The following is a 57671-nucleotide window of genomic DNA, read 5'->3' on the forward strand; positions in this document are numbered from 1 at the left end:
AAGCTGATATCGGTATTGCCGGTGCACGTGGAGAGGGATTATTATTCCGTAAAGGGCAAGTCGTTCGTAAAGTGCCAGAAGAAACAATGGTAGAAGAACTGAAAAAAGAAATCGACGTAATTGCTGCTGAAATGGCTGCTGAACGAGAAAAAGAAAAAGAGACACAAGAACAATAAAAAGAAGGTTGCCACAATATTTGTGAGCAACCTTCTTTTCTACGTAAAAAAGCTCGTCAGTTATATAACCGACGAGCTTTTACTTTGCACATTTTGGACAACGACCATATATTTCAAACTTATGACCCGTTACTTCATAACCGGTAAAATCTTTATTCATAAAATCCATTGGGCAGGAAGTAATCTCTTTCGTTCCCCCACAATCCAAACAAATAAAATGATGATGATGTTCCATAATAGAACAAGTAAAACGAAAATGTTTTTCACCATTTAATTCCGTTTGTTCTAAAACACCAATCTCAGCAAAAACTGTTAAGTTACGATAAATCGTATCAAAACTAAGCCCTGGATAATCGTCCTTCATATGCTCTAAAACGTCTTTCGCAGTTAAATAACGATTATGTGCTGCAAATAATCTGAGCATCTCTTCTCTTTTTCCAGTATGTTTATATCCTTTTTCTTTCATTAGGCGTAAAGCTTCTGTTAGATTCATACCTATCCCTACTTTATGCAGTTTTTTTCTTCTTCCATAAAATCGCACCGATTAAAATAAGAACTGCTATCATAACAATTGTACCACCTGGCGCTAGATCAAGTTGATACGAAGCAAACATTCCACCAATTACTGCAATTTCACCAAATAAAATGGAAAAGAAAATTGTTTGTTTAAATCCTTTAGCAATACGAATACTTGCTGCAACTGGTAACGTCATTAATGATGATACAAGAAGAACCCCCACTACACGCATTGATACTGCAATGACAAGAGCAACTAATATAATGAAAATAAAGTGAATCCATTTCGCTCTTAAACCAGTTGATACTGCGTATTCCTCATCAAATGATAATAGAAACAGCTCTTTATATAATAAAATAATTGTCGCAACAACAACAATTGCTACAATCCCAATAATAATTAAATCTGTACTTGTTACAGCACTGACACTACCAAATAAATAACTAAATAAGTCTGTGTTAAATCCATTTGCAAGTGAAATGAAAATAACTCCAACCCCCATCCCTGCCGAAAGGATAATTGGAATTGCTAATTCTTGATAGTGCTTATATACAGTTCGTAACTTTTCGATTAGTAGCGCTCCACCAATCGAGAAAATCATCCCCATATATAAGGGGTTTAAAAATCCACCTGTAAAAATGGTTTTTTCAAGTAATAAACTTGCTGCAATACCCGATAACGTCACGTGACTTAATGCATCCGCAATAAGAGATAAACGACGAATAACAACAAACACACCAATTAGCGGTGCAACAAGTCCAATTAAAATACCAGCGTATAAAGAATTACGTAAAAAGTCATATTGTAAAAAATCTTGTATCATTATATCCTCCCGTGATGCTCATGTTCGTGTTCTAAACGATGAACATGATGTCCATATAAGACGGACATTTCTGCATCTTCTAACTCTCGGAACTTCTCTACATTTCCATGGAAATGTAGATGTTGGTTTAGGCATGCAACATGTGTTACTTTTTCGGTAACAGCTCCCATATCATGAGTAACAAGAATTAATGTGATCCCGAGCCTTTTGTTTAAATCCTCTAATATTTCGTAAAAACTTTCCACATTTTTTACATCAATTCCAACAGTAGGCTCGTCCAAAATAAGCAATTCAGGATCACTAACGAGCGCACGAGCAATAAATACACGCTGTTGCTGTCCACCAGAAAGCTCTCCAATGTTACGATCTTGAAACTCACTCATCCCTACATCAGCAATTGCTTTTTCTACCTTTTTCTTATCCTCTTTTGTGAAAAAGCGAAAAAGCCCTTTTTTCGAAACAAGTCCCATTGACACAACTTCAGAAACAGTTGCTGGAAAACCAGAATTGAAACTATTTGCCTTTTGGGATACATAACCAACTTTGTTCCATTCCTTAAACTTCTTACTATCAACGCCAAACACGCGAATGCTTCCTTCTTTTGGCTTTAAAACACCTAATAAACACTTAAGTAAAGTTGATTTACCTGAACCATTCGGTCCCACTAAACCTAAAAAAGCTCCCTTCGGAACTTGCAAATTAATATTTTCTAACACATTCCGATCTTCATATCGGAATGTTAAACCTTCAATTTCTAATATATTATTCATAGCATCTCACCTATTTTAATTCAGAATGATTCCGATTTATATCTATTTGAATTATAGTACAGCTTATTATAGTTGTAAACCAATCTGCCTAAAATATATCTATTTTTTCAAGAAACCTTACTATTATAACAAAAAGCAGAGAAAAATTCTCTGCTTCCGAAAAATATTCCTATAAACTTTTTAGTGAATAGCCGATTTAAACTTACCACCATTTGTCTCTTGCGTGCTCATAATCGTAACAAATGCATTTTCATCAATTTCATGCACAATTGATTTTAACTTCGTCACTTCTAGACGCGTTACAACTGCATAAATAACTTCTTTTTCTTTATCCGTGTAACCACCTTTCGCTACAAGCTTTGTAGTTCCACGGCCAAGACGATGCAAAATCGCGTTTGATACTTCCTCATATTGATCAGATACAATTAAAACCGCCTTCGTTTCATCTAGCCCTTGAATTACTGTATCGATCGTTTTAAATGCGATATAGTACGTCATAACAGAATACATCGCTTGTTCCACACCAAACACAAATGCTGCCCATGCAAAAATAAATAAGTTCACAAACATTACGAATTCACCAACAGAGAATGGTAATTTCTTCGTTAATAAAATCCCCATAATTTCAGTTCCATCTAGCGATCCACCATGACGAATTACAAGTCCTACACCAAGACCTAAAATAAGACCACCAAACACTGTCGCTAAAATAGGTTCTGTTGTAAATGGCGGTACCGCATGTAACGTTGACTCAATGAAAGCTAACGCTACAATACCAAATGTCGAAGATAACATAAATGTTTTTCCAATTTGCTTATAACCGGAATACATAAATGGGATATTGAGAACAACGACTAAAGTAGAAAAACTTAACCACCAAATGTTAGGAGTAAGATAATCTAATATAAGAGAAATACCAATAATTCCACCATCAATAATTTTATTTGGCATTAAAAATAGTTCAATTGCTACCGCCGCGCATGCTGCTCCAAAAATAATCATAACTAAACGATAAATGAGATGAATAACACTTTCTTTTCGATGTTGCTTTTGCTCCATAAGTCCTCCCTTTACTCTTTTTCTGTAGTTTTGTCCTTATATTATAACATACGCTTCTTTTCCTCATGAAAAAGAAACTCCACACGAATATGTACAAGCTATATGCTCATATATTTCGATAGAAGAACGCGTGAAGGAGGATAATAAGATGAACCTCATTAAACAAATTGTTAATAAAAAATTAAATCATATTTCTACAAAAGAGCTATTAAAATATAGCAAAGAATATGAAGTTCCCATTACAGCCGCACAAGCTGATCAAATCGTTTTACTTATGAAGGGTAAAAATATTAATATTTACGATAACAACGAGCGACTAGAGCTTTTAAAACAAATCGCAAAAGTAACTTCCCCTGCCACTGCCCAACAAGTAAATACATTATTTCAGCAACTACTAAAATAAGGAGGGGATTTCCCCCTCCTTATTGCGCTTTAATTTTTTCAAGAAGCCCTTCATCAAAAGTGCCGTTTTTCAGCATTTCGATTTCCAATTTGTATGGTGGCTTCTTATCTTTTTTATCTTCCCCTACATACGGTGTTTCAAGAATTTTTGGTACATGCATTAACTGTGGATGATGTACAATGTGATGCAATGCTTTATACCCAATGTGACCAAATCCAATGTTTTCATGACGGTCTTTTCCTGCTCCGCGTACATTTTTACTATCATTAATATGAAGTACTTGTAAACGATCTATACCAACGATCTTATCAAATTCGTTTAATACGCCGTCAAAGTCATTTACAATATCATATCCTGCATCGTGCGTATGACACGTATCAAAGCATACAGATAGCTTTTCATTATATTTTACACCATCAATAATTTTTGCAATTTCTTCAAAGCTACGACCGCATTCTGTTCCTTTTCCTGCCATCGTCTCTAACGCAATGTTAACCGTCTGTTCTGGCGTTAATACTTCATTAAGCCCTTTAATAATTTGTTGAATACCAGCATCTGCTCCAGCACCAACGTGCGCTCCTGGGTGAAGAACAATTTGTTTCGCTACACCTAATGCCGATGTTCTTTCAATTTCCATGCGAAGAAAGTCTACGCCTAATTGGAATGTTTCTGGCTTCGTCGTATTCCCAACATTAATAATATACGGCGCATGGACGATAATTTCCTCAATTCCGTTCAGCTCCATATGTTTTCTTCCTGCTTCTATGTTCAATTCTTCAATTGGTTTTCTTCGTGTATTTTGCGGTGCACCTGTATAAATCATAAACGTTGTTGCACCGTATGAAACAGCCTCTTCACTTGCTGCTAATAACATTTTCTTACCACTCATGGAAACATGAGATCCAATCTTTAACATACAATCACCTCTTCAATATACAATAGATATAATGATAGCATAATTTGTAGAAATATGTAGTGAATTGTTTGTTCACAAAAGACGCACTACACAAATTCATATGACTATTTAGACAGACTATACTCTTCATTTAAATTAGCGGGATTAAAAAAAGATAAGGGAAACCCCTTATCTTTTTTTATTGCTATATTTTCTCTTCACTTTGTCACGCTCTGTTGCAAGTTTACGTTTATAGTTTGGTTTTACTTTTTTCGGTTTTTTAATAACTTTCGTTGCCATAACATCAAGTTCGTCATTTGGTTTTTTACGGCTCTTACGACGACGACGCTCACCTAAATCTGCCCACTCATCTCCACGTAAATCTACATGTTTAAACTCGATATGACGTTGTTTTTCTAAGCTATCTAACGCTTCTTCGTTTGCTGGATCATAAATCGTCACTGCAATACCAGAATGCCCTGCACGTGCTGTTCTTCCAACGCGGTGAACGAAGAAATCTAAATCTGATGGTAGCTCATAGTTAATAACATGGCTAATCCCTTCAATATCAATACCACGTGCTGCTAAATCAGTCGCAACAATATATTGGAATTCAAGGTCACGAATTTGTTTCATCATTTTTTTACGATCACGTGGTGATAAATCCCCGTGAATTCGTCCAACTTTTAAGCCACGTTCCATTAATCCATCAGCAACTTGGTCTGCCATCTTTTTCGTATTCGTGAAAACAACTGCTAAATACGGTTTAAATTGAAGTAGCATTTTATGCACTAAATCAATTTTATTACGATGTTTAGAAGGCACTAAATAGTGTTCAATGTTTCCAGCTGCAACTTGTTTTGGATTGATATGAATATGCTCTGGATTCTCCATATATTTCTTCAGAAACGGTTTTAGTTTTTGAGGAATTGTTGCAGAGAAAACTAACATTTGCAAGTTTTTAGGCATGCGTGCTGCAATTTTGTCTACATCATGAATGAATCCCATATCAAGCATTAAGTCTGCTTCATCGACAATAATCGTATTTGCTTTATGAACAAATAACGCTTGTTCTTCAACTAAGTCTTTAATACGTCCTGGTGTCCCAACTACGATATGAGGTTGTTTTTTCAATTTCTCAATTGAACGTTGTTTATCAGTTCCACCAATTAAACAACGTGCTGTAATCATTTGGTCTTCCGCACAAAACTTTGTTAATTTCACGATTTCTTCGTAAATTTGTTGTGCTAACTCACGAGTAGGCGCTGTAATAACAAGTTGTACTTCTTCACGACTTGCATTAATTCTGTTTAATGTAGGAAGTAAGTATGCATGTGTTTTCCCAGAACCTGTTTGGGATTGTCCAATTACACTTACACCTTTTTTCACGACTGGGAAAATTTTCTGCTGAATTCCTGTCGGCTCTGTAAAGCGTAGTTCACGAACTGCATCTATTAAAAATGGTTTAAAATCATACTGTGTAAAAGTTTGTTGTGTCATAAGTTACACCTTCTTTCTAAAATTTCTACTGCGCGCACAAATCAGTCAAGTCTACATTATATCGAAATCTACAAGTAAAATCCATCTTTAGTTTAGGTTTTCACTTCAAAAACTAACCTTCTTCCCTTTTATTGCATATTGTATGTGTATATACCTAACTGAAGAAAGGAGGATTTCTCACATGTTTCCGAAATCCCCTACAAGGCAAATGTATCCGAATCCAGGGCAGCAACCTTATACACCATATCCAATTCCACAACTACCACCAATGGCACAAAAAAAGAAAGGTTTTCTTGCTAAGCTTTTTAAAAAACACGATCCAACCGAGCCAGTTATGCAAATGGTTCCACCTTACCGACAAATGGAAGGGCAACCAATGATGCATCAGCAACCACCACCGCCGCAATATCATCAGCAATATCCGCAGCAATACCAGCAACAATATCCGCAGCAACATCCTGAGCAAATGATACCGCCTCAAATGTATGAATCAAATGAAACGCGCGGCGGCTCAACTACAACTGCGGCAACAGCAAGCAGTGGCATCGGCAGTTTTTTTTCGAACTTAATTTCGAATCCAACTAATATGATAAATAACATCGAAAAAGTATCCCAAGTCGTTCAATCTGTAGGTCCTGTCGTCGAACAGTATGGTCCTATTATGCGTAGTCTACCAAGCATTGTTAAAATCCTCACCTCTGGAAAAAGCACGGAAGAAAATCAAACGGAAAATGTAACAGCGCCAGTTGAGGTAGAAAGTCCGCCTCCTGCACCTCAAAAAAAGAAACGAAAACGAAAGAAAATAGTGATTGAACCTGTAATAGAAAAAGAGTTACCGAAAGAACCAGTTCAACAAACAGCAACAAAACCAAAACTATATGTGTAACAATCCTTTGTTTTCTATCCACTCCTCCTTTATAATGTAAAAGACTATGCACAAAAGTATCCCTTGTTTAGAAGGAGAGGATTACTCATATGAAAATTGTTAAAATTTCCCCTCGTGGTTATTGCTACGGTGTTGTCGATGCAATGGTAATTGCACGTAACGCCGCATTAGATAAATCATTGCCGAGACCCATTTATATTTTAGGTATGATTGTTCACAATAAACATGTTACAGACGCTTTTGAAGAAGATGGAATCATCACATTAGACGGTCCAAGTCGCTTAGAAATTTTAGATAAAATTGATTCTGGTACTGTTATTTTCACTGCACACGGTGTTTCTCCAGAAGTTAAACAACGCGCAAAAGAAAAAGGTTTAACAACAATCGATGCTACTTGCCCAGATGTTACCAAGACGCATGACCTTATCGAAGCTAAGAAAGCGGAAGGGTATCATGTCATTTATATCGGTAAAAAAAATCATCCAGAGCCAGAAGGCGCAGTTGGTATTGCACCTGACATCGTTCACCTTATCGAAAGAGCCGATGATTTAAAAACATTAGAAATCCCAACAGATAAAATTTTAGTAACAAATCAAACAACGATGAGTCAATGGGATGTTCAACATTTAATGGAGGACATTCAAAAAAAATTCCCAACAGCAGAATTCCATAAAGAAATTTGTTTAGCAACTCAAGTTCGCCAAGAAGCTGTCGCTAAACAAGCTGATGTTGCAGACTTAACAATTGTTGTTGGTGATCCGAAAAGTAACAATTCAAATCGCTTAGCACAAGTATCACAAGAAATCGCGGGTACAAAAGCATATCGAGTTGCTGATGTAAGCGAAATTCAATTAGAGTGGCTACAAGGTGTAGAAAACGTAGCTGTTACAGCAGGTGCTTCTACTCCAACGCCAATTACGAAAGAAGTTATCGCTTTCTTAGAGCAATATAACCCAATGAATCCCGCTACATGGGAAAGAGTTCGAAAAGTACCGTTACAAAAAATATTACCTCGCGTGAAAGTGAAAAAAGAACAATAATAAAAACCGTTGCTTGCATGAGCAACGGTTTTTATTTTTCTTATACAAATATAAATGGATCTGTATGTAACTGCGAAGCATGAATGTGTACATTGAGTTTCTTTGCATCCACTTTTTCTTGTAATTGCTTTTGTACACCTTGTTTCATTACTTTTTCAACATTATGTCCTGGGTCAACTATATTTAAACCGAGCATCATCGCATCATGAGCAACATGATAGTACATGTCACCAGTTACATATACATCTGCTCCTTTAAATTTCGCTTGGTTTATATATTTATTACCATCTCCACCAAGTACAGCTACTTTACGCACTTTATCGTCTAACTTACCGACAACTCTTGCGCCCTTCACGTCTAATGATTGTTTCACATGTTCTGCAAATTGACCAAGCGTCATTTCTTCTTGTAAGTATCCTATTTTTCCTAGGCCTAACGTTTCACCTTTATTATCAAGCGGATACACATCGTATGCTACTTCTTCATAAGGGTGCGCCGTTACCATTGCTTTAATCACTTTCCGCTGTAATGAAGCTGGAATAATCGTTTCGATTCGCACTTCTTCTACACGTTCTAACTGTCCAGTTTCCCCGATATAAGGATTTGTCCCCTCTTGAGGTACAAATGCGCCTGTACCCTCGCTACTAAACGTACAGTGGCTATAATTGCCGATATGACCAGCACCTGCGTCTCCTAATGCATTCCTTACTTCTTCTGCATGAGTGACTGGCACAAACACAACAACTTTTTTCATTTCTTCTGCATATGTCGGTGCCAAAACTTCTGTATTTTGCAATCCTAACGCCTCAGCAAGTAAATCATTTACCCCGCCCTTAGCAACATCCACATTTGTATGCGCTGCATAGATTGCAATATCATTTTTAATACACTTTTCAATAATTTTCCCATACGCCTTATCTGTATGAATCGCTTTTAACGGGTTAAAAATTAAAGGATGATGAGCAATAATGACATTTGCCCCTAATTGAATTGCTTCATCCACAACTTCTTCCGTTACATCTAACGCAATCAATACGTGCCGCACGGGTTTATTAAGCGCTCCAATCTGCAGGCCAATCTTATCTCCTTCCATCGCCAAATGCTTCGGATACATACTTTCAAATAAAGAAATAATTTCATGGCCATTTGGAATTTTACTCATGATAAAACCTCCCCTATCATTTTCATTTTCGCTTCTACTTCCCCACGCTTCGCTTTTGTTTCTTCAGAATCAGCTGCACGTTCTAACTGTTTTAAAATATTTTGGAAGTTTTTTAATTCTCCTTCCCATTTTTCAACGAAGGCTTCACTTTTTTCTGTTATTAAAAATGGTCCCATAAACAATTCAGCTTGTTTATTTTCAGAGTAAGGCGCTGCAACATTTCCTCGCTCCCCTACTAAAATTTCGTAAATTTTCCCATCTTCTTTTACGATTTTTTCATGGATAAGCTCCCAACCATTCTCAATAAACCATTCACGAATATGATGCGCTGCAATATTAGGCTGTAAAATTAAACGTGTTACACCTTCTAATTTTTCTTTACCACTTTCTAAAATGTCACGAATTAACGCTCCGCCCATTCCGGCAACCGTAATTACATCTACTTCTCCTGGTGCGATAACAGCTAATCCATTCCCTTTACGCACATCTACTTTATCCTGTAAACCACTTTCAGCTACAGTTGCTTGCGCAGAGCGAAATGGTCCATCTACGACCTCTCCTGCAACTGCTTTTGTAGCAATATTATTTATAATTGTATAACACGGTAAATACGCATGATCCGATCCAATATCAGCGACTGTAGATCCTACTGGTATTTCACGTACAACTTCTTCTAATCGTTTTGAAAGCTTTACTTCATTCATGTATTTCCATTACTCCTTCTCTTGTCAGTCTGTCTCCATGATAATGAATTTATAGTAGTTGTTGCAAGCCCATAACAACAATTCACTGCTCTATCATTCATCGTATTTTAGAAAATATAGAAAAACAAGCCCTTTGCATAAGCAAAAGGCTTGTCATACGGAACTTTATTTTTTCTTCGATAACCAATCAGCTACTTTAGCGGCTTGATCAGCTGGAACTATATTGGCAGGCATATTGCCTTTTCCTTTCGAAAGAATTTCTTTAATTTCATCCTTTGAAAGTTTCCCACCAATTTTTTGCAAGTTAGGTCCAACTGCCCCTTGTAACTGATCACCATGGCAGCTCGTACAACTTTGCTTCACAATATCTTCTGGTTTTGATGCCGTTTGTGCTGGCTTCCCGCCATTTTTTGCATCAGCTAACTCTTTAGATTTATTTAGCCCCTGAAATGAAAATACAAACATAACGATAATACCCAATGCTGCAATAAGAGCGAACGGAATCAGCGGATTACGTTTCATATCTCTTCTCCCCCTTCTATATCCCTAAATAGTTAGATGATTCAGTCATTTCCATTGTACTTGAAAACGCTCTATCAGAAAAGAGTAAACTACCACTTGTTAAAAATATTCCATAAATTCAGTTTATTGTTTTTTATTGTCATATCGCTTATTATTTCGATAATTATTAACGTTTCTCATCATATTTTTCGCTTTTCTACATATATTTTTGTATAGAATAAACAAAATTAATCGAAAAATCGAAAAATGAGCATTTGCAAATCAAAAGACAATTCTGTAAAATAAATTACAAGAAATTGTAATCGTTGCCGATAGCTAAATTTTAACAAAAATTAACAAAATAAAAAAGTTTACTTCACAATGGTGAAGTAAACTTAAAAAATAACCTATTCTAAGAAATCCTTAAGACGCTTACTACGGCTTGGATGTCTTAATTTGCGAAGTGCTTTTGCTTCAATTTGACGGATACGCTCTCTCGTTACGCCGAATACTTTCCCAACTTCTTCAAGCGTACGAGTTCGTCCATCATCTAAACCGAAACGAAGACGTAGAACATTTTCTTCACGATCTGTTAGCGTATCTAACACATCTTCTAATTGTTCTTTTAGCAATTCATAGGCTGCATGGTCCGCAGGCGATGTTGCTTCTTGGTCTTCAATAAAGTCACCTAAATGGGAGTCATCTTCTTCACCAATTGGTGTTTCAAGAGAAACTGGCTCCTGTGCAATTTTTAAGATTTCACGTACTTTTTCTGGAGCAAGATCCATTTCTTCACCAATCTCTTCAGGAGACGGTTCACGACCTAAATCTTGTAATAATTGGCGTTGTACACGAATTAACTTGTTAATCGTTTCAACCATATGAACTGGAATACGAATTGTTCGCGCTTGGTCTGCAATGGCACGTGTAATAGCTTGGCGAATCCACCAAGTTGCATACGTACTAAATTTGAAACCTTTACGATAATCGAACTTTTCAACAGCTTTAATTAGACCCATATTACCTTCTTGAATTAAGTCTAAGAAAAGCATACCACGGCCTACATAGCGCTTTGCAATACTTACTACAAGACGTAAGTTTGCTTCTGCAAGACGACGTTTCGCTTCTTCATCGCCTTCTTCAATACGCGTTGCAAGTCGAATTTCTTCTTCTGCAGATAGTAAGTCTACACGACCAATTTCTTTTAAATACATACGAACAGGATCGTTGATTTTAACCCCTGGTGGTACACTTAAATCATTGAGGTCAAACTCTTCTTCTGTTTTTGAAATTTGGCGATTATTAGGGCCTTCTTCGTTGTCATTATCACCAACTAAGTCAATGCCTTGTTCACCCAAATATTCATAGTATTCATCCATTTGATCGGATTCAATTTCAAATCCATTCATGCGTTCTGCAATCTCTTCATATGTAAGAACGCCACGTTTTTTTCCGAGCTCAGTGAGTTGTTCTTTCACTTGCTCAAGGGTCATTTCAGTTTCAATTTGTTTAGAACGAGCTGGTTTGTCAGCCATCTGTTCCCCTCCTTACGCGAGATACAAACATTCATTATACTAAAACTTTATCAAAAAAGCTATTTTCTCGCTTTTTGATTTTGTAAATATGCTACATAATATTTAGCAGCCTCTACAGGATCTGTTTTTTCCATTTGTTTCACTTTAAAGATGATCTCCATCTTTTCAAGTTTTTCCTGATGCCGTCTAAGCGTCTCCAAATGGCCTTGTAACACTTCTTCTGTGTATTCTGGATTAATAAATTCATCCGTCGAAATATCAGTGATAATATTTTTCAACTTTTCATCAGAGAGCCAACTTAAAAATGTTCCGACTGAAGGTTCATTTCCCTTTTCATAATATGCGTATAGTTCATATAAAATCCCTTTATGTTCTTCTGTATGAAAATCTTCTATATGGGATTCCATACGAACAGCTACTTCTGCACTTTGCAACATATGGTAAATAATTTCTCTTTCCGCTCTTTCAAAACCTGTTAACTTCGGTTTTGTTTGAACGACTTGAGACGGTTTAGCAACCTGCTTTATTTGTTTTTGCTGTACCTTTTGTTCTTTGCGATATTGGTGCAATTGATTCAAAAGTGTTTCCATTGAATACGAAAATTCTTGCGATAATGACTTCAAATATGACTCTGCCTGCATCGCATCTTGTAACAACGATAACTCTTTTAAAACACTTTTCACATATTCTTCTTTGCCAGACTCATCTTGCAAATTTTTCCCTAAACGCAAATAATTTATTTTAAAACCAACAAAACTCACACTTGATTTCACAAGATTTTCAAAAGCAGTAGTCCCATATTGTTGCACATATTCATCAGGATCAAGCTTATCTGGCAAGGATGTGACTTTCACTTGGCAACCAACTTTTAGCAATAATTGCCCTGCTTTCATCGTCGCTTCTCGCCCTGCTTTATCACCATCATAGCAAAGAACAACAGTTTCAACGTTACGTCGCAGAAGTTTTGCTTGTTCTTCAGTTAAAGCTGTTCCCATTGTCGCAACAGCTTCTTCCACACCACTTTTTACCGCAGCTAGTACATCGGCATATCCTTCGAAAAGAACCACTTGCCCACGCTTTCTAATAAATGGTCTTGCTTGGTGGAAGTTATACAACAATTTACTTTTGTGAAAAATCGGTGTTTCAGGACTATTTAAATATTTCGGAGTGTCATCTCCTAACGCCCTTCCACTAAACGCTATCACCTTACCTTGTAACGTATAGATCGGGAACATAACTCTTCCACGGAAGCGATCATAATGACTACCATCCTTCTCACTTCTTATTAGAAGGCCAGCTTGTTCCATAGTAGACAGCGATAAACCTCTTTTTTGTAAAATTTTCGTCGCTGCATCCCAAGCAGGTGATGCATAACCAATTTCAAACTTCTCAATCATCTCTTTCGTAATACCACGGTTTAATAAATATGAAAGTGCTTCATTTCCCTCTTCCGTATTTACTAATAAATGATGATAATACTTTTTCAATAATTCATGAGCTTGTTGCATGATGACAGTGTCATCAGATATGTCTTCTTGTTGTCCTTGTCCTGATGTGTACTCTGCAACCGCAATTCCATTTCTTTCGCCTAGCTTTTGAACAGCCTCGGTAAACGCCAGTCCTTCCATTTTCATTAGAAAGGAAAATACATTTCCACCTTCTCCACATCCGAAGCAATGAAAAATTTGCTTATCAGATGAAACAGAGAATGAAGGAGAATTCTCACCATGAAATGGACAAAGGCCGAAATAGTTACGCCCCTGTTTTCTAAGTTGAACGTATTCACCAATGACTTCTACAATATCGGATGATGTCCGAATCTGTTCAACAACTTCTTCGGGAATTCTGTTCCCCATAACTCCATCTCCGTGTCGTATTTTGTATTCGATATAAATTAAAAAATTCCTTTATAATTCGACAATATTTTTCTAAACTTGTTAGAAAGTGTTGCCGATTACATTGTATAAACGATTTTGAACCTTTCCTATAGGTCCTTTATCTGCATAAATCGCATATACATACTTGCTATATAAAATTGTATACATTTGCTCATCTGTTACAAATGTATCTCTTAGAAACAATACATATACACCTTTTTACAAGAAGAGTAGCAAGCCACATATACTGTTTGATCTTGAGATCTGTAACTTTTTCATGTTGATCCATATAACAATCAACTCCATTTTGTTCAGTATCTACAATGATCCAATTGCCTTGCTATTTCCTTAAAGGATGAGCATATGATGCGACAAACAAAATTCCGACATGAAATTCCGCTCCAACTTGCACAATTTCAGCCTTCACGGGATATACATCTACACCAACTAATATGTTGTTGATGTTTTGCATATTTCTGTATTCTACATCCCTTCTGTGAATCCTTCCATAATGTGCGTTTTCTTGTATAGATTTTGTCGATTTAACGTAATTACATGTCTTTTTCGTAAATCCTATCCCTAGTTTATTCTGAAAAATTAAAGTCTAAACGTAAAATATAGGTTTTTATCACAATTTTTTATTATAATATATTTTCTTCAACTACGCTACATATCCCTTTATTTTTTCATCTTACATTTCAGGATGACAAACTCACACCTTGAATATACTAAAAGACAAAGGAGTATAAGTATAACCATTACACTACAATCTATTACAAAATCCATAGGTATCATATTTCACATGAGCGAAAAAAGCACATTCACCTTTGGTAAATGTGCTAAAACATTTTTTGGTTTTGCACTGCATTCACAATAATATTTGCTGTTTCTTCAATCGCTTTATTCGATACATCGATTACTTGGCAATTTATTTTACTAATTACTTCCTCAAAGTGATCAATTTCTTCTTGAATACGATTAATATTTGCATATGTTGCTCCATCACTTAATCCAAGTGATTTTAATCGTTCTTTTCGAATATGATTTAACTTATCTGGCGTAATTTTCAAACCGAAACATTTTTCTTTTGCCACTTGATATAGTTCTTCAGGTGGGTCAACTTCTGGCACGAGTGGTACATTCGCAACTTTCAAGCGTTTGTTATGAGCTAAATATTGGGAAAGTGGTGTTTTTGATGTACGCGAAACACCAATCAACACGATATCTGCTTTTAAAATACCTCGTGCATCTCTGCCGTCATCATACTTCACAGCAAACTCAATCGCTTCAATCTTTTTAAAGTATTCTTCATCTAACCTACGGACAACACCTGGCTCATATCTCGGCACTTGCCCCGTAATTTCTTCAATTTGATCAATAAGAGGGCCGATAATATCGTATGCCTCTACCCCTTCTTTTGCAGCCTCTGTTACTAAATACTGGCGCATATCAGGCTTAACTAACGTAAAACATATAAGTGCTTGATTACTCTTAGCAATCGAAATCACTTCTTTTAATGTCCCTGTATCTTCTACATACGGTACACGTCTAATATCAGGAGCAAACGGGAATTGCCCCATTGCTGCTCGAACAACCAAATCAGCCGTTTCTCCTACAGAGTCAGATACGACATATACGATTTTATTATCCATTACATTACCTCACTTTAAACAAATTACACTTATTCGTTATTTACTAAATTTACAAACGCACGTGTAATATTTGTTTTTGTAATTCGCCCAATCACTTCTAAACCTTGTTTCGTATCTTTTACAACTGGCATTGCATCAATCTGTCTTTCTATTAATTCCATCGCAATATCATATAAAGAATCCTCTCTACGACACATCGCAATGTTTGGCATCCTTGTCATGATAATATTAACCGGAAGAGAGGTTAAATCCTGCTTTCCTAAGCTCGCTCTTAATAAATCTTTACGAGACACAACACCAACTAATAGAGTCATCTGATCTACAACGAACAATGTACCAACGTCCTCTAAAAACATCGTACAAATTGCATCGTATACGGAAACATTTTTATCAATTACAACCGGTCTAGATTGATAATCTTGTACTTTAATTTTCTTAACAGCTTCAGATAATAGCTGCCCCCCAGTTTTACCCGTATAAAAATAACCTACGCGTGGACGTGCTTCTAAATAACCAGCCATCGTTAAAATTGCTAAGTCTGGTCTTAGCGTCGCACGTGTTAGACCCAATTGCGCTGCAATTGATTCCCCTGTAATAGGACCGTGATCTTTTACAATCTGAATGATATGTTCTTGCCGTTTATTCAGCTCTATGATAATCACCACCTTTAATGCACAACGAAAAAAGTTATACTATCTCTTAAATATTATATACTAAATATGCTATTCGAAAAAGAAAGTATGTAAAAAGGACCGTATACGGCCCAAAATTATATTTGAAACTTATCAAGTTGTTCTAAAAAACGTCTTGATTTCAAATAACTTCCGCAATATTCATCATAATATGTATTCAATACTAAACGCATTTGTTTTTTTGTGCTATCCTTTACCGATACATTTCCGAGCCTATGTAAATCGAAATGGAAGAAAAGGCGTAATAATTTATGAACAGCTTCTCCTACCGGTATACGATATGGGTCTTGCTCTGCATGACGTGAGCACAGAAAACCGCCTTCCCTTACGGAGAAGGCGACAAAGTCTGTTTCTTGATGACAAATCGCACATGTATCAAAGTACGGGTGCATCCCTAATACCGGAAGCATTTTCGTTTGATAAATTAATGATAATACTTCTGGATCAACACCCTCACACATATAATGCAACGTTTGATATAACATTTCAAATAAATACGGATTATGTTTTTTATCTTCTGTTGCTTTATCAGTTAACTCAACAATAAATGATGCATAAGCAGTTAAAAATATATCCTCGCGAATTTCTTTCATAGTTGAAATAATCTCGCCTTGTTGCAATGTTCCAAGCCCAGATCCCATTTGAATTAGAAAATGGCCATGTGTCATTAATTGCGACACAGATGCTAATCGGCTTTTCGGTTTTTTTGACCCTCTTGCCATTGCACTTACCTTACCAAGTTCTCTTGAGAATATTGTAACAATTTTGTTCGTTTCTCCGTAATCTGTCGTACGGATAACGATGCCCTCAACTTTTTGAAACATGTTCGTCACCATCCAAGGTTTGAACAAAACGGGTCAAGAAATTGGAGAGTCTAGATGCGCTAGCTCCTCTTCATGTTGATCCATCTCATCGTTTACGTCTTTTTCCATTTCTTTCAAAAGCAAGTACGTTTCAATGCTTCCTGTTTTGGAGAAAAACTTCCAGGTAAAATCTAGCATAAGAATCCACCTTTCTCAATAAGCGTAGCCTATAAACCAATTTCCTTTGTTGTTATTAAATTGACCCATTTTGTCCATTTTCATGTAAGAAAAATTTTTCCTAATTTATCAAAGTTCATAAAAACCAATAATCAGTGGATGAACCAACCATCCACTGATTACAACTTTACTCTATTTTAGTACTCATCCTCGCGGAAACCTAGGTCACGAAGCTGAGACATTTTATTACGCCAATCTTTTTGCACTTTTACCCATACTTCTAAAAATACTTTAGAACCAAGTAGCGCTTCAATATCAAAACGAGCTCGCTTACCAACTTCTTTTAACATTTTCCCTTGTTTTCCGATGATGATTCCTTTTTGTGATGCACGTTCAACAACAATCGTTGCATTTATATAAACTGCCCCGCCCTCACGCTTTTGAATCGCATCGATAACAACAGCCACAGAATGCGGCACTTCTTCACGTGTTAAATGTAGTACTTTCTCACGAATAAGCTCTGCAATAATAAATCTCTCCGGATGATCCGTTACTTGATTCTCTGGATAGTATTGTGGTCCTTCTGGTAAATACTTTTTAATTGTTCCAATTAAAGCGTCCACATTATTACCGTCTAACGCAGAAATTGGTACAATCTCTGCAAATTCATGTAGTTTACGATATTGATCAATTAACTCTAGTAATTGCTCTGGATGAAGTTGGTCAATTTTATTAATGACTAAAAATACTGGTTGTTTCGTTTCTTTTAATTTCTCAATGATGAATTCCTCACCACGACCAAATCCTTCAACTGCATTAACCATAAACAGAACAATATCAACTTCTTTTAATGTCGTTTGAGCCATCTTTACCATGAAGTCGCCTAATTTATGTTTAGGTTTATGTATTCCTGGTGTATCAATGAAAATAACTTGTGCATCATTTTCTGTATATACACCTTGAATTTTATTACGAGTCGTTTGTGGCTTATCACTCATAATAGCAATTTTCTGGCCAATAATACGGTTTAAAAATGTAGATTTTCCAACATTCGGTCTGCCAATAATAGAGACAAAACCTGATTTATAACCTTTTCTATTCATGTAAATCCTCCGCTAAAAATGCTCCTGGTAACAATTCTCCGACTGTCGTCTCCTGAACGTCACCATGTAAGTTTGATAAGTATACTTTCGTATCCTGTTTACATAATTCTACCATAACTTGTCGACATGCTCCACAAGGAGGTACTGGGCGCTTTGTATCTGCTACAACCGCAATGGCTACAAATTCTTTATCTCCTTCAGAAACCGCCTTAAATAAAGCTGTTCTTTCAGCACAATTACATAAGCCATATGATGCATTCTCAACATTACATCCACGATATACTTTTCCACCGCGCGTTAATAATGCTGCACCTACTTGAAATTTAGAATATGGTACGTACGCTTGTTTACGCGCTTCGATTGCTTCTAGAATTAATTGTTTACTATTCATATTCCCGCATCCTTCCTGTTCACAGCTATGAAGAGATACACTCTCTCATTAAAGGCCCTTACAGCACTTCCAAAGCTTAATAAAAGCTTCGGAATGCAACTATACCATATACGGTAAAAAGATAATAGCACCAATTATAACAGCTATAATTGCAAACAATAAAACCGCTCCTGCCGCAACATCCTTTGCAATTTTTGCAAACGGATGAATATCGGCAGTCGCTAAATCTACCGTTTTTTCCACAGCCGTATTTACCATCTCTAAACTCATTACACTCCCTATTACAACAAGTAATATCATCCACTCTATTTTCGTAATATGGAAATAAAAGCCGCAGCATATAACAATGACTGCGGCTAAATAATGGATTTTCATATTTCGTTCATGACGAAAACAAAAGAATATACCAGCTATAGCATATCCAAAACTATCTATAAGTTTTCCTTTTTTCATCGTCCTAATCCAAAAGCTTCTAAAATTTCTTTTTGTCTTCCGAACATTTCTTTTTCATCTTCTTCTGTCATGTGATCATAACCAAGTAAATGTAAAAAGCCATGTAACGCCAAAAATCCAAGTTCACGATCGAAAGAATGTCCGTACTCTTCAGCTTGCTCTTTCGCCCTTGGAATAGAGATAATAAGATCCCCTAACATGCGCGGCATCTCTGCACCAACAATCTCCATTTCTCCTTCTCCCATCTCTTCCATGGCAAAGGATATTACATCTGTAGGTTGATCTTTATCTCGGTAATCACGATTAATTTCTCTAATGCGCTCATTATCTACAAATGCCACCGATACCTCCGCACCATCCTCGATATTTTCCATTTGAGCTGCTTTTTCTAACACTTCACGAATTAAACTCATATACTCTTCTTTTACTTCTTCTGTTTCATCAATAAAATCAATTAACAAACTCATTCTTTCTCCTTTTCTTCCGGAGGTTCCGGATATGTAATACGCGAATGAAAAATACCATTTAACGTTTCACACAACGTTTTTCCAACGATTTGTAGTTCCTTAAACGTCAAATCACATTCACTAAATTGACCGTCTTGCAGTCGATCTTTAATAATACTTTGCACCAAATTATTAATTTGTTCTGGCGTTGGGTGATTCATAGAACGTACCGCAGCTTCTACACTATCAGCAATACCAACAATTGCCGATTCTTTCGAAGTTGCTTTTGAACCTGGATAACGGAACATCTCTTCTGTATATTTTTCTTTATCTTCTTTAATAGCTTTATAATAAAAATATTTCAGTAACGTTGTACCGTGATGTTGCCCAGCGATATCAATAATTTCTTGTGGAATATGATATTCTTCGAGCATTCTTACTCCATCCGTTACGTGAGCAATTATAATATCTTTACTTGTTACAGGATCTAATTTATCATGCGGGTTTTCAATTCCCATTTGGTTTTCAATAAAGAATTGCGGTTGTACTGTTTTTCCTACATCATGATAATATGCCCCTACACGCGCTAATACACCATTTGCCCCGACTGCTTCACAAGCAGCCTCAGAAAGATTCGCTACCATTACACTATGATGATATGTCCCTGGCGCTTCTAACAAAATTCTGCGTAAAAGTGGATGATTTGGGCTTGATAATTCCATAAGCTTCATACTTGATACGATTCCAAGTCCACTTTCTAAATATGGTAAAATCCCCATAGCCAAAACGGATGATATAATCCCTGAAAGTGAAGCCATTAATAATTGCGTACCAATTTCAAGAGGCGAAAAATTCCCATTACGTAATAATAAGAGCGCCGCCAATACGACTACATTTAATACAGAAACGAGTATACCAGCTTGTAAAATCATTGTACGACGATTTTTTTCTCGCAAGAAAATACTAACCGATAACGAACTTAACAATACGTAAATCCCTACACTATAATTTAATGTACTCGTTACTCCTTCATTAAACATAATACTTCCGCATACAGAAAAAATCATACTCGTTAAAAAGACAAATCGATCACCAATCATTAGTTTTACAAGTATTGTTCCCATCGCAACTGGGACAACATATGCAATCCCTGCGTATTCAAGTTTTTGAAACAAACTAATGATTTTCATTAAGACGATTGTGATAGACAAAATTGTAATATACGCTAAAACATACGGTCTATCTTCTCTTTTTCTCTTTAAAAATAATTCAAATTGTTTATGCATAAAGTATAGTAACACACCAATGAGTACCGCTAATCCAACATAAGGTTGAAAACCGTTCCCTTTTTCTAACAAACCAACTAATTTCAACTGATTATACACATCACTTGAAATTGTTTCACCTTCTCTAACAAGAACTTGTCCTTGAAGAATATAAACAGGTGGAACTAAATCTTCCTCTGCTTTTCTCTTCTCTTTCGTTAAGATTGGGTCATAAAAATAGTTAGCTGAAATTGCATATCTTCCTAGCGCCTTAATTGATTCTTTTAAACCATTATCAACATTAACACTATTCATCTCACTTACATATCGTTCTTTCGCATCTTTCAATTCGTCCATTTTAATATGCTCAGTCATGATACTATTAATCGCTGTGACCGCAGCATCTTTCGCTAATACTAATTGGCTCGGATCTGCATTAATCAAATTCAGTAAGTTTGAATCAGATAACTCTTTCGTTAAGTCAGCGGGTAGTTTCTTTTTTAACTTGTCCACTTTCTCAGCATCAGTCATCTTTTTTTGATCATCCGGTCCAACAGCTTTAATCTCTTGCACCACTTCATCCACTTTAGCAAAGACGTCATTCACAATATCAACTTTGTTTTGTTTATACTCACTTTTATATGTATATTGATCTTCAACTTTTGTAGCGGCTTCTTTTTTCTTTTTATCCGTTGTAACTTTATCTTCAATTTTTATAGGAGAATGGATTGTCTTTTTCGCAATAGAATACATATTAACATCTAATTGTTCTGGTTTTACATTATTCATAAGCGCAAAAAACAGCACTGCTCCTAACACAACGTAAGAAATCCAACTTAGTTTTTTCGAATGTTGTAAATTACGAAACCACTTAGAAATTTCTTGAGATCTTGACATGATTTCAATACCTTCTCCTCTCCAGAAATAAAGTGAAACTATTTATAGCTTTCATTTCTTCTACCAAACGATACTTTGAGGCAATATTTTATACACTAGTACCAATAGTTTATTTTCCTTATCTTTCATGATAGTAAAAAATATGACGTTCGCCAACCTTATCATACAAAAAGAAATGATCCTGACAAATAGGATCATTCCATTTTATCATATGCCTCAATAATACGTTGCACCAATGGATGTCTCACAACGTCCGTTTGTTCTAATGTAATAAATGACAGACCTGATACACCAGATAAAATATTAGCAGCTATAGATAGCCCTGATTTTACCCCTTTTGGCAAGTCTACTTGTGAAGGGTCCCCTGTAATAACCATTTTAGAACTAAAACCTAATCTTGTTAAAAACATTTTTATTTGAGCACCCGTTGTATTTTGAGCCTCATCTAAAATAACAAATGAATCATCAAGCGTACGCCCCCTCATATAAGCAAGCGGAGCTATTTCAATTACTCCTCGCTCCATCATACGCTGCGTATATTCTTGTCCAAGAATATCATGTAAAGCATCATATAACGGGCGTAAGTATGGATCTACCTTCTCTTTCAAATCCCCTGGTAAAAAACCTAAATTTTCTCCAGCTTCTACAGCAGGTCTTGTTAAAATAATTTTCTTTACATATCCTTGTTTTAAAGCCCTCACAGCCATTACTACAGCTAAATATGTTTTTCCAGTTCCTGCAGGCCCTATCCCAAAGACAATATCATTCTTCTTCATCGCATGAATATATCTTCTTTGCCCCATTGTTTTTACACGAATGGATTTACCTTTTGCAGTCTTGAAAATTTCTTCCTCATATAACTCTTCAAATTGAGCAATTTTCCCTTGTTGTGCAAGCTGAATCGCATACGCAACATCTCTCTCTGAAATTGATATACTTTTACGAATTACAACAAGTAATTGCTGTAAGATTTTTTCTACGAGTGCCACCGTTTCAACTGCCCCAGATACATGAACAGTTTCTCCTCTAGTTACGATCGATACATTCAGTTCTCGTTCAATTACTTTTAAATGCGCATCATTAACTCCAAAAAGAGCGATTGCTTCGTTAGCATTTTCCAATTGTTGGTTCATTTCTACTAATTGTTCTGCCATTACTCAGTCTCCTTGAATATCGGATTCGGATATTGGTTGTGGCTCTGCAATATTTTCAACCACAGTATAATGCAATGTGACTTTTAGTTGATCCGCCTCAACCTCTTTACTCAAAATCTTATCACTTACAATCATAGCATGTTCATCCAATTTTTTCTTTAGTTCTTTTTCGGCCATCTCCTTCGCTACTTTCAGCGCTTGCTTTTCTGTATATTCTCGATTCGCTTCTTCTTCTTCTCTCACAACATCTTTTTCATATGCAATCGGCAGTGTAAAACCAAATAATTTCACATCATGCTTTACACTTTCAGTACGAGAGCGTTTATACTTATCATGCTGAAATCCCCATATTTTTATTTTCGTATCCCCGAATTTAAGAAAATGTTCATTGTATACATTACCAGTATACACTTGGAATTGCGTCTTTAACGGGACATCCACCTTAGATGTATACCACGTTTCGCCATATACAATACCTTTCGCTGAAACAATCGTCGGACTTTCCTCATTACCATATATTCCCGATACGAGAATCTGTCCTTTTTCTACATGATCATTTTTCAGTACAACCGGCTTTCCAACTTCTACAAACGTTTTTGTAATAATCGCTTCTTTTTTTGCTACTAAATTTTGTGGCCTTTGTTCCTTTTCTTTCTTCGGTTCGTTTTTTTCAACAATTTTAAAATGATAAGTCGTTCCCCTTACTTCTAGTCCCGCCCAAGTAATGGCATTAATATTATCTGTCAAATGGCGTTGCACATCTTCTACATTCGGCATTTGAAATTGTAGTTTCCCTTTTTTAATACCCATTTTATCCAATTCTTTCATCAATATATATTCTGTTTCAGGTTTAGCTCCTGTAATTTCAATTTTCCAAACCATATTTGACATTGCAATCACACCAAAAAAGAAAATTAAAAAACCAATTAAAAATCCACTGTTTTTAATTAAACGTTTATTCCAAAAAGGAAAACCATAACGTCCAATAAAATATAATTTACATTCATTTTTTCTATAAATTGGTTTTATTTTTTTCACATCGCGTAACAACATACAAAAAACTAACGTTTCATCAGCTATCTTTTTAACATCCCAAACTAATAAATTCCTCCGTACACATTCATTAACAAACCGTTCCGCTCCTCTACCTTCAATTCGCACTTTTACATATCCAAGCCACTTTATAAACCATTTATTTTTCATTTACCACCTTCACTACCTTTCTAAAAGTAGATATACTACTTTTTATTTGAAGCATTAAAATAGCTCGTACTAAAATAAAACAGAGTAAAACTGTAATCAGTCTCTATCAACGGAACTTTTACAGGATAAAGAAGAAAAACTTCACAAATGGAAGTTTCACTTCAATCACCTTTTTTTTCATTTTCTAAAAATGTTACTTGCTCAATTATCCCCTCGAGTAAAAGCTCTTCTGGAAGAATCGTTTTAATAACAAAGGATTGTCCTTTAATTAATAATTGACCGTGTTTTAAAAGCAATCGCACTTCTTTATCTGAAAACACTAATAACCCCCGATGATTTTCTATATAAATATGTATTTGCCCAACAAGAGTAATCCGAGGTAGATCCATTAATACATCCACTGGTAGGTCTACTTGTTTTGTCAACCAATTTTTCATTTGTTCTAATTTCTTCATCTCGAAAGACCCCCTCTCATCCCATATATATGTATTTCTTCACAAGTGCCTATCGTGTTATAACGACTTCACTAACATAACTATATTCTGCAAGAGTTCATATCATGTTAATTAAAACAGTCGCTATATGAAATCATATTTGTCAGGACAATGATGGATCAGAGGATGTTACCTTTAATAATAGAAGTATTAATACAAGAATATGCGCCCCTACAGGATATCAGTACAAGTTACATTAAGAAATTGAGCCTAGCAAGAAGTTGGAAACTTGAAAAAACCTGTTACAATTCGTTCTGGACGTGACATACTGACCATAGAATAAGTAGTTGTCATTCATTAGACAAATGAGATAAAATCCGAAAAAGGAAATTGCTCCACTCTGAATTTTGCGGTGTAAGTAAGAATATTTTATAGGTGGTTGTTATATGAATTTCAAAAAAATATTAGGATTCATTAAAAAACAAAAAAATGAATTAATAAGCGAGGAAATACGAAAGGAAATTGGATTTAGTCAAGAAATTTTGAATGTTATAAAACAAGTTACTAACAGCAGCATCCAGCCCTTTTATGCAACTGATTCAAAATCTAAAATAGCCGGAGTCTCTTTCGTTACCTTTGAGGATTCTGCTGAACAGCAAGTTATAAAACTTCAATCTGAGGTTCAGAAACTTGGATACTTAGCTTTTATTTGCGAAAGAAGTTTTAGTCAAGGAAGTAAGAGTGAGTGTAGAATTGCAATTACACAAGGAAATGACCAATTTGATATCCTTACAATCCAACAAACAAATGGCGTTAATTACGAAGTTAGCAATATAGATGTTATTTTTAAACTAAGAAAATGGAATGATCGCTATCCTTTTATCATAATCGGTGCAGATCATGACTGGGTTGATGCCATTTTTAGCGCGTTACCTACAGACGAAGAAATGCAATCTTTCGCGCAAGAAATGTATGAATTTTGTTCAGATATAGTGGAACAAGGAACAGAAAGCATTGAGGAGTTAGTCGAAGAAATTAAGAAAACGAAAAAGCTTTTTTTATGGTGGGATTAATCATAACTAAGGCCGTTACCTTTTTTTACATACCAGAGGCGTTTCTACCACTTACAGAAACGCTTTTTAAGCAATATAGCGTTTTTCCTTAATAAGAACAATAAAAAAACGTCTCATACGAAATGAGACGTTTTTTTATGCTAATAGCTGGATAACCAGCTTATTCACAAGTGATCCGTCTGTTTTACCTTTTACTTTCGGCATAACAGCAGTCATCACCTTACCCATATCTGCTTTAGAAGTCGCACCAACTTCAGAAATAACTTGCTTGATTACATCAACTAGTTCTTCTTCAGTTAATTGCTCTGGCAAATATGCACTTAAAATCTGAATTTCACTTTGCAGTTTATTAACAAGGTCTTCACGACCAGCTTTTTTAAATTCAAGGAGGGAGTCCTTATACTGTTTTACTTCACGAGCTAAAACTGTTATTTCCTCTTCTTCAGTAAGAGTATGTTGCAGTTTAATACCTTCATTTTGTAAAGCAGCCTTAACCATACGAATAACGGTTAATTTTTCTTTTTGTTTATTCTTCATCGCTTGTTTCATATCATCGTTTAAACGACCGAGAAGACTCATAACTTACACCCTCTCTTAGAATTTACGCTTTCTTGCCGCTTCAGATTTCTTCTTACGTTTTACACTTGGTTTTTCATAAAACTCGCGCTTTCTTGCTTCAGCAAGTGTACCAGTTTTAGAAACCGATCTTTTAAAACGGCGAAGTGCATCCTCCAAAGACTCGTTTTTACGAACGACTGTTTTTGACATTCTCTTTCCCTCCCTCCGAAACATCACACTTACATACTAACTTCAGCATGCAAAAAGAAACACTTCTTCAGCATGTCTTTTACGATTATAATACATTTTATCACTTCAGGTCAACTATTTGGCAGAATAAAAGAAGAATAGAAGCATTTCCTTTTCAAAAGTTATACAAATAGCTAGTATCCTTCTTTCATGAAGACAACTATATTTTTATCATTTCAACTTTTTTCATACAGGGATGCACGAAATGCCTCTCCACCTTCTAGTACTTAACCGCTTCAAATAAAGAAAGCATGCAAACCGTTTCCGGTTGCACGCTCTTTTTTATGCGCTTGCTGATTCTTTTTTCACATCATCTTCAAGAACACGAACAAATTGCGCTTCGTTATATGGATAACCAGCTTTCGTAATTTTCACTTTCACTAGCTTACCAATTAATTCTTCTGATCCTTCAAATACAATTTTCAAGTAGTTATCTGTATACCCTACATATAACCCTTCACGGTCGCCGTCTTTAAATTGCTCTTCTGGAATGATTTCAAGCACTTCACCTTCAAACGCTGATGCATATTCTTTCGCTAATTGATTAGATAGCTCAATTAAACGATGAACACGATCATTCTTCACATCTTCAGGAACTTGATCTTCCATGCGTGCTGCAGGTGTTCCTGTACGTTTTGAGTAAGGGAACACATGTAACTCAGAGAAGCGGTTCTCTTTAATGAAATTGTATGTTTCCATGAATTCTTCTTCTGTTTCACCTGGGAAACCAACGATTACGTCAGATGTAATCGCAAGGCCTGGTAACGCTTCTTTCAAACGATCTAAACGCTCTTGGAAGAATTCCATCGTATATTTACGACGCATACGTTTTAATACAGTATTAGAACCAGATTGCAACGGAATATGCAAGTGACGTACAACTACTTCAGATTTATCTAACACTTCAATTACTTCATCTGAAATTTGACTCGCTTCAATAGAAGAAATACGAAGACGTTTTAATCCGCCTACTTCCGCTTCCATATCACGAAGTAATCCAGCTAAGTTATAATCTTTTATGTCTTCGCCGTATCCACCTGTATGAATACCCGTTAATACGATTTCTTTATAGCCTGCATCCACTAATTGTTGCGCTTGTTTAATAACTTCTTTTCCATCACGAGAACGCATTAAACCGCGCGCCCAAGGAATGATACAGAATGTACAGAAGTTATTGCAACCCTCTTGTATTTTTAAAGACGCACGTGTACGATCCGTGAAATAAGGTACATCAAGTTCTTCGTACACACGTGTTTTCATAATATTGCGGACAGCATTAATTGGTTGACGCTCTTTACGGAATTCTTCGATGTAACCTAACATCTTTTCACGATCCTGTGTACCAACTACAATATCTACACCTGGAATCGCCATAATTTCAGCTGGAGATGTTTGTGCATAACATCCCGTTACGCAAATAACTGCATCTGGATTTTGACGCACAGCACGTCTGATTACTTGACGGCTTTTTTTGTCCCCAGTATTCGTTACTGTACATGTGTTAATAACATATACATCAGCTTTCTTTTCATATTCTGTTCTTTCATAACCACCTTGTTTAAACAATTGCCAAATGGCTTCTGTTTCATAGTGGTTTACTTTACAACCTAACGTATGGAACGCAACAGTTGACATTGATCATCACCCCATCAATTCAAAATGATACGAAGCAGCACTTAACGCGTATAACGGCGCCGTTTCTGTTCTTAAAATTCTTGGTCCTAAACTACATGGTACAAATTTATGTTCACGAAGCGCTGTAATCTCTTCCTCAGCTAAACCGCCTTCTGGGCCAAATACAATCAATAGCTTTTGACCTGGTTTCATTGTCGTTAAAGCTTTCGCAAAATTAGATTTCTCGCCTTGTTTTGCTTCCTCTTCGTAAGCAACAAGACAAGCATCATACTCTCCACTCATTGAAAGCAATTGCTTAAATGATGCCGGAGCATGTACTTCTGGAATTTCACTTCTATGTGATTGTTCCGCAGCTTCTTTCACAATTTTTCTTAAACGCTCAACTTTTTTATCAGCTTTTTTCGCATCCCATTTTACGATAGAGCGAGATGCTTGAAATGGTAAGAATGCAGCTGCCCCAAGCTCAGTTCCTTTTTGAAAAATTAACTCTAGCTTGTCTCCTTTTGGCAGTCCACTTGCAATCGTCACGAAAACAGGAAGTTCACTTGACGCCTCTACCCATTCTACAATAGCCGTATTAATAAATTCACTGGTAATTTCATCAATTGAACATACTGCTGTTTTTCCATTTACACAGCAATAAATATGATCACCAGCTGACATACGCATCACTCTTGCGATATGATGTACGTCATCACCTACAATGCGAATACTTGTCTCATTTACATATTTCTCTTCTACAAAATAACGTTGCATATAATCACCTTAGTAGAGTTTCGTTCCTTTCGTAAGTCAACACTTACGAAAAGAACGAAACGTTATCATTTTTCATATAACAAACGGCAAGTCCCTCACCTTATAGTGAGAGACTCCCCTTTTCATTATAGACTAAAATCTATATTACGCATTTCGTGCAATAATTGCTACCCAATCTTCCATTCGTAACACTTCTTCAATTGTAAATCCAGCTTTTTCTAGCGCCTCAGAAATTACTTTTTCCTTCGCAGCAATAATGCCCGATGTAATAAATAATCCACCTGACTTCACAACTCTTGCTGCATCTTCAGGGAATAATAGAATAATTTCTGCTAATAAGTTAGCTACGATTAAATCAACTGGACCTTCAATACCTTCTAAAAGACTATTTTGTCCAACAGACACGATATCATCTGTTTTATTTAAACGTACATTCATTTCTGCACTTTCAACCGCAACCGGATCTAAATCATACGCTTGAACAGAAGACGCACCTAATTTTGCTGCTGCAATACTAAGTACACCAGAACCTGTTCCTACATCAATAATGTTGTCACCTGGCTGTACTGTTTTTTCTAAAGCACGGATACACATCGTTGTTGTTGGATGAGTTCCTGTACCAAACGCCATACCCGGGTCTAATTCAATGATTTTTTCATCAGGAGAAGATGGTGTATATTCTTCCCAAGTCGGTACGATTGTGAATGTATCAGAAATTTGTACTGGATGGTAATATTTTTTCCAAGCAGTAGCCCAATCTTCTTCATTGACTTCGTTAACGGTAATATTTCCAGTACCAATTTCGATGTCGTAAGATGGAAGCACATCAATAGATGATTTTACACCTGCAATCGTTTCATGTAAAGAATCCGTTTGCGGGAAATACGCTTTTATTAATACACCTTCCGCCGGATATTCATCTGGGTTCAATGCATAAATTTCACCATATTGTTGCTCGCGCTCTTTCGTTAACTCCGCTGGATCCTCAATCGCAACTCCACTAGCACCAGCTTCATGTAAAATATGAGAGACAGCTTCTACTGCTTCTTCTGTTGTATGAATACTAATTTCTGACCATTTCACAATTTACCAACTCCATTTTTTATTTCCATTATTCCCCTTTGAAAGCACGTTTAAGCTTTCCGAATAAACTATCATCCTGCTCTTCTTGTCCTGCAAATTCACGTAATAAATCTTTTTGCTGTGAAGTCAATTTCGTCGGTACAACAACACGAACGACTACATATTGATCTCCTTGGCCGTATCCACGTACATTCGGAGCACCTTTTCCTTTTAAGCGGAATTCTGTTCCAGTTTGTGTTCCTGCTGGAATTTTCAGCTTCACTTTACCATGAACAGTAGGAACTTCCACTTCATCACCAAGCGCCATTTGCGCAAATGTTAATGGCATTTCGCAAATAATGTGATCTCCTTCACGCTCGAAGAATTCATGATTTCTTACATGAACGACAACATATAAGTCTCCTGCTGGTCCGCCATTTACGCCGGCTTCACCTTTTCCAGACACTCGAATTTGTTGACCATTATCGATACCCGCTGGAATTTTAACATTGATTTTTTTACGTTTACGAACTTTACCTGAACCGTGACATGTCGTACATTTTTCTTTAATAATTTGTCCAGTTCCTGAACAATGACCACAAGCTTGACGGTTTACGATACGACCAAACGGTGTGTTTTGTTCAACACTCACTTGACCAGAACCTGAACAATGTTTACATGTTTCTTTTGAAGTTCCTGGTTTTGCTCCACTACCTTTACAAGTATCACATGGATCTTCTACTGGAATTTCCACATTTAATTCCTTACCAAAAATAGCTTCTTCAAAATCTAAAGTGACTTGATATTGTAAGTCAGCACCTTGGCGCGGAGCATTTGGATCACGACGTCTGCCGCCGCCACCGCCAAAGAAAGAACTAAATATATCTTCAAAACCGAAGCCACCGCCGAAGTCTCCTCCGCCGCCAAATCCACCGAATCCTTGATTTGCACCAGCATGACCAAATTGATCGTACTGCGCACGCTTTTGATCATCACTTAACACTTCATATGCTTCTTGTACTTCTTTAAACTTTTCAATTGCATTTTCTTCTTTGCTTACGTCTGGATGGTATTTTTTAGCCAAACGACGATACGCTTTTTTTATTTCATCTGTTGAAGCGCCCTTGCTAAGTCCAAGGACCTCATAATAGTCTCGTTTACTCATAAATTTACAACCCCCGAATCTTTCACATAAACGTAATTTTAACACCGAAAGAAAGTGCTTTGCAACAAAGTTTCCTCACTTACAGTATGCAAAGCGAAAAACTTAAGATCCTCACACATCGCTTCTCATTCGTGAAAAAAGCCAAAGTCAAGGCACGCTTGACTTTGACTTTTTGTCATCTTACTTATTATGTTTACAGTTGAATTACTTGTCTTTTTTTACTTCTTCAAACTCAGCGTCAACTACATTGTCTTTCTTCGCGCCAGCGTCTTGTGCACCTTGCGCACCTTCTGCTTGACCAGCAGCTGCTTGAGCTTGCTCGTATAATTTAACAGTTAATTGTTGTACGATTTCTTGTAAAGCATCTTTTTTCGCACGAATTTCTTCAAGCTCGTTTTTCTCAATTGCAGCTTGTAATGCTTCTTTCGCTTCTGTTGCTTTTGCAACTTCAGCTGCATCTACTTTACCTTCTAAATCTTTTACAACTTTGTCTGTTTGGAATACAAGTTGGTCAGCTTCGTTACGAAGTTCAACTTCTTCCTTACGTTTTTGGTCAGCGTCAGCATTTGCTTCCGCTTCTTGTACCATACGTTCTACTTCTTCATCAGAAAGACCTGAAGAAGATTGGATTGTAATAGCTTGCTCTTTGCTTGTTCCTAAGTCTTTCGCACGTACGTTAACGATACCGTTCGCATCAATATCGAATGTTACTTCGATTTGTGGAATACCACGTGGTGCTGGCGGAAGGTCAGTTAATTGGAAACGACCTAACGTTTTGTTGTCAGCTGACATTGGACGCTCACCTTGTAATACGTGAATGTCTACTGCTGGTTGATTATCAGCAGCTGTCGAGAATACTTGTGACTTACTTGTTGGAATTGTAGTGTTACGCTCAATTAATTTCGTGAACACGCCACCCATAGTTTCAATACCTAAAGAAAGTGGAGTTACGTCTAATAATAGAACGCCTTCTACATCTCCAGTAAGTACGCCACCTTGAACTGCAGCACCTAATGCTACAACTTCATCAGGGTTTACACCTTTATATGGCTCTTTACCAGTTTCACGTTTAATAGCTTCTTGTACAGCTGGGATACGAGTAGATCCACCAACAAGAATAACTTTATCTAATTCGCTTGGAGCAAAACCAGCGTCTTTTAATGCACGACGAGTTGGCTCTAATGTTCTTTCAACAAGACCTGCTGAAAGCTCTTCGAATTTCGCTCTTGTTAACGTTAATTCTAAGTGTAATGGACCAGCAGCTCCAGCACTAATGAATGGTAATGAAATTTGAGTTTGTGTTACACCAGAAAGATCTTTTTTCGCTTTTTCAGCTGCATCTTTCAAGCGTTGAAGCGCCATTTTATCTTGGCTTAAATCAATGTTATTTTCTTTTTTGAACTCAGCTACTAAGTGATCGATGATAACTTGGTCAAAGTCATCGCCACCAAGACGGTTGTCACCAGCAGTTGAAATAACTTCGAATGTGCCGTCTGCTAACTCAAGGATAGATACGTCAAATGTACCGCCACCTAAGTCATATACTAAGATTTTTTGTTCTTCGTCTTGTTTTTCTAAACCGTAAGCAAGTGCTGCTGCTGTTGGCTCGTTAATGATACGCTCAACTTCTAAACCAGCGATACGACCAGCATCTTTCGTTGCTTGACGCTCTGCATCGTTGAAGTATGCAGGTACTGTAATAACAGCTTTCGTTACTGTTTCACCTAAGTATGCTTCAGCAGAAGCTTTTAAGTTTTGTAAAATGATGGCAGAAATTTCTTGAGGTGTATAATCTTTACCTTCAACTTCTACTTTGTAGTCTGTACCCATATGACGTTTAACAGACATGATTGTATTTGGGTTTGTAATTGCTTGGCGCTTTGCAACTTCCCCAACTTGACGTTCTTCATTTTTGAAAGCTACAACAGAAGGTGTTGTACGGTTCCCTTCTGGATTTGGGATAACCTTTGGTTCTCCACCTTCCATAACAGCTACACAAGAGTTTGTTGTACCTAAGTCAATACCGATAATTTTACTCATGGCGAATCCTCCTAGTTTTATGTAAATTATTGATTTACTTTTACCATTGATGGGCGAATCACACGGTCTTTTAATTTATAACCTTTTTGGAATTCTTCCACAACCGCGTTTGATTCAAATTCACTATCTTCCACTTGCATAATAGCTTGGTGTTCATTAGGATCAAACTGTTTACCAACAGCTTCAATCACTTCCACACCTTCTTTAGTCAGCGCTTCTAACAATTGACGATGCACCATTTCCATACCTTGTAACAAGGATTTCGTTTGCTCATCAGTCGCTTCCACTTGCATTGCTCTTTCAAAATTATCAAGAGCTGGCAAGATGTCTGAAACTAGACTTTGTGCTCTATATTTTTCAGCAGCCTGTTTATCCATTTGGACACGGCGCTTATAATTTTCAAAATCAGCTTGTAGACGTAATGTGCGACCTTCTGTTTCCGTTAGTTTCGCTTGTAACTCATCTACTTTTTCTTGTAAAAGAGCAGCCTCACTTTTTTCTTCTACAGTTTCTTCACTGTTTTCTGGCGTGACAGCTTCTTCAACTTGCGCTTCTTTTACTTCTTCTACCACTTGTTCGTTACGCTCTTCCACAATATTCACCTCCTTAAAAGGTATTAGGTATCATGCATAGCATGATTACCTAAGCATTATATATTACACACAGCAATGAAAATTTCATCACTTGAGCGAATGTATTACTCTCATTTACTTTTTAAGCCCATCAGTAAATTGTCTCGTAAATAACTGTAACAAACTAATTACACGAGAGTATTGCATTCTCGTAGGACCTAAAATAGCAATTGTTCCAAGTTGCTCTTCGCCGATCGAATATGTTGCAGAAATTAAACTACAATCCTCCATAGCCGTCGAAGAGTTTTCCCTACCAATTTTCACTTGAATCCCGACTTGTTTATGACGCAAAATGTCATAAAATTTGGCTTCATTATCAATCATGGTAAGTAAAGATCTAACCTTTTGAATGTCATGGAACTCTGGCTGCGAAAGCATATTTGCTTTTCCTCCAAAGTATATCTTTTCCGATAACGGAACTTGAAATGTACCATCCAACATTTTTATTGCACTATCGTAATTATGAACATACCCACGTAAAACTGTAACAATTTCCTTAAAGATTTTATTATGAAGTTCTTCCATCGGTACGCCAGATAGCTTTTCATTTAAAATATTAACCATTTTTTCTAAATCTGATAAATCAACAGATTCCGGAACGGTAATCGTTTTACTTTGTACATGCCCTGTATCGGTTACAATAATAGCGACTGCAGTTTGACGATCAAGCGGCACAATTTGTACATTTTTAAGTTTATTTGTACTTAACTTCGGTCCAAGAACAATTGCCGTATAATTCGTAAGTTCTGATAAAATTTGAGCAGATTGCTGTGCAATTTTTTCCGCTTCAAAAATTCTTTCAGCAAATAAATCTTTAATTTGTACAATTTCAGCGTTCGGTAAGTTTTGCGGCGCTAAAAGATGGTCTACATAAAATCGGTAGCCTTTCTCAGAAGGAACACGTCCAGAAGAACTGTGCGTTTTTTCAATAAAGCCTAATTCTTCTAAGTCCGCCATTTCATTTCGAATAGTAGCTGAACTAAATGTGATTTCATCTTTTTTAGCCAACGTTCTAGACCCAACGGGCTGCGCTGATCCAATAAAGTCATCAATAATTGTTTGTAAAATTAAGAGCTGACGTTCCGTAAGCATCTCATCATCACCTCTGTTAGCACTCTTTGTCTTCGAGTGCTAAATCTATTAATAACTTACCAAAATTGACATTCAATTGTCAACGGAAACGTCACGAAATAATGAAACTTTTTCACGCCTATAGAACATTTAATTAGTCAATCAAAAATGATTGGAATACTTCATTCCCTAATAATTTTCCTTTTCGCGTTAAACGCACATGTCCATCTTCCTCTTCAAGCAATCCCTGCTCTTGGTTGCTTTGTAACTGCTTCGCGAAAACTTGATCCATCTCTACATTAAATTTATTGCGGAACGCCGTTTTAGAAACACCTTTTGTTTTTCGAAGCCCTAAGAACAGCTCTTCTTCCATTCTTTCTTTCTCCGTCACTTTGTGAACATCTAAATACGGAAATCCTGTTTCATCAATTTTATTAAAATATTGCTTCAGGGGACCAACATTTTGAATACGTTCTCCGTTCACATAACTATGAGCTCCAGCTCCAAATCCATAATACTCTTCATTATTCCAGTATGTGAGATTATGTCTACTTTTATTGTCACCTTTTGAGAAATTACTAATTTCATACTGGTTATAACCGTGTTTCTCCATTTCATCCATTACTATTTCATACATTTTCGCTTCATGGTCTTCACCCGGAAGACGTAATTTCCCTTTGTTCATTAAGTTATAAAACACTGTTTTTGGCTCCACAATTAATGAATATGCCGAGAAATGTTGTACACCAAGCGTAAAAGCAATATCTAATGTTTCTTTTACATCTTCTATCGTCTGTCCTGGCAAAGCATAAATAATATCTACATTAATATTTTTAAAGCCTACTTCCTGTGCCTCTCGAATCGCGAGGAATGCATCTTCCCTCGTATGCTTGCGCCCGATCTTCTCAAGAAGTTCATCACGGAACGTTTGCACACCAAAACTAATTCGATTTACTCCACCTTCTAGCAGTACATTTAGCTTCTCTTTCGGTAGATCTCCTGGATTCGCTTCAAATGTTAATTCACAATTCGGGGCGAACGGACGCAAATGACGATTAATAATCTCGAGTAATTTTTTTGTCTGTTCCATATTTAACGCTGTCGGAGTTCCCCCACCCACAAAAATCGTTTTCATACTATCAAATGGAACTTTTTGAACCGTATTTATTATTTCCTTCTCTAAATAATCTAAATATTGATCAACCGGTTGGCGTTCAATAAACACTTTATTAAAATCACAATAGTGACAAATGTGCTGACAAAACGGAATATGAATGTATGCAGCTTGTACCAAATATAACTCCTACCTTTCTAAAAAGAAAACCTCCGCACTCCGGAGGGTTCTCTACTTCTCTAACGTATTACGAATTTGTTCCATTCGCATTTTTCCCCAATCATACATCATTTCAACGATCGGTAAAAGTGACATGCCTAGTTCCGTCATATAATACTCAACGCGAGGAGGAATTTCGGGATATACTGTCCGATCAACAATCCCATCTTCCATTAACTCTTTTAATTGGTTCGACAAAACTTTATGAGAAATGCTTGGGAATAACCGTTGTAATTCACTGAAACGATGCGGCCCTTCCACACCAAGATGCCACAGTATCACAACTTTCCACTTTCCACTAATAATAGAAAGCGTCAATTCCTTTTCACAATTAAAATTACCATTTTGTATTTTATCTTGAATATCTTTTCGAATATTTTCGGACATTAACAATCTCCTAACTCTATATGAACTAAAAAGCTCTCTCATTATTGTAAATGAGAGCTGCTCAGATGTCTAAAAAGTAATTATACAGAAAAAAGAAGCCGCACAAACGACTTCTTTTTTATTTCAAATATTAGTTGTCATCCATTTTCAGTACAGCCATGAATGCCTCTTGCGGTACTTCTACAGAGCCAACAGACTTCATACGTTTTTTACCTTCTTTTTGCTTATCAAGAAGTTTACGCTTACGAGAAATGTCACCGCCGTAACATTTTGCAAGTACGTTTTTACGCATCGCTTTAATTGTAGAACGTGCTACAACTTTATTTCCGATAGTCGCCTGAATTGGCACTTCGAACTGTTGTCTCGGAATTAATTCTTTTAATTTCTCTACGATTACTTTACCACGGTCATACGCTGAATCACGGTGTACGATAAATGATAAAGCATCCACTTGTTCATTATTTAAAAGAATATCCATTTTCACAAGTTTAGATGGTTTATAGCCAATTAACTCGTAGTCAAATGATGCATACCCTTTCGTATTTGATTTCAATTGATCAAAGAAGTCATATACGATTTCTGATAACGGGATTTCATATGTTAATGTAACACGCGTTTCATCTAAATATTGCATATCAATAAACGTTCCACGTTTACCTTGGCAAATCTCCATTACAGCTCCAACATAGTCATTCGGAACCATAATTGAAGCCTTCACAAACGGCTCTTCTACACGATCGATAGACTGTGGATCTGGCATATTAGATGGGTTATCAACAATAACATCTTCACCGTTAGTTAAATAAACTTTATAAATAACGCTTGGCGCTGTTGTAATTAAGTCAATCTTAAATTCACGTTCAATACGTTCTTGAATGATTTCCATGTGAAGAAGTCCTAAGAAACCACAACGGAAACCAAATCCTAGCGCTTGAGATGTTTCTGGTTCAAACTCAAGGGCAGAATCGTTTAACTCTAATTTTTCTAATGCATCACGTAAATCGTTATAACGAGCAGAGTCAATTGGATACAGACCACAGAATACCATCGGGTTTAACTTACGGTAACCTGCTAACGGCTCTGCAGCTGGACGTTTCGCATGTGTAATCGTATCACCAACGCGTGTGTCACCAACATTTTTAATCGATGCTGCTAAGAAACCTACATCACCTACCGTTAACTCGTCACGTTGCGTAGTTTTCGGTGTAAATACACCTACTTCTGTTACTTCAAATTCTTTACCCGTTGCCATCATACGTACTTTATCGCCAACTTTTACTGTTCCATTTACAACACGGATATAAGCAATTACACCGCGGTATGGATCATATAAAGAGTCGAAAATCATACATTGTAACGGCTCTTCTGAATCACCCGCCGGAGCTGGTACTTTTTCAACAATTTGTTCTAAAATTTCTTCAATACCAATTCCAGCTTTCGCAGAAGCAAGTACCGCTTCTGATGCATCTAAACCAATTACATCTTCTACCTCTTGACGTACACGTTCTGGATCCGCACTCGGTAAGTCGATTTTATTAATAACTGGTAAAATTTCTAAATTATTATCAAGCGCTAAGTATACGTTTGCTAACGTTTGCGCTTCAATACCTTGCGCTGCATCTACTACAAGAATCGCGCCTTCACAAGCCGCTAAACTACGAGATACTTCGTACGTAAAGTCGACGTGTCCTGGTGTATCAATTAAATGAAGAATATACTCTTCACCATCTTTTGCTTTATAGTTTAATTGTACTGCGTTTAATTTGATTGTAATACCACGCTCACGCTCTAAATCCATAGAGTCAAGCAACTGAGCTTTCATTTCACGTTGTGTTAACGCGTTTGTTTTCTCTAAAATACGGTCTGCTAACGTTGATTTTCCGTGGTCAATATGAGCAATAATAGAGAAATTACGGATTTTGGACTGTCTTTTTGCTCTTTCTTCTTTATTCATCTATATTCTCAACTCCTAATAGTCTCGCCAATATACACTAGCACTGATTATATCAATAGAGCAACAAAGATTCAATGAAAACTCGTGCTGCTTACGATACAAATCATTCTATCTATATCTTATGCGAATAAACCATAAGAGACAAACCCTTTTCAAATTTTAAAACGGCTGTCTTACAAACCAGTAAAACAACCGCCTCCCATGTTACTCTTAGCTAAAAATTCCTTTTATTTTCCCAACAACGATATCCGTTCCGAACTTCGTCATTTCATAAGCTACACTTGCTACTGCCATCCCAATTCCTTCTACAACATTAAAACTTCTTAAACGTTCTAACTGTTGTTGTTTTTCTGAGGCCGAAAACGAGCTACCCAAAATTTCTGATTCAGCACCTGTACTTTCTGTCCCTGTCATATGAGCTATTTGTTCATATGACAATTGCTGATAACCTTTCATACTTTTCAAACCATGATTAGCAAGTGCCACTCCTGCTATCATCATAAGTAAACATAAAGCCACACTACATATACACAAAAGCGTAAAGCGACTCAAACGATAATCATCTGTTCCCCTCAATGTGTATATGCTCCCGTATTATCTTGATCAATTTGATGATGCAGCGCCGCATTTAAACCACTCGCTATTACATTCGCCATATCCTCAATAAAAGTATCTACTTCTTTTGGGGTTACCATTAAATTATGACCAAGAGGAGATAGCACTTCATAAATCAGCCTTCTTTTTTCTTCTTCTTCCAACGTACCAACAGCACCTAAAAACATATTTCTGCTCTTTTCATCCGGCATATCTTCTTCTGTTAATTTTTTCTTTTCTCCAAATGAAAATCCCGCTGGTAACAAAGATCGTGAAGGTTTATTTCCTTCTTTCATCTCTCGGCCGAAATGTTTCAAAATAAAATCAATCGTATCACTTGTAATCGAAACAGCATCGACCACAGTCGGAACACCAATTGCGATAACAGGGATACCCAATGTGTCTTTACTTAGTTCTTTACGTTTATTCCCAACCCCCGATCCAGGATGGATTCCAGTATCAGAAATTTGTATCGTGCTATTTACTCGTTCAATAGAACGGGCAGCTAATGCATCAATTGCAATTACAAAGTCCGGGTTCGTCTTCTCAATAATCCCATAAATAACATCGCTCGTTTCGATCCCTGTAATTCCCATTACCCCCGGCCGAATTGCACTAACAGGCCTAAACCCTTCTTCTACACTTTCAGGCTGTAATTGAAACAAATGTCTCGTTACTAATACATTTTCTACAACTATCGGTCCAAGAGCATCTGGTGTTACATTCCAATTCCCAAGACCTACAATTAAACAGCTTGCTTCTTTTGTAACTCCAACCTCTTCTAAGAAACAAGAAAATTCTTTTGCAAAAATACGCTCCACTTTTTGTTGAAGTTCTGTATCTTGCTGACGTATCCCTTGTACTTCAAGCGTTAAATAATTTCCAGGTTTTTTCCCCATCGCTTCAGAGGCAGCTTCATCAATTGTTACTTTTGTAATTATAGTCCCCTCTTCTTCTCTCTCTTTTACAATAACTCCCTGTATCCCTTTTTGTTCTTCTTGGCTTTCTTGCAACATTTGATGAGCTTCTACAGCAAGGTCAGTTCTAATGCTATATTTACTTAAATCTAATGGTTCTTTCATCGTATCTCCTCCGTAATTCATAGTAAATATCGTTAGATTTCCCAAAGTTATATAAGGTCATTCTTTCCTTTACGTGAAATTTCATGGATATACTATTGCAATTCTCTTCACCGTTTGATAGAATATCACTTGTTCTATGTAAGAATCGAGTCATTCGATTGCACCAGGGAGGTGAAAAGTATGGCAAACATCAAATCTGCTATCAAACGCGCTAAACTTAGCGAAGAGCGTCGTGCACATAACGCTTCTATCAAGTCTGACATGCGTTCTGCTGTTAAAACTGTAGAAGCTTTAGTTACTAATAACGATCTTGAAAATGCTAAAGAAGCTTTCAAAACTGCTTCTAAAAAACTTGACAAAGCAGCTCGTAAAGGTCTTATCCACCAAAACGCTGCAGCTCGTCAAAAATCTCGCTTAGCGAAACAAGTAAACGCGTAAGGCGTTTAAAAAACGATCCATTTGGATCGTTTTTTTATATACAAAAAAGTTCATGTACTTAGTACATGAACTTTTTTGTGTCATCACATATGATTTAATCGCATTAAGAAAAACTCGAGCACAAGTTTCTTATCCATCTTTCCCGTCTTCATACTATAATCAGCTTCCGCTAATTCTATAATCACTTTTTTTAATTCTTCAAAAGAGAAAAACTTCGTTTGATTCATTGCCAACTTCACGCGATACGGATGTACACCAATATGAGACGCAATTTGATTTTGTCCATAACCACGTTGCTGTAGCTCTTTCACTTGATACAACAAGCGGAATTGACTCACTAATAACGCAAGCAATTTAATCGGCTCTTCCTGCTGCGTAAATAATCCATCCAAAATTTGCATTGCACCTGCAATATCTTTTTTCACCACTTTTTCTGTCAAAGCGAATACATTTTGCTCAACGGATTTTGGCACAAGCTCTGCAACAAGTTTCGTCGTAATCTCTCCACCCATACCAACGTATAACGTTAACTTGTCCATTTCCTTCGCCAACATTGTTACATTACTTCCCACAAGCTCTAGCAACAAACTAACAGCCGCGTTATCAATATGCACATGCACTTCATCTGCACGAGCAACAATCCATTTCTGAACATCCTGTATTTGCATCGCATTTGCTTCTACTACATCTGCTGTTTTCTTTAATAGTTTTGTAATTTTTTTTCGCTCATCAAGTTTTTCGTAAGGCGCAACAAAAACAAGAATAGAAAATGGAGAAGGTTCACCAATGTATTCTTCTAAAATTTTTATATTTTGCTCTAACTTTTCTTTTTGCGAAGTCAAAAATAACGGTGATTTTATTAACAGTACTTTCCGTTCTCCGAAGAAAGGAAGCGTACGCGCATCCTCAACCACATCTTCTAAATACGCTTCTTCTAAATCGTATGTCACAACATTAAACTCTCGATCTTCTTCTTCAAGTGCTTCTGTCGTAATAAGCTTTATCGTTTCATTTATAAAAAAAGCTTCCGTTCCATATAGTAAATATAACGGAGCAAACTGTTTCTTTTTAATTTTTTTATGTATATCACTCATACTTTTTCCTACTCCCTAACTTGGCAATATATATTTATACTAATGCCCTAGCTTTTGTTTTACAAGTACAAAGGAACAGGCTTTATAACCCGTCCCTTTATTTATATTAAACGCCACGCAATAAGCCCCGGGTTTCTTATTGGTGTGCGGTAATCACCTTCCCTTTATTATTCGCAATAAAAATTTGAGTATAAGTGCCAACTGTTAACATGCTTGGAAACGAAAAACTCACATTACTTCATGATTTAAAAGTAGCAAAAAAGCTCGTTTTCTCTTCATATGGAAATTGTAGATTTTTTTCTGACAATATTTTATACTAAAGTGGAATGTTGGGGAGGGATTCTAAATGAATGATTTTGAACAAAACGTTCAAAGTAAACGCAATGACGCTATTGATTCAGGGGTAGGATTTATCGTCTCATTTGGTTTTTTCGCAACACTTTTCATCATTGCAACTGTTATTAAATTTATCGGTTCTTAAAGACTGCCACTTCATGGCAGTCTTCTCTTTTTCATCTATTATGTGTTTTATCATATGTGATTTTACTTTTAAAGGTTCCATTTTCCCCTTTAAAAACATAGGAAATAGCACCTTGCTTGTCCGTGCGCCATATCGCACTCCCCATCTTCTCAAAACGCTCTATCACTTCTTTATGCGGGTGTCCATACCTATTCTGCTTACCAACAGATATAATCGCTACACGAGGCTGCATGACGTTCAAAAAAGGCTCTATAGATGACGTATTACTCCCATGATGAGCAACTTTTAAAACATCCACTTGTAAATCTGGATATGCCTCTACTAAAATCTTTTCCCCTTCTTCTTCCAAATCGCCTGTAAATAGCCACTTCAACCCTCCAAATTTTTCCCATATTACAATTGAAGCGTTATTTTCGCTTTTTTCTTTTCCTTTTGGAGCTAAAACGAAAAATTCCGCTTCATTTACACTCCAACTCGCCCCTTCCCCCACTTCAGTTATTTTCATTTCCTTTTCTAATGCCTGTTTCTTGATTACTTTTTCTAATACTGCATCTTTTCCCTTTCGGCCAAATACCACTTCTTTTACAGGTATATATGATAATAATTCTTGTGCAGCACCTATATGATCTGCATCTCCATGCGTTACGATTAATTTATCAATTGTTTTAATACCTTCTTTTTGTAAAAAGGGTATTAAAACATCATTCCCAACAGAAAATTCATGCTTTTTTTGTTGCCATTCTTCCTTATTCACACGAAGCGTTCCACCTGTATCAATAAGATAAATCCCTTTATCATACGGAAGGCGAATTAATATTGCATCACCTTGTCCAACATCAATAAATGTTACACTTCCGCTTCCGCTTCCTCTAAAATATGGATATATATAATGACATGTGCTAATAAAAAGAAATACACTTGCAACTATACAAACTATTTTTTTCGGCGCTCTCCGTTCCCAAACCATCAATATGCTGACAATACTCGCGCAATATACAGCTACAAGATTGAGGGGCGTTTCCCCGAAGATAAGCTGGGTAAATGGTAAACTTTCACAATAACTTAGAAAATCATTAGACATACTCAAGCCTATTGATAATACATCGGCAAATCCTTTTGCGAGAAACGGGACAATTGGCATACACAGTAAAATAATAATGCTACATGGTAATACAATGATAGATAAAAACGGAACGTATAAGAGATTGAGGAGAATGCTATATGGAGAAAAATAACCAAAGTGATATAACAAAATCGGAGTACTAACGAGCTGTGAAATGATAGAAATATAAATAGAATTCTGGATTACTCCGTTGCTACTCCCTAACAATAACGGAGCAGACAAAAGTAAAGCGAAGCTACCTACAAAAGAAAACTGAAATCCAATATTAAAAACAAGATAAGGGTCATATATAAGCATGCATATAGCTGTTACACTTAAAGCATCTAAACTAGACAAACGAATCGAGCACATAAAAGCAATCAACATCAAAACTCCTGTTATAGAAGCTCTTATAACAGAGGGTGACGCCCCTGCTAAAACCATATACAAAGGAATACAAACGATAAGGCAAATTGTTGCTACCTCCCTTGTCACACCGCTTCTTAGCAAAATAAAATATACTATTACCATCAACAATACAATGTGCGAACCTGAAATTGCTAACAAATGTACAAGACCAAATTGTTGATATTGCTCTTCCACTTCAAACGTCATTTGTTGTCTATCACCAAATATTAATGCATTCATAAAAGCACCTGATTGCTCTGGAAACATTTCTGTAACTTTCGAGATTGCTTGTTGCCTCAAAAGAAGAATCCATTGCGTGAGCGACAGTGATGTTTTATAGCATTCAGAAATATATGTAGCCTCAAATGTGAAATGAATATGTTGTTTGTATAAATAATCACGGTAATTAAAACCATGAAAATTCCGAGCTGTTTCCGGTTCTTTCCTCTCACCCTCGAATACACATGATATCCCTGCGTATAATTGTTGCATTTTTTTCTTTTCCAAGACTGATTTGATTCTATAACTTAACTGCACTATATTTTTATTCTGATCTTCAAATTGAAAAGATAGGCGATCCCCATTAACAAGCGGTGTGTTTTGTATAACCCCTCTTGTAACTGCATAGGGCTTCCCTAGAGGCTTATTCCATACTTGAACATAGGAAGTATATATAACGCTACTAAAGCACGCTACAATACAAAAAATGAAGGTTTTACGCGAAGTGCGATATAAACAAAAGAAAACATTTAAAAAGAGGCAAAAAACTATCAATAAAAGTGACGATGAAAAGGCAATTGCAACCCCTATTATAAACGAGATTGCAACATACCCCCATTGTTCTTGCAACTTATACTCACTCCTTATAGCATCATTTTTGCTTTCGTGAATACATGCCGTAATTCTTCTATTGATAAATTATCTTTTTCTAAAGACGCAAATAATTCTTTCAACTCTGTATAACGTTTTTGATCCTCTAATGCAGCAATATCATATTCTAGCGGAACGTGTTTCACTGTTACATTCGCTTGTTCAAATAACTCTATGGCGTATGGATGATTTTTATAATCCTGCGCATAATAAACCGCTGTAATACCACTTTGAATAATTGCCTTACAACATTGTAAACAAGGGAAATGCGTAACGTAAATTTCTGCTTCCTCTGTTTTCGCACCAAACTTGGCACATTGTAATAAAGCATTCATTTCGGCATGAATTGTCCGAACACAATGATTATCGATTACGTAACAACCATCATCTATACAATGTACGCCACCTTTAATTGAACCATTATATCCACCAGCAATAATTCGTTTATCGCGAACGATTGTCGCTCCTACCGCAAGCCTTGTACATGTACTACGCAAAGATAGTAGATGGCTTTGCGTCATAAAATATTGATCCCATGAAATTCGTTCCATATTTTTCACCTACTTTTTTGTCTACTTGTAGTGTAGCGAAAGAAGAAAAACTTCGTCAATCTTTTACGGAATAATAATTTGATCTTTTATCTTTTCAAGAGACTTCGCACCAATCCCATCAATCTCTAATAAATCTTCTATTTTCTGAAACGGACCATGTTCTTCTCGATATTTCAAAATACTTTCTGCCTTTCGAGAGCCAATCCCTGTAATTTTTTCTAGTTGTTCTTTCGCCGCTGTATTTATTCGAATCTTGCCATCTTCCTTAGAAGAAGTAAGCACCCCTTGTTCTGATTCATTTTTACTCGGTATATAAAGAAGCATTTGATCTTGTACAATTTGTGCTAAATTCACTTTTTTCATATCTACTTCTGATAAAAAACCACCAGCCTTTTGAACCGCATCCTTTACGCGATCTCCTTCCTTCATTTCATATACCCCTTCTTTACTAACCGCTCCTTTCACATCAATTATAATTGTTCTTTTCTGTTCCTTTGTATCCGATATTTTCGGTTTACCCTTTTTTTCGATTTCCTTCTCTTGTACATTCATTGTAATAGGCGTTCGTTCTACACTCTGATTCGTTTTCCAAAAAACAAGAAAAAGTAAAGTTCCAATAATAGCTACTAAACCTAACCACTTTTTCGGAAAATCCCACATCATTTTACACCTCTAATCATAAATTTATAACATCATTCATATTGTTTAGGAGAAAGCTGTTACGAAGGAGGGATGAAACTTTGAACATAGGAATTATAGGGACAGGAAACATGGGGAATATACTAATCGATGCATTTTTAGAAACCCGTGCTGTCAAACCTTCGTGCCTTACAATCATTAATCGGACGCCTGCAAAAGCATATCATATAAAAGAAAAATACCCTTCTGTTCATATAGCAAAAACAATCCCGGAAGTAATCGAACAATCACAACTTATTTTTATTTGTGTCAAGCCGATAGATATATACCCTATCCTAAAAAAATACGCTGAACATTTTTCTGATGAAACGTGCTTAGTTTCTATTACAAGTCCAATATCTCCATCACAATTAGAGACTCTCGTACCTTGCCACGTCGCGCGTATCATTCCAAGTATCACAAATCGCGCGCTCTCTGGCGCCTCACTATTTACATTTGGAGATAATTGCTCTGAAGAATGGCAACAAAAACTACTTCGTCTATTCAAAAACATTTCTACACCTCTTGTAATAGAAGAAGATATAACGCGCGTTTCATCTGATATAGCAAGTTGCGGTCCTGCTTTCTTTAGTTATTTACTACAATGCTTCATTAACGCTGCTGTAGATAAAACAAATATTACACACGAAGAGGCTACTACTTTAGTAAGTGAAATGGTCGTGGGGATGGGGAAATTACTTGAAAAAGAAATCTTCACATTACCTACCTTACAAGAAAAGGTTTGCGTGAAAGGCGGCGTTACTGGGGAAGGCATTCGGGTTTTAGAAGAGCACGTTGGAGATATGTTCCATAAGTTAATCGAGCGAACACATGAAAAATTTGATGAAGATTTAGAATGCGTTGATCAGCAATTCAATAAACACACATAATAAATACGTCATTTTCATTCCAAATCCTTTTTATAAATACTTACTTTTTTACAATACATTTTCACTTCAACTACTATTCCCGCACTTTACTCATACGATCTTCAGATTATGCTAGAACTAAAAATACATCTTCTTTATAAAACAAAAGCAACCTTCTCGGTTGCTTTTGTTTTATCCGTTTTTCTTCGCCATGAAGAAAATACGCTCTGTTTGTTCTGTAACTTCAAGTCGCTCAAAATCACCTGTTACACGAAGCACTGTAAAACCTGCTTCTTCAAGCCATTTCGTTAACTCTGCCACTTGATATGCACGTTGCACGTGACATTCGTCAAACCGATGGTACACATCTTCTTCCGGATCTTGAACAAAGAATGTTAAATCATGCTCTACACTATTTGATTCTTCACCAGGGAAGCAATTCCAAATAAGAGATATTTCTTCTCCATTCACTGTATACGTTTCATTTTGAAATACATGATGTATTTTATATAAAGAATGTACATCAAATAAAAACAAACCATCTTGACGTAAATGGTGAAATACTCTTCTAAATGTTTCTTGTACTCCATCTTCTTGCAATACATAATTTAATGAATCACAAAAGATGGTTACACAATCAAACTCACCTGGAACATCAAGCTCTCGCATGTCTTGTTGATAAAAAGGAATAAAGTATCCCTCTCCTCCTAGTTTTTGCTGAGCGACTGTTAACATTTCTTCTGAAAGATCGACACCTATTAAATCGTAACCCTTTTGCACAAGCGGCAGGGTTACATTACCCGTACCGCATGCTACATCAAGAATTTTTGCCTCTTTCATATCTGCCTGCTGTAAACTTTCCTCTGTAAATTCCACCCATTTATCATAAGGGACATCATTCATTAGTTCGTCGTACAACAATGCAAATTGTTCGTATTTCATTGGCCTAACTCTTCTGTAATATCTTCACGTGGCACATCGCCCCATAGACGCTCTAAATTATAGTGATTACGCTCATCTTTATGGAATACATGAGCAACTACATCTCCAAGATCAACTAATACCCAACGTGCTTCGTCAAACCCTTCCATACGTTGTACGTCGATTTGGAACTCATGTGCTTTTGATTTAATTTCACGTGCAATTGCTTGCACTTGTTTGTCTGAATTCCCGTGACAAATAATGAAATAATCTGCAATTGGTGAAATACCTTGCATATTTAGGACAACCATATCTTCTGCTCTCTTATCATCAGCTGCTTTTGCCGCTAATACTAATAAATCTTTATCGTTCATTTACTCATTTCCTCCTTGATAACTGCATTGTATGTTTGGAATGTTAATGGATAAATCGTCTGATCTTTTTCCATTAAAAATTGAATTGTTCTCTTTAACGCAAATAATAAAGCTTGATTTATATCCGTATATGCGAGTTTACGAGCCTCTTCCACTCCTGGAAACTTTCGCCCAGGTTCAATGTAATCAGCTACATAAATCACTTTATCTAACATCGTCATATTCTCATGACCACTTGTATGATATGTAATAGCTTGCAAAATTTCAGAATCCGTAATGCCTACTTCTTTTTCTACTAAGTATGCCCCAACAGGTGCATGCCATAACTCTTTGTTATAGCAAAGTAAATCTTTCGGCAAATCTTCACGTTTAATAATCTCTTCCATCTCTGAAATCGCTCTACATTTCGCATAATCATGGAATATAGCTGCCATCTCTGCTTTTTTTTCGTCCACACCGTATAACTTAGCAAGCTCAATCGCTGTCTCCATTACACCAATTGTGTGTATATAACGTTTTTCATGCATTTGTTGTTTGACAATATGCAGTGCATTCTCACGATTCATACAACCCATTCCTCTCGATATATACCTGTACTTTTTCGGGAAGTAAATATTTACACGTTTTCTTCTCCTTATATCTCTCACGTAATAAGGATGAAGAAACTGCAAATTCCGGAATTTCCACTGTAGTAATCTTATATGGTGTATGCAATGTATACCCAGGTCTTGCAACTCCAACAAACGTTACAAGATTAAGTAAAGCTTCAATGTTATACCACTTCGGTAAATACTCAACCATATCCCCACCAATAATAAAGTGAAACTGCACATCCGGATACTTCTTCGTCAATTGTAACATAGTGTCATACGTATAAGATGGGCCCTTCCTACTTAGCTCTTCTAAACAAATAGAAAAGTGCTCTTCTGCCTCAGTCGCGAGCTCTAACATATGTAAACGACTTTCTACACTTGTAATATTCCGCCCTTGTTTATGTGGCGGAATCTGGTTTGGCAAGAACCATACTTCTTCCAAGTTCAAAGCGTGATATACTTCATTTGCAATTAGCAAATGTCCATAGTGAGGCGGATCAAATGTACCGCCAATGATGCCAATTTTTCTCAAAAGAAACGCCCCTTCCTTTTACATACAGCAACTCTCCTCGGTTAGGAATGAAGAGAGTTGCTATTAATAAAAGTTCAATTGGTTTCGCTCTCTACATCATTACGCATAAACGATAAAAATAGCGCATGCTAGTCTTTTTATCGAGGAAGCTTAATTTGTTTATTTTCTCTTGATTCTTTGTATAAAACGATTGTGCTTCCAATTACTTGAACGATTTCAGCACGTGCACCTTTTGCAAGTTCTTCCGCAACCTCACGGCGATCAAATTCACAGCTTTGTAATACACTTACTTTAAATAACTCACGAGCTTCTAAAGTATCTGCGATTTGTTTAATCATATTTTCATTTACTCCGCCTTTTCCTACTTGAAAAATTGGTGTTAAATGATGTGCTTGTGCACGTAAAAATCTTTTTTGTTTTCCTGTTAACATATATGTTAGCCTCCAAGCTTTTCTATAACTAATTGTTTCATTCTCTCGATATTTGGCGTGCGTCCTGTCCACATTTCAAATGCAAGTGCTCCTTGATAAACAAACATATCAATACCATTTTGAATGATTGCACCTTGCTCTTTTGCCTCACATAAAATTTTCGTTTCAAATGGATTATAAATTATATCTGATACAATCGTTCCTTTTTTTAACGAACAAATTTGTAATGGCGTATGTTCTACGTGTGGATGCATACCTATCGTTGTCGTCTGAATGATAATATCATAATTTCCTTGTTCTTCTGTCGCTTTTTCTAACGACAAAGCAACAGAATTAACATCGGCCGTACGTGCAGCAATAAGTTCCTTCGCCTTATCTACTGTACGATTGGCTACATCAATCTCTTTTACACCTACATCAGCAAGAGAAAAATAAATAGCTCGGCTAGCACCACCTGAACCAAGTAACAAAATACGTTTCCCTTGAAGTGGTTCATTACTAATTGACTGCAACGCTCGAACAAAACCAATCCCGTCTGTATTATAGCCAATTAATCTTCCATCCTTATGAACCACTGTATTTACTGCACCGATTTTCCTTGCCAATGGGTCAATCTCATCCAAATACTCCATAATAGCAACCTTGTGCGGAGTTGTTACATTAAATCCTGAAATACCTAATGCTTTTAAACCTCTTACTGCTTCCCCTAGCAATTCCTCTTCAACAAGGAACGCATGATAATGGGCATCCATATTCAAGTGTTCAAATGCATCGTTATGCATAACGGGTGATAATGAATGTCCAATTGGATTTCCGATTACACCATATAATTGTTTCATAAATCCCTCTCCATATTAAATTAAAGATTTACGTAGTGAAACACTTACTCCTTTTGGTACGTGTGCAACAATTTTTGCTCCTGGTTCGTTCACAGTAACCCATCCTAATCCAGAGAATACAACATCCGTTTTAGGTTCACGAATATTAAATTCGTATTTCACTAGCTCAGGCATATTTGCTAATTCTTCTGGCGTTGGTGGGCTTAGTAAATCCCCGGCATGATTTTTATATAATTCATCTGCTTTCTCAAGCTTTGTACGATGGATTGTTAAGCGATTCGAGAAGTGACAAGTAAATGCACGACGACCACCACTTACATAATCAAAACGTGCCAATCCACTAAAGAATAACGTTTGTTCTTCATTTAATTGGAATACCATCGGCTTAATTTCTTTTGTTGGTGTAATAAGCTTTAAGCTTTGCTTTCCAACATAATGAGCCATTTGGTGGTGGTTAATAATACCTGGCGTATCATATAAAGAAGACTCTTCGTCCAATGGAATATCAATTAAATCAAGTGTTGTTCCTGGGAAATGAGATGTTGTAATTACATTTTCAGTCTCATCACTAAATTCTGTAATCATACGATTAATAAATGTCGATTTCCCTACATTCGTACATCCAACAACATAAACATCTTTGCCGCCGCGATAATACTCAATAGCATCTGCTAATTCAGCGATTCCTTGTCCCTTCGCTGCACTAATTAAAAAGACATCTTCTGGTTTTAATCCTAGCTGCTTTGCACTATAGCGCATCCAATGTTTTACTTTATCATGTTTTACTGACTTTGGAATTAAATCAGCTTTATTTCCAACAAGTAATACTTTATTATTCCCTACGAAACGATGTAAGCCAGGTAACCAGCTACCATTAAAATCAAAAATATCTACAATTTTGACTACTAATGCATCTGATTTTCCAATTCCATTTAAAATGCGTAGGAAGTCATCATCTGTTAACGATACATCTTGAATTTCATTGTAATGCTTCAAGCGAAAACAACGTTGACAAATAACTTGTTCTTTCTCTAAAGATGAGGCAGGAGCATACCCCACTTCGTTTTTATTTTCTGTTTGAATTTCTACACCGCAACCAATACATTTAATTGTTTCAGTCAAACTTTATTCCTCCCAGTTAATTAAACCTTTTTTCTTCATATTTTTCATAATTCTTCGTTCAATTTTTCGATTAAAGCGCGTTACTAATCCGTCCGTTTGTGCTACCGGTACAACTAAAATTGTATGAAGGCCTACTCGGTTTCCACCAAGCACGTCAGTCAGTAACTGATCTCCAATTACTACAACTTCATCTGGCTGCAAACGCATCTCTTGTATCGCACGCTTAAATGCGCGAACAAATGGTTTACGTGCACTATGAATAAATGGAATACCTAATGGATCAGCAAAATCTTTTACACGTTGCTCATTATTATTTGAAACGACCGTTACTTGAATGCCTTGCTCTTTCATTTCCAAAAACCATTTTTCAAGTTGCGGTGTTGCATTGGGACGATCCCATTCAATTAAAGTGTTATCTAAGTCAGTAATAACACCTTTAATCCCACGTTTTTTTAAATCTTCTGGTTGAACATGATATACATTTTTCACATATTCATTTGGTAAAAATAGTTTCAATTTCTTTCACCTCTTTGAGGATTTTTCATAAAATTTTTCGACAACATTTTTCGATATATAACCTGTGGATAAAATTGTACACATTTTCCACATTAATTTTTCAGTTAATTTGGAATTTACTAACAAACTATACACACTTTATCCACCTAGGTATGTGGATAACCACTCGTTTGTGACTGTCATATTTTTTTGGTACATTAAATGCATCAACGAATCAATCCTTATATTATTAGGAGGTGACTCACCTTGAAAACAAAACATATGGAACAGTTATCCACTGAGTTACTCACTGAGTCTTATTATAAAGCAAAAGAACTAAAATTAAATCCCGACTTCATTTTACTTATAAAACAAGAAATCATTAGACGCTCATTAGAGGACAAGCTTGTCAAATCATCTTGATTACATATAAAGTGAAAGTTTAATCAGCCCTTACCAATTAAACAGTTAAAGGATAATTTATTGGATGCCCTGTAAAAAGAGCCATCCTACGATGGCTCTCGAATAAACAAGTACTCCCATCTAGGGGATTTCATCATTAAGTATCTTTGCCCATAACTCTTACTTACGGTTATAAAAGCTTTTCTTTATTTATGAGCTAAGCGAGTAGCTATTTTTTCACCAAGACGAAGCTCTTGTCCACTCTTTAATTCCTGCACTACTTCTATCATATCTTTTTCAAACAATAACACAACTGTTGAACCAAATGTAAAGTATGCCATTTCTTCACCTTTTTGAACAGTGTCTCTCTCATGCAAAAGCTCAATACTATTAACAAACATGGCCCCTACTTTTACAAGAGCCATATGCTCGCCATCACTGCTTACTTCTGTAACAGAACGATAATTTTTTGACAGTGGTTCTTTCCCGTATTCCATACCAGCTGCATTTACCGGATATGATTTTCTACCGAGTACAAATCTTTCAGTCACAGAACCAGAAAGCGGACTATGAATGCGATGATAATGACTTGGACTCAAATAAATTACCATATATGTACCGCCTGCATATCGCGTTGCACGTTCTTCATTACCTAGCATATCCACAATTGAATAGCGCTTTCCTTTAATATCAAATGTTTTTGTATCCTCAATAGGACCATGATCTGCAAAAACACCATCAACAGGACTAACGATACTCGATGCATCTGTATCAATACTACGCTTTCCTTCTTTTAGCTTACGCGTAAATAATTCATGCAATGTTCTATATTCCTTCAAACCCTTTTCCATCTCATCTTGATTAATTTGAAAAACTTTCGCATACGATGGAATAATGATAGAGCTCAAACGAGATTGTGCAAATTTACGTAATATATAAGAAGTAAAGCGACCATTTGTAAGTTCTATCATAAGTCGATATAATGTACGTCGCAAATTGCGAAACCCCCTAATCAGTCTATAACTTTAGTTTTCCCTTCTTTTCTTTCTATATCATATGTAAAATTGGTTCTTATTCCCACATATCATATAAAGCAGCCTTATTATATATACAGAAAACTAAGTATGGTATTATTCTTAAATTATTTAGCACCTTCTAATATTACAGATAGAATCCGTCATTTTCAACAGTGAACATGTATTTCTTCTTAGCATAACGCGTTTTCTTTTCTTATTTACAATAAGAAAAGCAGCCCATTTTAAATATGGCTGCTTCTAATACACTTTACTCTTTCGCTTTTTTCTCTTTCTCTGCCCTGACAAACTCGTGGAACATTTTCATTAAAGCACGCTTTTCAATCCGTGATACGTAGCTTCTAGAAATACCAAGCGCCTTAGCGATTTCCCGCTGTGTTTTCTCCTTATCTAGCCCAAGTCCAAAACGTTTCACAATCACTTCTTTTTCTCTTTCGTCTAAAATATCGATATACTCTTTAATTTTTTCTAACTCCATACTAAGCTGAATCATATCAATTACATCTTCAGACTCTGATTTTAATATATCAATAAGCGATATTTCATTGCCCTCTTTATCTTGCCCGATCGGATCATGAAGTGAAACATCTTTTTTCGTTTTCTTTAGTACACGTAAATGCATCAAAATTTCATTTTCAATACAGCGTGCTGCATACGTCGCAAGCTTCGTTCCCTTTCCTGCAGAATAGCTCTCGATCGCTTTAATGAGCCCAATCGTACCAATTGAAATTAAATCTTCTGCATCTTCTCCTGTGTTCTCAAATTTTTTAACGATATGAGCTACAAGCCGTAAATTATGTTCAATTAAAAGATTTCTCGCTTGAGCATCACCTTGCTCCATTAACTCTAAGTACTTTCTCTCATCATCTGATGATAACGGCTGCGGGAACGCATTATTCTTCACATAAGAAACAAAGACAAACACTTCTCGAACCATATATCCAATTGCGGCGAATAGACTCAAACCTTTCACCTCCGCCAAAATAGTGGTCTTTATTATGTGTATGTGGGCGTGAGGTTGTTTGTGTCTGTACAGTTTATTTATAAAACTCAACACTTCCAACATTTAAAATATTTTATTGTTATATTATAATTATATAAAATTGTTATTTATATATGAATATGCTATTAAAGTCTAGTGGTAATAAGTCAAGAGTAAAACAAGACTGATTTTTTCTAGGTGCGATTTTTTCAGCATACGGAAATAGACCCGACCAAAAATGAAATTTTTTCGGGCCGTTTCCAAGATTGCGTCAATAACAAAGTGTTATTTTTCTATCACGCTCCTTGGTGGCGTGTAGAGTTGATGGTTACGTAGTAGCGTATCCACCAGACGCACAAATTTTCTTGCGGTTAAGACGATGGCTCTTTTGTGTTGATGTTTGGGTGTTTCTTTGTATTTCTTTTGATAAAATGCTTGATATTCAGGCAAATATCTTCTTACTGAATTGGCAGCCTCAACTAAGTAATAGCGAAGATAACGATTGCCTTGTTTGGTTAAGGGCGTATTTTCAGACTGATAATTTCCAGATTGCTTGATTTTCCAGCTTAATCCGGCATATTTAGCTAGTTTCGTTTGGTCTTCAAATCGTTGGATTTGTCCGATCTCAGCTAGTAATCCAGCAGCATACACTTTTCCAACACCAGGAATACTCGTCAAGCATTGGTATTCTGGTAGGACCATTACGAGCTGTTCAATTGCCTTATCAAGGTCTTTGATACTGGCTTCGAGTGCACGAATTTCGCGAGCAAGAATACTCAGGATAATATTGATGGATTCTTGAGCGACTTCTCCTAAACGATAAGACATAGTAATGGCTCGTTGAATCGTTTTCGCTAATCCTTCTGGATTTTTAAACCGGCCGTTACCTTTTTCTTGAAGCAAAGAGGCGAAATCTGTTAAAGGCATTTGAGCTAATTCTTCTAACCCATAATCTTCTGTCATTAAAGCGATTAAGGTAGCTCCAAATACAGAAGAAGGAGTTTCGCTATTCTTTAACTCACGCGTGAGCGTGTTGCATTTGTAAGTTAAATTTTCGAGAAAATGTTGTTTCGTTTCTACAAGTTGTCCAATTAATTGGTAACGTGTGCGAGTTAAACGTTGAAGAGCCATATATTTCTCTTCTTTAATGGGAGACGTAGTGAATCTTTGGATTCTTAAAAAGTCAGCGATTCGCATCGCATCATTTTTATCTGTTTTATCTTCATCAAATATTCGACTGAATTGCTTGATGCGAAAAGGATTTTCGATGGTAACGACGGTATTTATACGCTTTAATTCTCGATCCTCATTAAAAAATGTAGCAGGATGAAAGCTGTACATAGAAGTTGACTCCATGCCTATGACGATTTGAGAAAACGAGTACACATTTTGAAATTCTAAAATTTTTTGTTTAATTTGATGAGCGCCTTTCACGTCATTTCCGAGACTCGCTTCAAGAAGAATTGTCAATTGGTTATCGTCTGATAAAAAGCACACATCTAGTTTCTCAGAGCTGACATCTAATCCGACAAATAAGTTCATTTGGAAGGACCTCCTTTCATTGGTTATTTGGAATATGCTTCGATACTATGGGATTTCCCAGAAGCTCATTGCGTAACCACAACCTCGCCTACGAGAATACAATGACAACTTTTGGGGGCTACCTTTTGAACTACTATCCAAAAGCCCAATCAGTTATCGAAACAGCTAGTGTGTTGGTAGTGATAGCAATGGCTCGGGTAACAGACTTTTTATCGTAGACAGAGCTACAGGGGAAATGAGCAAATTCCCGATGGATCCTTTCCATACATCCATTGTATCTGGGAAATTCAATAATATCGAAACAAATTCCGTAAGGAATCTTGTTATCTATTTTTTTTAAAATCAGGGTAATTAGAAAGCAGAAATACTGATCTAAACTATATTCTACGAGGGGACATTATTCATGATTACATTAGAACGATTATTAAATGTAACAATTTATTTAGGGGTATTTTTACTTTTCATTTCGTTCATTACTTTTGTTATTAAAAGAGGGCCTGATTTATTATTTTTTCAATTTGGAATTTCTTTATTTTTTGGAGCTCAAATTATAACTGGAATAAAATTTTTTCATAACTATGGTTTCTCGTTTCACTCAAAACTAGAACTACTTATCTTTATTTTCTATGTAATTGGAATTATTACATGTATACTATTGTTCTTTCATTTTCAAAATCTGTATCGAATTTTTTTATTAATTTGTAGTTTTTTATTTTTAACTGGATCCAATTATTACTTTAAAGAAACATTAAATTTTAGTAAAAAAATTCCAAAGCAACATAAAACTTTTTTAAGTACACAAGAAGACTCTTTTCCAAAAGAAGTCCGTAAATTTTCAGAGGATTACAATAATATAATAAGGAATGACTTTTATGAAATACCGATGATTCCTACTGAATTACAGATTACAAGCAAAAAAGATTCTTCACATAGTACATCTTTCTTAGTTGAACTTCATAATAGCGAGAATGAAATTACTGATGACTCTGTACAATTAACTCCATCAGACCGTTTTTATGTGCTGTTAAATACACAAAAAACAAAAATATCAAAAATAGTATATGAAGGGCAGAATTTTTTCACATTTACAGTCACACTAAAGGCTCTTAATTTACAGCAAGAACCAGAAATTCATAATATGTTTTTAGAAATAGATAAACGTAGAGCGATGAATCTTCTTAATTTTGAAATTAAAGCCCATACTAAAGAATGGAAAGTAATATTTAAAAGTGATAGTTCTCATTCCAATCTTCCTATCACATTTACTTTTGAAAAGCGAACAGGCAAATTATAAAAATAAAAAGAGTTATTTTCTTTGAAAAATAACTCTTTTTATTTTACTTACTCCAAATCTTTCTCCCCGCTTGGGCATCAATATAACGAATTTCCCGACTACAATCAAAAGGTTCTTTATGTTTTTCATCTGTCGTTTGTTTGTACAGTAGTTTGTATTTCGTTTCCTCTGCATCATGATCTAAAAACCATTCTAATTTAACTCGGATAGCCGCTCTGTATATTTCTAACGCTTTTTCTTTTATTAATTTTGGTGTTGTTTCATATGTAAGTAATTTTTTTATAAAGTTGCTAGACTCCCCCGAGTAGTGCATAACAGCACCATTTTCTGCATTGATGTTGATCATAAATTGGTTATACTCTGCCGGAATATCATTTATATATACAGAAAAGATAAATCTTTCAATCCCATCTTCTGCTTCTTCACGTTCCTCCCAAAGACGCAGATATTGTTTGATATCTGGAATAACTCGTTCTAAAAATTGAAGTGCTTTTTGTAAACATTCCTCTC

At 36.2% G+C, this 57671-nt stretch carries 63 protein-coding genes and 1 pseudogene (2 of these 64 running past the window's edge); 10 read left to right on the forward strand and 54 right to left on the reverse strand.

Annotated features, from left to right (window positions below):
- Nucleotides 1-176: the 3' end of a flavodoxin-dependent (E)-4-hydroxy-3-methylbut-2-enyl-diphosphate synthase gene (gene ispG / locus V6946_RS22790; RefSeq protein WP_153577907.1), read on the forward strand. The gene continues 928 nt to the left of window position 1, outside the view; only the last 176 of its 1104 coding nucleotides appear in the window; its start codon lies beyond the left edge, outside the window; the stop codon is at nt 174-176.
- Between the two features lie 79 nt (nt 177-255).
- Here the strand turns inward: ispG and V6946_RS22795 are convergent, their stop codons facing one another.
- The 4 genes from V6946_RS22795 to V6946_RS22810 form a co-directional block, all read right to left on the reverse strand.
- Nucleotides 256-669: a Fur family transcriptional regulator gene (locus V6946_RS22795; RefSeq protein ID WP_001054516.1), complete on the reverse strand. Its 414-nt coding sequence runs from the start codon at nt 667-669 to the stop codon at nt 256-258.
- Nucleotides 670-682: 13 nt separating this feature from the next.
- The gene (locus tag V6946_RS22800; RefSeq protein ID WP_000613815.1) at nt 683-1516 is read right to left on the reverse strand and encodes a metal ABC transporter permease; all 834 of its coding nucleotides are present in this window, start codon (nt 1514-1516) and stop codon (nt 683-685) included.
- Nucleotides 1516-2286 carry a metal ABC transporter ATP-binding protein gene (locus V6946_RS22805; protein ID WP_001059661.1) on the reverse strand — a complete coding sequence of 257 codons (771 nt, stop codon included), beginning with the start codon at nt 2284-2286 and terminating at the stop codon, nt 1516-1518. Before V6946_RS22805 ends, V6946_RS22800 begins: the two co-directional genes overlap by 1 nt.
- A 180-nt stretch (nt 2287-2466) precedes the next feature.
- Nucleotides 2467-3345 (reverse strand): YitT family protein, encoded by an 879-nt coding sequence (locus V6946_RS22810; protein WP_000435963.1) that lies wholly within the window; start codon nt 3343-3345, stop codon nt 2467-2469.
- A gap of 148 nt (nt 3346-3493) precedes the next feature.
- On the opposite strand from V6946_RS22810, the gene V6946_RS22815 reads away from it, so the two are divergent.
- A complete protein-coding gene (locus V6946_RS22815) occupies nt 3494-3748 on the forward strand; it encodes a DUF2624 domain-containing protein (RefSeq protein WP_001048954.1) in 255 nt (84 codons plus the stop codon).
- A gap of 19 nt (nt 3749-3767) precedes the next feature.
- Here the strand turns inward: V6946_RS22815 and V6946_RS22820 are convergent, their stop codons facing one another.
- Entirely contained in the window at nt 3768-4664 is an 897-nt protein-coding gene (locus V6946_RS22820) for a deoxyribonuclease IV (protein WP_000912460.1), read from the reverse strand.
- Nucleotides 4665-4832: 168 nt separating this feature from the next.
- Nucleotides 4833-6143 carry a DEAD/DEAH box helicase gene (locus V6946_RS22825; RefSeq protein ID WP_000194017.1) on the reverse strand — a complete coding sequence of 437 codons (1311 nt, stop codon included), beginning with the start codon at nt 6141-6143 and terminating at the stop codon, nt 4833-4835.
- Nucleotides 6144-6324: 181 nt separating this feature from the next.
- On the opposite strand from V6946_RS22825, the gene vrrA reads away from it, so the two are divergent.
- On the forward strand, nt 6325-7029 hold the full coding sequence (vrrA, locus tag V6946_RS22830; RefSeq protein ID WP_366981689.1) for a VrrA/YqfQ family protein: 705 nt from the start codon (nt 6325-6327) through the stop codon (nt 7027-7029).
- An 89-nt stretch (nt 7030-7118) separates the two neighbouring features.
- Entirely contained in the window at nt 7119-8069 is a 951-nt protein-coding gene (locus tag V6946_RS22835) for a 4-hydroxy-3-methylbut-2-enyl diphosphate reductase (RefSeq protein ID WP_000706662.1), read from the forward strand.
- Between the two features lie 40 nt (nt 8070-8109).
- Here the strand turns inward: V6946_RS22835 and V6946_RS22840 are convergent, their stop codons facing one another.
- From V6946_RS22840 to yqfC, 18 genes are all read right to left on the reverse strand, one after another.
- Nucleotides 8110-9231: a Nif3-like dinuclear metal center hexameric protein gene (locus tag V6946_RS22840; RefSeq protein WP_000036242.1), complete on the reverse strand. Its 1122-nt coding sequence runs from the start codon at nt 9229-9231 to the stop codon at nt 8110-8112.
- Entirely contained in the window at nt 9228-9935 is a 708-nt protein-coding gene (locus V6946_RS22845; protein ID WP_001006542.1) for a tRNA (adenine(22)-N(1))-methyltransferase TrmK, read from the reverse strand. The genes V6946_RS22840 and V6946_RS22845 overlap by 4 nt, the downstream gene beginning before the upstream one ends.
- A gap of 165 nt (nt 9936-10100) precedes the next feature.
- Complete coding sequence (cccA, locus tag V6946_RS22850; protein ID WP_000828141.1) at nt 10101-10457, reverse strand: cytochrome c550; 357 nt, start codon at nt 10455-10457, stop codon at nt 10101-10103.
- 386 nt (nt 10458-10843) lie between these two features.
- The gene (gene rpoD / locus V6946_RS22855; protein WP_000764065.1) at nt 10844-11971 is read right to left on the reverse strand and encodes an RNA polymerase sigma factor RpoD; all 1128 of its coding nucleotides are present in this window, start codon (nt 11969-11971) and stop codon (nt 10844-10846) included.
- Between the two features lie 59 nt (nt 11972-12030).
- The gene (dnaG, locus tag V6946_RS22860; RefSeq protein WP_000528223.1) at nt 12031-13827 is read right to left on the reverse strand and encodes a DNA primase; all 1797 of its coding nucleotides are present in this window, start codon (nt 13825-13827) and stop codon (nt 12031-12033) included.
- An 81-nt stretch (nt 13828-13908) separates the two neighbouring features.
- Complete coding sequence (locus V6946_RS22865) at nt 13909-14052, reverse strand: hypothetical protein (RefSeq protein WP_000479733.1); 144 nt, start codon at nt 14050-14052, stop codon at nt 13909-13911.
- Between the two features lie 635 nt (nt 14053-14687).
- Nucleotides 14688-15500, reverse strand: coding sequence for a pyruvate, water dikinase regulatory protein (locus V6946_RS22870; protein ID WP_000368944.1), 813 nt, complete (start codon nt 15498-15500; stop codon nt 14688-14690).
- A gap of 29 nt (nt 15501-15529) precedes the next feature.
- Complete coding sequence (locus tag V6946_RS22875; protein ID WP_000583756.1) at nt 15530-16162, reverse strand: helix-turn-helix transcriptional regulator; 633 nt, start codon at nt 16160-16162, stop codon at nt 15530-15532.
- 107 nt (nt 16163-16269) lie between these two features.
- The gene (recO, locus tag V6946_RS22880; protein ID WP_366981688.1) at nt 16270-17016 is read right to left on the reverse strand and encodes a DNA repair protein RecO; all 747 of its coding nucleotides are present in this window, start codon (nt 17014-17016) and stop codon (nt 16270-16272) included.
- 33 nt (nt 17017-17049) lie between these two features.
- Nucleotides 17050-17193, reverse strand: a complete 144-nt coding sequence (locus V6946_RS22885; protein ID WP_000883924.1) for a YqzL family protein — start codon at nt 17191-17193, stop codon at nt 17050-17052.
- 176 nt (nt 17194-17369) lie between these two features.
- A complete protein-coding gene (gene era / locus V6946_RS22890) occupies nt 17370-18275 on the reverse strand; it encodes a GTPase Era (protein WP_001080230.1) in 906 nt (301 codons plus the stop codon).
- Nucleotides 18268-18666 (reverse strand): cytidine deaminase, encoded by a 399-nt coding sequence (locus tag V6946_RS22895; RefSeq protein ID WP_001086285.1) that lies wholly within the window; start codon nt 18664-18666, stop codon nt 18268-18270. The genes era and V6946_RS22895 overlap by 8 nt, the downstream gene beginning before the upstream one ends.
- 99 nt (nt 18667-18765) lie before the next feature.
- Entirely contained in the window at nt 18766-19119 is a 354-nt protein-coding gene (locus V6946_RS22900) for a diacylglycerol kinase family protein (RefSeq protein ID WP_000715466.1), read from the reverse strand.
- Nucleotides 19116-19586, reverse strand: coding sequence for an rRNA maturation RNase YbeY (ybeY, locus tag V6946_RS22905; RefSeq protein WP_366981687.1), 471 nt, complete (start codon nt 19584-19586; stop codon nt 19116-19118). The genes V6946_RS22900 and ybeY overlap by 4 nt, the downstream gene beginning before the upstream one ends.
- Nucleotides 19583-21727 carry an HD family phosphohydrolase gene (locus V6946_RS22910; RefSeq protein WP_000091509.1) on the reverse strand — a complete coding sequence of 715 codons (2145 nt, stop codon included), beginning with the start codon at nt 21725-21727 and terminating at the stop codon, nt 19583-19585. Before V6946_RS22910 ends, ybeY begins: the two co-directional genes overlap by 4 nt.
- A gap of 194 nt (nt 21728-21921) precedes the next feature.
- Nucleotides 21922-22881, reverse strand: a complete 960-nt coding sequence (locus V6946_RS22915) for a PhoH family protein (RefSeq protein ID WP_000840501.1) — start codon at nt 22879-22881, stop codon at nt 21922-21924.
- 3 nt (nt 22882-22884) lie between these two features.
- Nucleotides 22885-24084, reverse strand: a complete 1200-nt coding sequence (gene yqfD, locus V6946_RS22920; RefSeq protein WP_000792498.1) for a sporulation protein YqfD — start codon at nt 24082-24084, stop codon at nt 22885-22887.
- A gap of 161 nt (nt 24085-24245) precedes the next feature.
- The gene (yqfC, locus tag V6946_RS22925; protein ID WP_000732269.1) at nt 24246-24539 is read right to left on the reverse strand and encodes a sporulation protein YqfC; all 294 of its coding nucleotides are present in this window, start codon (nt 24537-24539) and stop codon (nt 24246-24248) included.
- Between the two features lie 425 nt (nt 24540-24964).
- On the opposite strand from yqfC, the gene V6946_RS22930 reads away from it, so the two are divergent.
- Nucleotides 24965-25591 carry a DUF4253 domain-containing protein gene (locus V6946_RS22930; RefSeq protein ID WP_258131324.1) on the forward strand — a complete coding sequence of 209 codons (627 nt, stop codon included), beginning with the start codon at nt 24965-24967 and terminating at the stop codon, nt 25589-25591.
- 135 nt (nt 25592-25726) lie between these two features.
- On the opposite strand, the gene V6946_RS22935 is transcribed toward V6946_RS22930, so the two are convergent.
- From V6946_RS22935 to gpr, 14 genes are all read right to left on the reverse strand, one after another.
- Nucleotides 25727-26170, reverse strand: a complete 444-nt coding sequence (locus V6946_RS22935; RefSeq protein WP_000054562.1) for a GatB/YqeY domain-containing protein — start codon at nt 26168-26170, stop codon at nt 25727-25729.
- A 15-nt stretch (nt 26171-26185) separates the two neighbouring features.
- Entirely contained in the window at nt 26186-26359 is a 174-nt protein-coding gene (rpsU, locus tag V6946_RS22940; RefSeq protein WP_000048061.1) for a 30S ribosomal protein S21, read from the reverse strand.
- 321 nt (nt 26360-26680) lie between these two features.
- Nucleotides 26681-28033 (reverse strand): tRNA (N(6)-L-threonylcarbamoyladenosine(37)-C(2))-methylthiotransferase MtaB, encoded by a 1353-nt coding sequence (gene mtaB / locus V6946_RS22945; protein WP_000108679.1) that lies wholly within the window; start codon nt 28031-28033, stop codon nt 26681-26683.
- A gap of 6 nt (nt 28034-28039) precedes the next feature.
- Entirely contained in the window at nt 28040-28789 is a 750-nt protein-coding gene (locus tag V6946_RS22950) for a 16S rRNA (uracil(1498)-N(3))-methyltransferase (RefSeq protein WP_001190154.1), read from the reverse strand.
- A 144-nt stretch (nt 28790-28933) separates the two neighbouring features.
- On the reverse strand, nt 28934-29872 hold the full coding sequence (gene prmA, locus V6946_RS22955) for a 50S ribosomal protein L11 methyltransferase (protein WP_000872101.1): 939 nt from the start codon (nt 29870-29872) through the stop codon (nt 28934-28936).
- A 28-nt stretch (nt 29873-29900) separates the two neighbouring features.
- Nucleotides 29901-31016 carry a chaperone protein DnaJ gene (gene dnaJ, locus V6946_RS22960; RefSeq protein WP_000043947.1) on the reverse strand — a complete coding sequence of 372 codons (1116 nt, stop codon included), beginning with the start codon at nt 31014-31016 and terminating at the stop codon, nt 29901-29903.
- Nucleotides 31017-31220: 204 nt separating this feature from the next.
- Nucleotides 31221-33056, reverse strand: coding sequence for a chaperone protein DnaK (dnaK, locus tag V6946_RS22965; protein ID WP_366981686.1), 1836 nt, complete (start codon nt 33054-33056; stop codon nt 31221-31223).
- A gap of 26 nt (nt 33057-33082) precedes the next feature.
- Entirely contained in the window at nt 33083-33649 is a 567-nt protein-coding gene (gene grpE / locus V6946_RS22970) for a nucleotide exchange factor GrpE (RefSeq protein WP_000392711.1), read from the reverse strand.
- 114 nt (nt 33650-33763) lie between these two features.
- Nucleotides 33764-34780 (reverse strand): heat-inducible transcriptional repressor HrcA, encoded by a 1017-nt coding sequence (gene hrcA / locus V6946_RS22975; RefSeq protein WP_366981685.1) that lies wholly within the window; start codon nt 34778-34780, stop codon nt 33764-33766.
- Nucleotides 34781-34913: 133 nt separating this feature from the next.
- Nucleotides 34914-36053, reverse strand: a complete 1140-nt coding sequence (gene hemW, locus V6946_RS22980) for a radical SAM family heme chaperone HemW (protein ID WP_000249433.1) — start codon at nt 36051-36053, stop codon at nt 34914-34916.
- A 51-nt stretch (nt 36054-36104) separates the two neighbouring features.
- Nucleotides 36105-36479 (reverse strand): helix-turn-helix domain-containing protein, encoded by a 375-nt coding sequence (locus V6946_RS22985; protein WP_001293539.1) that lies wholly within the window; start codon nt 36477-36479, stop codon nt 36105-36107.
- Nucleotides 36480-36609: 130 nt separating this feature from the next.
- On the reverse strand, nt 36610-38433 hold the full coding sequence (gene lepA, locus V6946_RS22990) for an elongation factor 4 (protein WP_001030949.1): 1824 nt from the start codon (nt 38431-38433) through the stop codon (nt 36610-36612).
- A gap of 210 nt (nt 38434-38643) precedes the next feature.
- Entirely contained in the window at nt 38644-39009 is a 366-nt protein-coding gene (locus V6946_RS22995; RefSeq protein WP_001215037.1) for a YqxA family protein, read from the reverse strand.
- A complete protein-coding gene (gene gpr, locus V6946_RS23000; RefSeq protein ID WP_000662616.1) occupies nt 39006-40109 on the reverse strand; it encodes a GPR endopeptidase in 1104 nt (367 codons plus the stop codon). Before gpr ends, V6946_RS22995 begins: the two co-directional genes overlap by 4 nt.
- A 180-nt stretch (nt 40110-40289) precedes the next feature.
- Between gpr and rpsT the strand changes: the two genes are divergently transcribed.
- On the forward strand, nt 40290-40547 hold the full coding sequence (rpsT, locus tag V6946_RS23005) for a 30S ribosomal protein S20 (protein WP_001274011.1): 258 nt from the start codon (nt 40290-40292) through the stop codon (nt 40545-40547).
- A gap of 83 nt (nt 40548-40630) precedes the next feature.
- On the opposite strand, the gene holA is transcribed toward rpsT, so the two are convergent.
- Complete coding sequence (gene holA / locus V6946_RS23010; RefSeq protein WP_001279916.1) at nt 40631-41641, reverse strand: DNA polymerase III subunit delta; 1011 nt, start codon at nt 41639-41641, stop codon at nt 40631-40633.
- Between the two features lie 346 nt (nt 41642-41987).
- Between holA and V6946_RS23015 the strand changes: the two genes are divergently transcribed.
- On the forward strand, nt 41988-42122 hold the full coding sequence (locus tag V6946_RS23015; RefSeq protein ID WP_000997609.1) for a YqzM family protein: 135 nt from the start codon (nt 41988-41990) through the stop codon (nt 42120-42122).
- Nucleotides 42123-42153: 31 nt separating this feature from the next.
- On the opposite strand, the gene V6946_RS23020 is transcribed toward V6946_RS23015, so the two are convergent.
- The 3 genes from V6946_RS23020 to V6946_RS23030 form a co-directional block, all read right to left on the reverse strand.
- Nucleotides 42154-44481, reverse strand: a complete 2328-nt coding sequence (locus V6946_RS23020) for a DNA internalization-related competence protein ComEC/Rec2 (protein WP_406622126.1) — start codon at nt 44479-44481, stop codon at nt 42154-42156.
- 14 nt (nt 44482-44495) lie between these two features.
- Complete coding sequence (locus V6946_RS23025) at nt 44496-45053, reverse strand: ComE operon protein 2 (RefSeq protein WP_366981683.1); 558 nt, start codon at nt 45051-45053, stop codon at nt 44496-44498.
- A gap of 63 nt (nt 45054-45116) precedes the next feature.
- Nucleotides 45117-45716, reverse strand: a complete 600-nt coding sequence (locus V6946_RS23030; protein ID WP_000989937.1) for a helix-hairpin-helix domain-containing protein — start codon at nt 45714-45716, stop codon at nt 45117-45119.
- A gap of 77 nt (nt 45717-45793) precedes the next feature.
- On the opposite strand from V6946_RS23030, the gene comER reads away from it, so the two are divergent.
- Entirely contained in the window at nt 45794-46621 is an 828-nt protein-coding gene (comER, locus tag V6946_RS23035; RefSeq protein ID WP_001020554.1) for a late competence protein ComER, read from the forward strand.
- Between the two features lie 171 nt (nt 46622-46792).
- Here the strand turns inward: comER and V6946_RS23040 are convergent, their stop codons facing one another.
- From V6946_RS23040 to V6946_RS23075, 8 genes are all read right to left on the reverse strand, one after another.
- The gene (locus tag V6946_RS23040; RefSeq protein ID WP_366981368.1) at nt 46793-47542 is read right to left on the reverse strand and encodes a class I SAM-dependent methyltransferase; all 750 of its coding nucleotides are present in this window, start codon (nt 47540-47542) and stop codon (nt 46793-46795) included.
- The gene (gene rsfS / locus V6946_RS23045) at nt 47539-47895 is read right to left on the reverse strand and encodes a ribosome silencing factor (protein WP_000998173.1); all 357 of its coding nucleotides are present in this window, start codon (nt 47893-47895) and stop codon (nt 47539-47541) included. The genes V6946_RS23040 and rsfS overlap by 4 nt, the downstream gene beginning before the upstream one ends.
- Nucleotides 47892-48461, reverse strand: a complete 570-nt coding sequence (yqeK, locus tag V6946_RS23050; RefSeq protein ID WP_001078477.1) for a bis(5'-nucleosyl)-tetraphosphatase (symmetrical) YqeK — start codon at nt 48459-48461, stop codon at nt 47892-47894. The genes rsfS and yqeK overlap by 4 nt, the downstream gene beginning before the upstream one ends.
- Nucleotides 48451-49020 (reverse strand): nicotinate-nucleotide adenylyltransferase, encoded by a 570-nt coding sequence (gene nadD, locus V6946_RS23055; protein WP_001226048.1) that lies wholly within the window; start codon nt 49018-49020, stop codon nt 48451-48453. The genes yqeK and nadD overlap by 11 nt, the downstream gene beginning before the upstream one ends.
- 137 nt (nt 49021-49157) lie before the next feature.
- Nucleotides 49158-49451, reverse strand: coding sequence for a ribosome assembly RNA-binding protein YhbY (yhbY, locus tag V6946_RS23060; RefSeq protein ID WP_366981370.1), 294 nt, complete (start codon nt 49449-49451; stop codon nt 49158-49160).
- Between the two features lie 5 nt (nt 49452-49456).
- On the reverse strand, nt 49457-50290 hold the full coding sequence (aroE, locus tag V6946_RS23065; protein ID WP_000812076.1) for a shikimate dehydrogenase: 834 nt from the start codon (nt 50288-50290) through the stop codon (nt 49457-49459).
- A gap of 15 nt (nt 50291-50305) precedes the next feature.
- Entirely contained in the window at nt 50306-51412 is a 1107-nt protein-coding gene (gene yqeH / locus V6946_RS23070; RefSeq protein WP_366981371.1) for a ribosome biogenesis GTPase YqeH, read from the reverse strand.
- 3 nt (nt 51413-51415) lie between these two features.
- Nucleotides 51416-51928: a YqeG family HAD IIIA-type phosphatase gene (locus tag V6946_RS23075; RefSeq protein ID WP_000765314.1), complete on the reverse strand. Its 513-nt coding sequence runs from the start codon at nt 51926-51928 to the stop codon at nt 51416-51418.
- A 246-nt stretch (nt 51929-52174) separates the two neighbouring features.
- Between V6946_RS23075 and V6946_RS23080 the strand changes: the two genes are divergently transcribed.
- On the forward strand, nt 52175-52330 hold the full coding sequence (locus V6946_RS23080; RefSeq protein WP_000850094.1) for a sporulation histidine kinase inhibitor Sda: 156 nt from the start codon (nt 52175-52177) through the stop codon (nt 52328-52330).
- Nucleotides 52331-52515: 185 nt separating this feature from the next.
- Here the strand turns inward: V6946_RS23080 and V6946_RS23085 are convergent, their stop codons facing one another.
- The 3 genes from V6946_RS23085 to V6946_RS23095 all read right to left on the reverse strand — a co-directional run bounded on the left by V6946_RS23085 (nt 52516) and on the right by V6946_RS23095 (nt 55867).
- A complete protein-coding gene (locus tag V6946_RS23085; RefSeq protein WP_001255000.1) occupies nt 52516-53304 on the reverse strand; it encodes a phosphatidylserine decarboxylase in 789 nt (262 codons plus the stop codon).
- A gap of 289 nt (nt 53305-53593) precedes the next feature.
- The gene (gene sigK, locus V6946_RS23090; RefSeq protein ID WP_000051382.1) at nt 53594-54307 is read right to left on the reverse strand and encodes an RNA polymerase sporulation sigma factor SigK; all 714 of its coding nucleotides are present in this window, start codon (nt 54305-54307) and stop codon (nt 53594-53596) included.
- A gap of 303 nt (nt 54308-54610) precedes the next feature.
- Nucleotides 54611-55867 (reverse strand): IS110 family transposase, encoded by a 1257-nt coding sequence (locus V6946_RS23095; RefSeq protein ID WP_256426878.1) that lies wholly within the window; start codon nt 55865-55867, stop codon nt 54611-54613.
- A gap of 403 nt (nt 55868-56270) precedes the next feature.
- On the opposite strand from V6946_RS23095, the gene V6946_RS23100 reads away from it, so the two are divergent.
- On the forward strand, nt 56271-57161 hold the full coding sequence (locus V6946_RS23100; protein ID WP_000631220.1) for a hypothetical protein: 891 nt from the start codon (nt 56271-56273) through the stop codon (nt 57159-57161).
- A 43-nt stretch (nt 57162-57204) separates the two neighbouring features.
- Here the strand turns inward: V6946_RS23100 and V6946_RS23105 are convergent.
- Nucleotides 57205-57671, reverse strand: a pseudogene (locus V6946_RS23105) (YcdB/YcdC domain-containing protein) (it continues 1041 nt past the right edge of the window).

It is taken from the genome of Bacillus sp. PPSBB_2, from assembly GCF_045291115.1.
GTDB classification, from domain to species: Bacteria; Bacillota; Bacilli; order Bacillales; family Bacillaceae_G; genus Bacillus_A; species Bacillus_A cereus.

Bases quoted from the DNA above. Each gene is read 5' to 3' on its own strand.
- V6946_RS22820 (WP_000912460.1), bottom strand. From the start codon at position 4,664: ATGTTAAAGATTGGATCTCATGTTTCCATGAGTGGTAAGAAAATGTTA.
- V6946_RS22810 (WP_000435963.1), bottom strand. From the start codon at position 3,345: ATGGAGCAAAAGCAACATCGAAAAGAAAGTGTTATTCATCTCATTTAT.
- V6946_RS22795 (WP_001054516.1), bottom strand. From the start codon at position 669: ATGAATCTAACAGAAGCTTTACGCCTAATGAAAGAAAAAGGATATAAA.
- V6946_RS22895 (WP_001086285.1), bottom strand. From the start codon at position 18,666: ATGAATAGTAAACAATTAATTCTAGAAGCAATCGAAGCGCGTAAACAA.
- recO (WP_366981688.1), bottom strand. From the start codon at position 17,016: ATGTTTCAAAAAGTTGAGGGCATCGTTATCCGTACGACAGATTACGGA.
- V6946_RS23100 (WP_000631220.1), top strand. From the start codon at position 56,271: ATGATTACATTAGAACGATTATTAAATGTAACAATTTATTTAGGGGTA.
- V6946_RS23015 (WP_000997609.1), top strand. From the start codon at position 41,988: ATGAATGATTTTGAACAAAACGTTCAAAGTAAACGCAATGACGCTATT.
- V6946_RS22805 (WP_001059661.1), bottom strand. From the start codon at position 2,286: ATGAATAATATATTAGAAATTGAAGGTTTAACATTCCGATATGAAGAT.
- V6946_RS22840 (WP_000036242.1), bottom strand. From the start codon at position 9,231: ATGAGTAAAATTCCAAATGGCCATGAAATTATTTCTTTATTTGAAAGT.
- dnaJ (WP_000043947.1), bottom strand. From the start codon at position 31,016: ATGAGTAAACGAGACTATTATGAGGTCCTTGGACTTAGCAAGGGCGCT.
- rpoD (WP_000764065.1), bottom strand. From the start codon at position 11,971: ATGGCTGACAAACCAGCTCGTTCTAAACAAATTGAAACTGAAATGACC.
- yqeK (WP_001078477.1), bottom strand. From the start codon at position 48,461: ATGAATCGTGAGAATGCACTGCATATTGTCAAACAACAAATGCATGAA.
- yqfC (WP_000732269.1), bottom strand. From the start codon at position 24,539: ATGAAGAAATTAGAACAAATGAAAAATTGGTTGACAAAACAAGTAGAC.
- V6946_RS23095 (WP_256426878.1), bottom strand. From the start codon at position 55,867: ATGAACTTATTTGTCGGATTAGATGTCAGCTCTGAGAAACTAGATGTG.
- vrrA (WP_366981689.1), top strand. From the start codon at position 6,325: ATGTTTCCGAAATCCCCTACAAGGCAAATGTATCCGAATCCAGGGCAG.
- hrcA (WP_366981685.1), bottom strand. From the start codon at position 34,780: ATGCTTACGGAACGTCAGCTCTTAATTTTACAAACAATTATTGATGAC.
- V6946_RS22910 (WP_000091509.1), bottom strand. From the start codon at position 21,727: ATGTCAAGATCTCAAGAAATTTCTAAGTGGTTTCGTAATTTACAACAT.
- dnaK (WP_366981686.1), bottom strand. From the start codon at position 33,056: ATGAGTAAAATTATCGGTATTGACTTAGGTACAACAAACTCTTGTGTA.
- rpsT (WP_001274011.1), top strand. From the start codon at position 40,290: ATGGCAAACATCAAATCTGCTATCAAACGCGCTAAACTTAGCGAAGAG.
- V6946_RS23030 (WP_000989937.1), bottom strand. From the start codon at position 45,716: ATGATGTGGGATTTTCCGAAAAAGTGGTTAGGTTTAGTAGCTATTATT.
- cccA (WP_000828141.1), bottom strand. From the start codon at position 10,457: ATGAAACGTAATCCGCTGATTCCGTTCGCTCTTATTGCAGCATTGGGT.
- era (WP_001080230.1), bottom strand. From the start codon at position 18,275: ATGAATAGAAAAGGTTATAAATCAGGTTTTGTCTCTATTATTGGCAGA.
- V6946_RS22815 (WP_001048954.1), top strand. From the start codon at position 3,494: ATGAACCTCATTAAACAAATTGTTAATAAAAAATTAAATCATATTTCT.
- V6946_RS22885 (WP_000883924.1), bottom strand. From the start codon at position 17,193: ATGCTAGATTTTACCTGGAAGTTTTTCTCCAAAACAGGAAGCATTGAA.
- V6946_RS22825 (WP_000194017.1), bottom strand. From the start codon at position 6,143: ATGACACAACAAACTTTTACACAGTATGATTTTAAACCATTTTTAATA.
- V6946_RS22835 (WP_000706662.1), top strand. From the start codon at position 7,119: ATGAAAATTGTTAAAATTTCCCCTCGTGGTTATTGCTACGGTGTTGTC.
- yqfD (WP_000792498.1), bottom strand. From the start codon at position 24,084: ATGAAAAATAAATGGTTTATAAAGTGGCTTGGATATGTAAAAGTGCGA.
- aroE (WP_000812076.1), bottom strand. From the start codon at position 50,290: ATGAAACAATTATATGGTGTAATCGGAAATCCAATTGGACATTCATTA.
- V6946_RS22845 (WP_001006542.1), bottom strand. From the start codon at position 9,935: ATGAATGAAGTAAAGCTTTCAAAACGATTAGAAGAAGTTGTACGTGAA.
- mtaB (WP_000108679.1), bottom strand. From the start codon at position 28,033: ATGTCAACTGTTGCGTTCCATACGTTAGGTTGTAAAGTAAACCACTAT.
- V6946_RS22870 (WP_000368944.1), bottom strand. From the start codon at position 15,500: ATGGATAATAAAATCGTATATGTCGTATCTGACTCTGTAGGAGAAACG.
- yhbY (WP_366981370.1), bottom strand. From the start codon at position 49,451: ATGTTAACAGGAAAACAAAAAAGATTTTTACGTGCACAAGCACATCAT.
- rpsU (WP_000048061.1), bottom strand. From the start codon at position 26,359: ATGTCAAAAACAGTCGTTCGTAAAAACGAGTCTTTGGAGGATGCACTT.
- ybeY (WP_366981687.1), bottom strand. From the start codon at position 19,586: ATGAGTTTGTTAATTGATTTTATTGATGAAACAGAAGAAGTAAAAGAA.
- V6946_RS22915 (WP_000840501.1), bottom strand. From the start codon at position 22,881: ATGGCAGAACAATTAGTAGAAATGAACCAACAATTGGAAAATGCTAAC.
- V6946_RS22950 (WP_001190154.1), bottom strand. From the start codon at position 28,789: ATGCAACGTTATTTTGTAGAAGAGAAATATGTAAATGAGACAAGTATT.
- V6946_RS22930 (WP_258131324.1), top strand. From the start codon at position 24,965: ATGAATTTCAAAAAAATATTAGGATTCATTAAAAAACAAAAAAATGAA.
- V6946_RS23040 (WP_366981368.1), bottom strand. From the start codon at position 47,542: ATGAAATACGAACAATTTGCATTGTTGTACGACGAACTAATGAATGAT.
- V6946_RS22800 (WP_000613815.1), bottom strand. From the start codon at position 1,516: ATGATACAAGATTTTTTACAATATGACTTTTTACGTAATTCTTTATAC.
- holA (WP_001279916.1), bottom strand. From the start codon at position 41,641: ATGAGTGATATACATAAAAAAATTAAAAAGAAACAGTTTGCTCCGTTA.
- lepA (WP_001030949.1), bottom strand. From the start codon at position 38,433: ATGAATAAAGAAGAAAGAGCAAAAAGACAGTCCAAAATCCGTAATTTC.
- gpr (WP_000662616.1), bottom strand. From the start codon at position 40,109: ATGAAAGAACCATTAGATTTAAGTAAATATAGCATTAGAACTGACCTT.
- V6946_RS22900 (WP_000715466.1), bottom strand. From the start codon at position 19,119: ATGAAAAAAGGAAAACTTATAGATAGTTTTGGATATGCTATAGCTGGT.
- V6946_RS22935 (WP_000054562.1), bottom strand. From the start codon at position 26,170: ATGAGTCTTCTCGGTCGTTTAAACGATGATATGAAACAAGCGATGAAG.
- V6946_RS22985 (WP_001293539.1), bottom strand. From the start codon at position 36,479: ATGTCCGAAAATATTCGAAAAGATATTCAAGATAAAATACAAAATGGT.
- rsfS (WP_000998173.1), bottom strand. From the start codon at position 47,895: ATGAACGATAAAGATTTATTAGTATTAGCGGCAAAAGCAGCTGATGAT.
- dnaG (WP_000528223.1), bottom strand. From the start codon at position 13,827: ATGGGGAACAGAATTCCCGAAGAAGTTGTTGAACAGATTCGGACATCA.
- V6946_RS23025 (WP_366981683.1), bottom strand. From the start codon at position 45,053: ATGGAACGAATTTCATGGGATCAATATTTTATGACGCAAAGCCATCTA.